This is a genomic window from Streptomyces sp. NPDC088733 (genome assembly GCF_044751185.1).
Taxonomy (GTDB): domain Bacteria; phylum Actinomycetota; class Actinomycetes; order Streptomycetales; family Streptomycetaceae; genus Actinacidiphila.
The window spans coordinates 287,808-330,312 of sequence record NZ_JBIVLH010000009.1 but is presented as its reverse complement, the minus strand read 5'-3'; the positions used below and the strand labels follow the sequence as shown (position 1 = coordinate 330,312).

Annotated in this window: 39 protein-coding genes (1 of these 39 running past the window's edge); 17 read left to right on the top strand and 22 right to left on the bottom strand. The window is 72.4% G+C overall.

What is annotated here, in order from left to right; translation table 11 throughout:
- The coding region (locus ACIP64_RS19390; protein ID WP_401587975.1) for a hypothetical protein at positions 1 to 278 on the top strand (278 nt) is incomplete at its 5' end.
- Positions 279 to 504: 226 nt separating this feature from the next.
- Here the strand turns inward: ACIP64_RS19390 and ACIP64_RS19385 are convergent.
- A complete protein-coding gene (locus ACIP64_RS19385; protein ID WP_401587972.1) occupies positions 505 to 1,512 on the bottom strand; it encodes a stage II sporulation protein M in 1,008 nt (335 codons plus the stop codon).
- A 95-nt stretch (positions 1,513 to 1,607) separates the two neighbouring features.
- On the opposite strand from ACIP64_RS19385, the gene ACIP64_RS19380 reads away from it, so the two are divergent.
- Positions 1,608 to 2,621 carry an RDD family protein gene (locus ACIP64_RS19380; RefSeq protein WP_401587970.1) on the top strand — a complete coding sequence of 338 codons (1,014 nt, stop codon included), beginning with the start codon at positions 1,608 to 1,610 and terminating at the stop codon, positions 2,619 to 2,621.
- A 4-nt stretch (positions 2,622 to 2,625) separates the two neighbouring features.
- Here ACIP64_RS19380 and ACIP64_RS19375 read toward each other — a convergent pair whose 3' ends face one another.
- From ACIP64_RS19375 to ACIP64_RS19340, 8 genes are all read right to left on the bottom strand, one after another.
- Entirely contained in the window at positions 2,626 to 3,249 is a 624-nt protein-coding gene (locus ACIP64_RS19375) for a hypothetical protein (protein WP_401587968.1), read from the bottom strand.
- 120 nt (positions 3,250 to 3,369) lie between these two features.
- Entirely contained in the window at positions 3,370 to 4,821 is a 1,452-nt protein-coding gene (ahcY, locus tag ACIP64_RS19370) for an adenosylhomocysteinase (protein WP_401587965.1), read from the bottom strand.
- 238 nt (positions 4,822 to 5,059) lie between these two features.
- A complete protein-coding gene (locus ACIP64_RS19365) occupies positions 5,060 to 6,013 on the bottom strand; it encodes a cation diffusion facilitator family transporter (protein WP_401587962.1) in 954 nt (317 codons plus the stop codon).
- A 96-nt stretch (positions 6,014 to 6,109) separates the two neighbouring features.
- Complete coding sequence (manA, locus tag ACIP64_RS19360; protein WP_401587959.1) at positions 6,110 to 7,324, bottom strand: mannose-6-phosphate isomerase, class I; 1,215 nt, start codon at positions 7,322 to 7,324, stop codon at positions 6,110 to 6,112.
- A gap of 4 nt (positions 7,325 to 7,328) precedes the next feature.
- Positions 7,329 to 8,480, bottom strand: coding sequence for an SIS domain-containing protein (locus ACIP64_RS19355; RefSeq protein ID WP_401587956.1), 1,152 nt, complete (start codon positions 8,478 to 8,480; stop codon positions 7,329 to 7,331).
- A 49-nt stretch (positions 8,481 to 8,529) separates the two neighbouring features.
- Complete coding sequence (locus ACIP64_RS19350) at positions 8,530 to 8,709, bottom strand: Trm112 family protein (RefSeq protein ID WP_360911005.1); 180 nt, start codon at positions 8,707 to 8,709, stop codon at positions 8,530 to 8,532.
- Positions 8,710 to 8,960: 251 nt separating this feature from the next.
- Complete coding sequence (locus tag ACIP64_RS19345; protein ID WP_401587952.1) at positions 8,961 to 10,319, bottom strand: phosphomannomutase/phosphoglucomutase; 1,359 nt, start codon at positions 10,317 to 10,319, stop codon at positions 8,961 to 8,963.
- A 134-nt stretch (positions 10,320 to 10,453) separates the two neighbouring features.
- Complete coding sequence (locus ACIP64_RS19340; protein WP_360911001.1) at positions 10,454 to 10,828, bottom strand: DUF3499 domain-containing protein; 375 nt, start codon at positions 10,826 to 10,828, stop codon at positions 10,454 to 10,456.
- Between the two features lie 350 nt (positions 10,829 to 11,178).
- Between ACIP64_RS19340 and ACIP64_RS19335 the strand changes: the two genes are divergently transcribed.
- Positions 11,179 to 11,637, top strand: coding sequence for a metallopeptidase family protein (locus tag ACIP64_RS19335; protein ID WP_401587948.1), 459 nt, complete (start codon positions 11,179 to 11,181; stop codon positions 11,635 to 11,637).
- Positions 11,638 to 11,693: 56 nt separating this feature from the next.
- Here the strand turns inward: ACIP64_RS19335 and ACIP64_RS19330 are convergent, their stop codons facing one another.
- From ACIP64_RS19330 to ACIP64_RS19320, 3 genes are all read right to left on the bottom strand, one after another.
- On the bottom strand, positions 11,694 to 13,175 hold the full coding sequence (locus ACIP64_RS19330; RefSeq protein ID WP_401587945.1) for a DUF5719 family protein: 1,482 nt from the start codon (positions 13,173 to 13,175) through the stop codon (positions 11,694 to 11,696).
- Complete coding sequence (locus ACIP64_RS19325; RefSeq protein ID WP_401587943.1) at positions 13,172 to 16,984, bottom strand: glycosyltransferase family 2 protein; 3,813 nt, start codon at positions 16,982 to 16,984, stop codon at positions 13,172 to 13,174. Before ACIP64_RS19325 ends, ACIP64_RS19330 begins: the two co-directional genes overlap by 4 nt.
- 140 nt (positions 16,985 to 17,124) lie before the next feature.
- Complete coding sequence (locus ACIP64_RS19320) at positions 17,125 to 17,388, bottom strand: WhiB family transcriptional regulator (RefSeq protein ID WP_018559705.1); 264 nt, start codon at positions 17,386 to 17,388, stop codon at positions 17,125 to 17,127.
- Between the two features lie 593 nt (positions 17,389 to 17,981).
- On the opposite strand from ACIP64_RS19320, the gene ACIP64_RS19315 reads away from it, so the two are divergent.
- Genes ACIP64_RS19315 through ACIP64_RS19305 form a run of 3 tightly spaced genes read left to right on the top strand, consistent with a single transcriptional unit; the run spans position 17,982 to position 20,789 of the window.
- Positions 17,982 to 18,491 carry a cysteine dioxygenase gene (locus ACIP64_RS19315; protein ID WP_401587940.1) on the top strand — a complete coding sequence of 170 codons (510 nt, stop codon included), beginning with the start codon at positions 17,982 to 17,984 and terminating at the stop codon, positions 18,489 to 18,491.
- Between the two features lie 25 nt (positions 18,492 to 18,516).
- Positions 18,517 to 19,482, top strand: coding sequence for a 2-phospho-L-lactate transferase (gene cofD, locus ACIP64_RS19310; protein ID WP_401587937.1), 966 nt, complete (start codon positions 18,517 to 18,519; stop codon positions 19,480 to 19,482).
- Positions 19,479 to 20,789: a coenzyme F420-0:L-glutamate ligase gene (locus ACIP64_RS19305; RefSeq protein ID WP_401587934.1), complete on the top strand. Its 1,311-nt coding sequence runs from the start codon at positions 19,479 to 19,481 to the stop codon at positions 20,787 to 20,789. The genes cofD and ACIP64_RS19305 overlap by 4 nt, the downstream gene beginning before the upstream one ends.
- Here the strand turns inward: ACIP64_RS19305 and ACIP64_RS19300 are convergent.
- Positions 20,786 to 21,181 (bottom strand): hypothetical protein, encoded by a 396-nt coding sequence (locus ACIP64_RS19300; RefSeq protein ID WP_401587932.1) that lies wholly within the window; start codon positions 21,179 to 21,181, stop codon positions 20,786 to 20,788. The genes ACIP64_RS19305 and ACIP64_RS19300 overlap by 4 nt on opposite strands.
- Before the next feature lie 110 nt (positions 21,182 to 21,291).
- On the opposite strand from ACIP64_RS19300, the gene ACIP64_RS19295 reads away from it, so the two are divergent.
- Entirely contained in the window at positions 21,292 to 21,948 is a 657-nt protein-coding gene (locus ACIP64_RS19295; RefSeq protein ID WP_401587929.1) for a GNAT family N-acetyltransferase, read from the top strand.
- Between the two features lie 83 nt (positions 21,949 to 22,031).
- Here the strand turns inward: ACIP64_RS19295 and ACIP64_RS19290 are convergent, their stop codons facing one another.
- Both ACIP64_RS19290 and ACIP64_RS19285 read right to left on the bottom strand, forming a co-directional pair.
- Positions 22,032 to 22,343 (bottom strand): helix-turn-helix domain-containing protein, encoded by a 312-nt coding sequence (locus tag ACIP64_RS19290; RefSeq protein WP_401587927.1) that lies wholly within the window; start codon positions 22,341 to 22,343, stop codon positions 22,032 to 22,034.
- Positions 22,340 to 22,714: a type II toxin-antitoxin system RelE/ParE family toxin gene (locus ACIP64_RS19285; RefSeq protein WP_401587924.1), complete on the bottom strand. Its 375-nt coding sequence runs from the start codon at positions 22,712 to 22,714 to the stop codon at positions 22,340 to 22,342. The genes ACIP64_RS19290 and ACIP64_RS19285 overlap by 4 nt, the downstream gene beginning before the upstream one ends.
- Positions 22,715 to 22,906: 192 nt before the next feature.
- Between ACIP64_RS19285 and ACIP64_RS19280 the strand changes: the two genes are divergently transcribed.
- Positions 22,907 to 23,035 (top strand): DUF397 domain-containing protein, encoded by a 129-nt coding sequence (locus ACIP64_RS19280; RefSeq protein WP_401587921.1) that lies wholly within the window; start codon positions 22,907 to 22,909, stop codon positions 23,033 to 23,035.
- Here ACIP64_RS19280 and ACIP64_RS19275 read toward each other — a convergent pair.
- From ACIP64_RS19275 to ACIP64_RS19260, 4 genes are all read right to left on the bottom strand, one after another.
- Entirely contained in the window at positions 23,032 to 23,643 is a 612-nt protein-coding gene (locus ACIP64_RS19275) for a hypothetical protein (RefSeq protein WP_401587918.1), read from the bottom strand. The two genes, ACIP64_RS19280 and ACIP64_RS19275, sit on opposite strands and share 4 nt — an antisense overlap.
- 104 nt (positions 23,644 to 23,747) lie before the next feature.
- Positions 23,748 to 24,680, bottom strand: a complete 933-nt coding sequence (locus ACIP64_RS19270) for a DNA-3-methyladenine glycosylase family protein (RefSeq protein WP_401588022.1) — start codon at positions 24,678 to 24,680, stop codon at positions 23,748 to 23,750.
- 86 nt (positions 24,681 to 24,766) lie between these two features.
- The gene (locus tag ACIP64_RS19265; protein WP_401587915.1) at positions 24,767 to 25,849 is read right to left on the bottom strand and encodes a sugar phosphate nucleotidyltransferase; all 1,083 of its coding nucleotides are present in this window, start codon (positions 25,847 to 25,849) and stop codon (positions 24,767 to 24,769) included.
- A gap of 75 nt (positions 25,850 to 25,924) precedes the next feature.
- The gene (locus ACIP64_RS19260; protein WP_401587912.1) at positions 25,925 to 27,379 is read right to left on the bottom strand and encodes an N-acetylmuramoyl-L-alanine amidase; all 1,455 of its coding nucleotides are present in this window, start codon (positions 27,377 to 27,379) and stop codon (positions 25,925 to 25,927) included.
- Positions 27,380 to 27,546: 167 nt separating this feature from the next.
- On the opposite strand from ACIP64_RS19260, the gene ACIP64_RS19255 reads away from it, so the two are divergent.
- The 5 genes from ACIP64_RS19255 (at position 27,547) to ACIP64_RS19235 (ending at position 35,406) form a co-directional block, all read left to right on the top strand.
- On the top strand, positions 27,547 to 28,299 hold the full coding sequence (locus tag ACIP64_RS19255; RefSeq protein ID WP_401587909.1) for a TIGR03089 family protein: 753 nt from the start codon (positions 27,547 to 27,549) through the stop codon (positions 28,297 to 28,299).
- Between the two features lie 148 nt (positions 28,300 to 28,447).
- The gene (locus ACIP64_RS19250; protein ID WP_401587906.1) at positions 28,448 to 29,713 is read left to right on the top strand and encodes an LCP family protein; all 1,266 of its coding nucleotides are present in this window, start codon (positions 28,448 to 28,450) and stop codon (positions 29,711 to 29,713) included.
- 119 nt (positions 29,714 to 29,832) lie between these two features.
- Positions 29,833 to 31,596 (top strand): LCP family protein, encoded by a 1,764-nt coding sequence (locus ACIP64_RS19245; protein WP_401587903.1) that lies wholly within the window; start codon positions 29,833 to 29,835, stop codon positions 31,594 to 31,596.
- Between the two features lie 102 nt (positions 31,597 to 31,698).
- The gene (locus tag ACIP64_RS19240; RefSeq protein WP_401587900.1) at positions 31,699 to 33,327 is read left to right on the top strand and encodes an LCP family protein; all 1,629 of its coding nucleotides are present in this window, start codon (positions 31,699 to 31,701) and stop codon (positions 33,325 to 33,327) included.
- Positions 33,328 to 33,555: 228 nt separating this feature from the next.
- A complete protein-coding gene (locus tag ACIP64_RS19235) occupies positions 33,556 to 35,406 on the top strand; it encodes an LCP family protein (protein WP_401587897.1) in 1,851 nt (616 codons plus the stop codon).
- 42 nt (positions 35,407 to 35,448) lie between these two features.
- Here ACIP64_RS19235 and ACIP64_RS19230 read toward each other — a convergent pair whose 3' ends face one another.
- Positions 35,449 to 36,489, bottom strand: coding sequence for a glycosyltransferase family 2 protein (locus ACIP64_RS19230; RefSeq protein ID WP_401587894.1), 1,041 nt, complete (start codon positions 36,487 to 36,489; stop codon positions 35,449 to 35,451).
- 92 nt (positions 36,490 to 36,581) lie between these two features.
- On the opposite strand from ACIP64_RS19230, the gene ACIP64_RS19225 reads away from it, so the two are divergent.
- Positions 36,582 to 38,021, top strand: coding sequence for an LCP family protein (locus ACIP64_RS19225; protein WP_401587892.1), 1,440 nt, complete (start codon positions 36,582 to 36,584; stop codon positions 38,019 to 38,021).
- Between the two features lie 6 nt (positions 38,022 to 38,027).
- Here the strand turns inward: ACIP64_RS19225 and ACIP64_RS19220 are convergent, their stop codons facing one another.
- Positions 38,028 to 38,570: an acyl-CoA thioesterase gene (locus tag ACIP64_RS19220; RefSeq protein WP_401587890.1), complete on the bottom strand. Its 543-nt coding sequence runs from the start codon at positions 38,568 to 38,570 to the stop codon at positions 38,028 to 38,030.
- Between the two features lie 153 nt (positions 38,571 to 38,723).
- On the opposite strand from ACIP64_RS19220, the gene ACIP64_RS19215 reads away from it, so the two are divergent.
- Both ACIP64_RS19215 and ACIP64_RS19210 read left to right on the top strand, forming a co-directional pair.
- Positions 38,724 to 38,987, top strand: a complete 264-nt coding sequence (locus ACIP64_RS19215; RefSeq protein WP_360910957.1) for a DUF1876 domain-containing protein — start codon at positions 38,724 to 38,726, stop codon at positions 38,985 to 38,987.
- A gap of 118 nt (positions 38,988 to 39,105) precedes the next feature.
- Positions 39,106 to 40,344: an LCP family protein gene (locus ACIP64_RS19210; protein ID WP_401587887.1), complete on the top strand. Its 1,239-nt coding sequence runs from the start codon at positions 39,106 to 39,108 to the stop codon at positions 40,342 to 40,344.
- A gap of 46 nt (positions 40,345 to 40,390) precedes the next feature.
- Here ACIP64_RS19210 and ACIP64_RS19205 read toward each other — a convergent pair whose 3' ends face one another.
- On the bottom strand, positions 40,391 to 41,443 hold the full coding sequence (locus ACIP64_RS19205) for an LCP family protein (protein WP_401587885.1): 1,053 nt from the start codon (positions 41,441 to 41,443) through the stop codon (positions 40,391 to 40,393).
- A gap of 213 nt (positions 41,444 to 41,656) precedes the next feature.
- On the opposite strand from ACIP64_RS19205, the gene ACIP64_RS19200 reads away from it, so the two are divergent.
- A protein-coding gene (locus ACIP64_RS19200; protein ID WP_401587882.1) for a UDP-glucose dehydrogenase family protein crosses the window boundary here: on the top strand, positions 41,657 to 42,505 show its 5' portion. 495 nt of this gene lie beyond the right edge of the window; only the first 849 of its 1,344 coding nucleotides appear in the window; the start codon lies at positions 41,657 to 41,659; its stop codon lies beyond the right edge, outside the window.

Sequence of the window (42,505 nt, the reverse complement as noted above, 5' to 3'; positions counted from 1 at the left end):
TTCACGAGAGCGGCACCATCGGGAGGAATAATCCCGACGTGCCCAGCGTCCTCGCTGTGTTTTTCTTCAAAGGAACCTCGCCCCAGACCATTCGGTCCGGAGACGGGGTTTCAACATATCTGGCGTTGACTTTTGGCACGCTGTTGAGTTCTCAAGGAACGGAAGCTTCCTTCGAGGCCGTTTCACCGGCCCCTCCGGGCTTTCCCTTCGTTGTCACCAGCTTATCAGACTCTTTCGGGCCCGATTCCCGCCGGCAGGGGGATTTGCTTTTCGAATAAACGACGCGACAAAACGCTCGGGATTTTCATCCTGGGAGATTTCGCTGCGATCGATGATTCTTCGAAGCGGTCTAGACTCTAGCCGCTGGCCTCGAACTTGTCTAGTTCGTGGCAACTTCTCGAATCTACCTCCCCACTCCACCCGTGTCAACAGGTTTCTTGGGGCGAAGAGGAGACTAGCAGGTCAGCGACCCCGGATGCACATCCACACGGTGCGCCATCCGGGTCATGCTGCGGTGGGGAGGACATCGCTGCGGTCCGGGCGCTCGAGGTCGCCGGTCTCGCCCGCGTGGGCGGCGCGCCGTCCCGGCACGAAGACATAGACGAGGAAGCCCAGCTCGGCGGCGACGCCGATGGCGATGCGGGCCCAGGTGGGCAGGCCGGAGGGGGTCACGAAGGCTTCGATCACGCCGGAGACGAGGAGGACGACGGCCAGCCCTATGGCCATGCCGATGGCGGCGCGTCCCTCCTCGGCAAGAGCGGTCCTGCGGGGGCGTGGACCGGGGTCGATGACGGTCCAGCCGAGGCGCAGCCCCGTGCCGGCGGCGACGAACACGGCGGTGAGTTCGAGGAGACCGTGCGGGAGGAGCAGACCGAGGAACGTGTCGAGGCGGCCTGCCGAGCCCATGAGACCGAGGCCGATGCCCAGGTTGAGCACGTTCTGGAAGAGGACGTACAGCACGGGGAGCCCGAGGAACACGCCGAGGACGAGGCAGTAGCCGGCGGCCATGGCGTTGTTCGTCCAGACCTGGGCCGCGAAGGAGGTGGCCGGGTGGCTGGAGTAGTAGGACTCGTACTCGCCGCCGGGGCGGGTGAGGGTCCGCAGTTCGTCGGGGGCGGCGATGGCGGCCTGGACGTGCGGGTGCGTGGCGACCCACCAGCCGATGAGCGCGGCGAGGGCCGTGGAGACCAGGGCGGTGGGGACCCACCAGTGGCGTGATCGGTAGACGCCCGCGGGGAAGGCCGCCGTGAAGAAGTGGGCCACGTCGCGCCAGCCGGGGGTGCGGGCGCCGGTGACGGCGCTGCGGGCGCGGGCGACCAGGGTGGTGAGGCGCCCGACCAGCGCGGGATCGGGGGCGCTGGACTGGAGGAGGGAGAGGTGGGTGGCGGCGCGTTGGTACAGGGTGACGAGTTCGTCGGCCTCTTCGCCGGTGAGGCGCCGGCCGCGGTGCAGGAGGGCGTCGAGCCGGTCCCACTCGTGGCGGTGCGCGGCTGCGAAGACGTCGAGGTCCATGGTCGCTGCTCCTGGCTGGCCGGGAGGTCCCAGCTTGGCAGACGGGGCAGACTGGTCGCGCCGGGTTCCGGGGTGGGATCGAGGAGGGTGCCCGTATGAGCGGTGCGTTCGGAACGAATGGTGCGGCGGGTGGCGGGACGTCCTGGGAGGCGAGCGGCGCCGGGCGGCTGGTGACCGGTGAGGCGGTGGAGTTGGGGCTGCAGCCCGCGCGGCTGCCGAGCCGGGCGCTGGCGGCGGCCCTGGACGCCGTCGTCTACTTCGGCGGGTACGTGATCGTCTCGCTGGGACTGCTCGCGGCGACGGCGTCGCTCGACGATGCCGCGCTGGCCGCGGTGTACGTGGCGTCGCTGGTGCTTGTGCTGATCGGGGTGCCGATCGCCGTGGAGACGCTGTCGCGGGGCCGTTCACTGGGGAAGCTGGCGTGCGGGCTGCGGGTGGTCCGGGACGACGGCGGGCCGATCCGGTTCCGGCACGCGCTGGTGCGGGGGGCGGTGGGGGTGATCGAGATCCAGGCGTTTCTCGGCGTGATCGCCTGTATCGCCTCGCTGGTCTCGGCGCGGGGGCGCCGGGTCGGGGACCTGTTCGCGGGGACGCTGGTGGTACGGGAACGGATCCCGATGCCGCGGGCCCCGCAGGCGGTCCCGTCCGCACCGCCGTGGCTGGCGGACCAGGTGGCCGGTGTGGATCTGTCCGCGGTGCCCGAGGGGCTGTGGCTGGCGGTACGGCAGTACCTGGCGCGTGTCCACCAGTTGGATCCGCAGGTGGGGTGGTCGATGGCGGAGCGGCTGGCGGCGGACGTGTCGGCGTGCACGAGGACGCCGGTGCCGCAGGGGACTCCCGCGGTGGCGTACCTGGCGGCGGTGGCGGCCGAGCGGCAGGTACGGGAGGCGCGGCGGGTCTTCGGTCCGGCGGGGGTTGCGCCCGCGCAGGCACCGGCGGGGGGCTGGGGCGTGCCCGCGGAGCCCGGGGCCGGCGCGTCGGGTTTCCCGGTTCCGCCCGTGCTTCCCTCCGGTCCTCCTGCTCTCTCTGCTCCCCCGGCCCTCGCTGACGTTCCCGTGCCGCCTGCGCCGTCTTCCGGGCCGTCGACCGGGTTCGCGCCGCCGGCCTGAACGGTCAGTCCGCCGGGGGGAATTGCGACGGGGCTGATTCGAGGTCCTCGAGTTCGATGCCGGGGGCGGCGAGCACGACGTCCCCGGCGATGTGCACGGTGTGCTGTTCCCCGGTGTCGAGGGCGCTGACCTGGTATTCGTCCACGGTCAGGGGGCCGCTGTCAGTGGGGTGTGCTTCGCTCTTCACCAAGGCCCACGACTGGTCGAGGGTACGGGGAGCGAGCACGGGGGGCTGGAATGCGACGAGGCGGACGCGGGTGGCCGGGGCACCGGGACGCAGGCGCAGGATGCGCGCTGTCGCGATGTAGAAGGCAGGCGATACGCCGCTGAAGGCGTGTGCCCGGACGTTTCCCTCCTGGGCGTGTTCGCCGGAGGGGTCGGTGCGTACCCAGGTGACGCCGTCGAGGGCGGCGCCGCGGACCTGCCAGCTCGCTGCGGTGAGTTCCAGGCGGATGGGGCGGCCGAGTTCGTCGACGGTGAGGTCGATGGAGCCCGCGTGGCTGCCGTCGGCGTGCGTGGTCTGCGCGGTGTAGCGCCAGCCGGAGGGGCCGGTGGCGCAGTGGAAGTGTTCTTCGCCGAGGGGGGTGTGGTCGTGCGTGTCGTGGAACGAGTAGCGGCCGCGGGGCATGGTTCGACCTTACGGGGGCGGTGCCGGTGGTACGGGGCAGGCCCCCGCCGGGGGCGGGGGCCTGCGGGCCGGCTGAGGTGGTGCCGGGGCGCCGCGGTGTTCGCGGCGGCGGCAGTGGCCTCAGTAGCGGTAGTGGTCGGGCTTGTACGGGCCCTCGACCGGGACGCCGATGTACGAGGCCTGCTCGGGGCGCAGGGTGGTGAGCTTGACGCCGAGGGCGTCGAGGTGGAGCCGGGCGACCTTCTCGTCGAGCTGCTTGGGCAGGACGTAGACGCCGATCGGGTACTCCTCGGGCTTGGTGAACAGCTCGATCTGGGCCAGGGTCTGGTCCGAGAAGGAGTTGGACATCACGAACGAGGGGTGGCCGGTGGCGTTGCCCAGGTTCAGCAGGCGGCCCTCGGACAGCACGATGAGGACTCGGCCGTCGGGGAAGGTCCAGGTGTGGACCTGGGGCTTGACCTCGTCCTTGACGATGCCGGGGATCTTGGCGAGGCCGGCCATGTCGATCTCGTTGTCGAAGTGGCCGATGTTGCCGACGATCGCCTGGTGCTTCATGCGCTGCATGTGCTCGGCGAGGATGATGTCGCGGTTGCCGGTGGTGGTGACGAAGATGTCGGCGGTCTCGACGACGTCCTCGAGCACGGTGACCTGGTAGCCGTCCATCGCGGCCTGGAGGGCGTTGATGGGGTCGATCTCGGTCACGATGACGCGGGCGCCCTGGCCGCGCAGCGACTCGGCGCAGCCCTTGCCGACGTCGCCGTAGCCGCAGACCACGGCGACCTTGCCGCCGATGAGGACGTCGGTGGCACGGTTGATGCCGTCGATGAGCGAGTGGCGGCAGCCGTACTTGTTGTCGAACTTGGACTTGGTGACGGCGTCGTTGACGTTGATCGCCGGGAAGAGCAGGGTGCCGTCGCGCTGCATCTCGTACAGGCGGTGGACGCCGGTGGTGGTCTCCTCGGTGACGCCGCGGATCTCGGAGGAGAGCTGGGTCCACTTCTGGGGGTTCTCGCCGAGGGTCCGGTTGAGGAGCAGCAGGATCTGCTCGTACTCCTCGCTGTCGGCGGTGGACGGGTCGGGGGCCGAGCCGGCCTTCTCGAACTCGACGCCCTTGTGGACCAGGAGGGTGGCGTCGCCGCCGTCGTCGAGGATCATGTTCGGGCCGCCGGTGGGGGCGTCGGCCCAGGTGAGGGCCTGCTCCGTGCACCACCAGTACTCGGAGAGGGTCTCGCCCTTCCAGGCGAAGACCGGGATGCCCTGGGGGTTGTCGACGGTGCCGTTGGGGCCGACCGCGATGGCCGCGGCGGCGTGGTCCTGCGTGGAGAAGATGTTGCAGGAGGCCCAGCGGACCTGCGCGCCGAGGGCGGCGAGGGTCTCGATGAGGACGGCGGTCTGCACGGTCATGTGCAGGGAGCCGGTGATGCGGGCGCCGGCGAGCGGCTGCGCGGCGGCGAACTCCTCGCGGATCGCCATCAGGCCGGGCATCTCGTGCTCGGCGAGGGTGATCTCCTTGCGGCCGAACTCGGCCAGCGAGAGGTCGGCGACCTTGAAGTCGTTGTTGACGGGGGACATGCAGTCTCCTCGTGGGGTGGTTCGAGAGCGGACATCGGCTTTTCCGCTGCGGGGCGTGGGAGGTATGCGGACATACGTCTCCCTCGACCGCAGCTCAGCCCGTCGGAGGCCCTCTCTCCCTCGGACGGTCCGGTGTGCGGACCGCCCGACCGCCATCAGCAGCGACGTCTGGCTACCCATGAATCTACACCGAGTGCCCGGCCGGAACCGGGCCGACGGTGGAGGTGGCGGGGAGGGATCAGGCCGTTTCGTGAGCGGCCGGCGCCTCGGGGGCCGCCTTCTGCTCGCGGTAGATATCGGGTTCGAGGTAGATCACGCGGGCGATGGGGACGGCCACGCGGATGCGGGCCTCGGCCGCGTCGATGGCGCGGGCGACCTCGGTGGCCGTGTCGTCGTGCTGGACGGCGATCTTGGCGGCGACGAGGAGTTCCTCGGGGCCGAGGTGGAGGGTGCGCATGTGGATCACGCGGGTGACGGTGTCGCCGTCGACGATGGCCTCGCGGATGCGGGCGACGGTCTCGGGGCCCGCGGACTCGCCGAGGAGGAGGGACTTGGTCTCGGACGCGAGGACGAGGGCGATGACGACGAGCAGGGCGCCGATGCACAGGGTGCCGACGCCGTCCCAGACACCGTTGCCGGTGAGCAGGGACACGCCGACGCCGATGAGCGCGAGCACGAGGCCGACGAGGGCGCCGAAGTCCTCCAGCAGGACGACGGGCAGTTCGGGGGCCTTGGCGGTGCGGATGAACTGGGCCCAGGTCTGCCGGCCGCGCAGGCCGTTGGACTCCTGGATGGCGGTGCGGAAGGAGAAGCCCTCGGCCACGATCGCGAAGACGAGGACGCCGATCGGCCAGTACCAGTGCTCGACCTCGTGGGGGTGCTGGACCTTCTCGTAGCCCTCGTACAGCGCGAAGACGCCACCGATGGTGAACAGGACGATGGAGACGAGGAATCCGTAGATGTACCGCTCGCGCCCGTAGCCGAAGGGGTGTTCCTCGGTGGCTGCCTTCTTGGCCTTCTTGCCGCCCAGCAGGAGGAGTGCCTGGTTGCCCGAGTCGGCGACCGAGTGGACGCCTTCGGCGAGCATGGAGGACGAGCCGCTGAAGGCGAACGCCACGAACTTGCTCACCGCGATGGCAAGGTTGGCGCCCAATGCGGCGACGATCGCCTTGGTTCCGCCTGACGCGCTCATAGGTGCTGGGTATCCCTTCCGTCGGCCGCCGGCCTTTGCCCGATCTTTACGGCACTACGGCGGGACATTCTTGCAGGCCGGGATCGCACGGGTTCCTCAGGCCACCACGGTGGCGCGGAAGACGGTTCCCTCGCCGAGGAGTTGGACCTGTTCACCGGCGGGCACGTAGGCCGACTGACCGGGGGCCAGGGCGAGTTCCCGCTGCGGCTCCCCGGCGGTGACGGCGTCGCGGACGGTGGCGGTGCCCTCGGTGCAGAGCAGGATCTGCGCGGTGCGGTCGTCGAGGGTGCGCGGGGCGCCGCCGGCGGCGAGGGCGTACCGGGAGAGCCGGAACTCCTCGATGGGGGTGGTGTAGAGCTCCTCGCCGTCCGCGGAGGCCTCGGGGCGCAGGACGCCGGGGTCGGCCGACTCGAAGCGGACGATGCGCAGGAGTTCGGGGACGTCGACGTGCTTGGGGGTGAGGCCGCAGCGCAGGACGTTGTCGGAGTTGGCCATGATCTCGACGCCGAGGCCGCTGAGGTAGGCGTGCGGGATGCCGGCGCCCAGGAAGAGGGCTTCGCCGGGCTGGAGGCGTATGTGGTTGAGCAGCATGGCGGCGATGACGCCGGGGTCGCCGGGGTAGGTGCGGGCGATGGCGGCGTACGCGGCGTAGGCGTCGGCGTACGGGCCGCCTTCGGTGGCGAGGCGGCCGGCTGCCTCGGCGGCGGCGTCGACGGTGCCGGCGACGGCGTGGCGCTCGGCACCGAGCACGGCGGTGAGGACTTCGCGCAGGGCGGCGTCCTCGGGGTGCGCGTGCAGGATGTCGACGTAGGGCTTGAGGGAGTCGACGCCGAGGCCGGTGAGGAGGGCCGCGGTCTCCTTGGGGTGCCGGAAGCCGCACAGGCCCTCGAAGGGCGTGAGGGCGACGATCATCTCCGGCTTGTGGTTGGCGTCCTTGTAGTTGCGGTGCGGGGCGTCCACGGGGATGCCCCGGACCTCCTCGTCGGCGTAGCCGGACGCGGCCTGCGCGAGGTCGGGGTGGACCTGGAGGGAGAGCGGGGAGCCGGCGGCCAGCACCTTGAGCAGGAACGGCAGCCGGGGGCCGAAGCGCTCCACGGCGGCGGAGCCGAGCTCGGCGAGCGGGTCGGCGTCGATGACCTGGTCGAGCGGGACCGGGCCGTCGCCGCGGTCGACGCGGGAGGGGGCGCCGGGGTGGGCGCCCATCCACAGCTCGGCCTGCGGCTCGCCCGTGGGGGTGGTGCCCAGAAGCTCCGGGATGGCGGTCGTGGAGCCCCACGCGTACGGGCGAATGGTGTTGGTCAGCCGATCCATGGGCTCATGATCTCCCGGCGGAAGTGACAGCGAGGTAAACGGAGGCGAAATCCGTGACGGCGAGGAGTTCGACGACGGATTCCAGTGGAGTGCCGTCGGCGCCGGCGGCGAGTTCGCTGAGCGGGGTGTCGTGGGTGGTGGTGAATTCCCGGGCGACGGCGGCGGAGCTGGTGGCCGGGGCCTGGGTGCCGTTGCCGGGCCGGTGCAGGAGGACGACGCGCAGGCGCAGGTCCTCGGGTTCCTCGACGCGGTCGCGGAAGAAGTCGTCGGGGTCCAGGGCTCCGGCGAGCGCGCCCGCGAGCAGCGCGCCGTGGGTGTCGACGGCTTCGGGGAGTTCGCCGTGCAGGGCGGGGCGTCCGGCGCGGGAGGCGATGGTCGCGGCGAAGCGGCGTGCGGCGACGGCGGCCAGGGGGCCCTCGCTCCACAGCACCGGGAGGGACTCGGCGAGTTCGGAGGCCAGCGCCTTGGCCGGGTTGCTGTAGGTCGCGATGGCGGGGCCGCAGCGGGCGGCGACCTCGTCGAGGCGGTCGGCGACCCGCTCGATGGCGTCGGCGGGCGCGGGCAGCAGCCCGATCCGGTCGCCGAGGGCGAGCAGCGGGGTGAGCAGGGCCCAGAAGGCGCCGAGGTCCTCGTCGGGGTCGGCGGCGTCGGGTGCGCCGGACTCGGGGGCAGCGGCGTACGGCAGGACCATGCCGCGTACTTGGGCGATGGCCTCGGCGATGGGCGACCCGGCGGGCACGACGGCGGCGGCGGTGCAGCCGCGGCGGTAGGCCTGTTCGATGAGGTCGGCGATGCCGGCCTCGGTGCCCGTGGGGGTGGCGATGAGCAGCAGGTCGAGGGGGCCGGCCCAGCCGGGCAGGGTCCAGCGCAGGTCGTACGGGGCGGGGCCGGTGGGGCGCAGCGGCAGGACCGGGGCGCTGCCGCTGCCGAGGGCCGCCAGCAGTTCGGCGACGGCGGCGGCAGTGGCCGCGCCGGGGCCCGCGACGAGGACGCTGCGGGGGCGGCCGTCCGGCTTCAGTTCCCCTATGCCCGCCTCCTGTGCCAGGCGGGCGGCGGTGCGCACGCGGGCACCCGCGGCGGCGACACCCAGGAGCCGGCCCCGGGTGTCGGCGCGGGCGAGGCCTTCGGGGTCGTCGAGCAGCGTCTCGTCCAGCATCGTTGCGTGGCCTCCCGGTCCCTTGTCCGTCGCTCGGTCGGTGCGGGCGTTACGCCGGGCGGCGGGCCTCGTCGACGAGCAGGACGGGGATGTCGTCGCGGACGGGGTAGGCCAGGCCGCAGTCGCCGGAGGTGCAGGCGAGTTCGCGGGCGTCGTCGTCCTCGCGGAGGGGGGCGTGGCAGGCGGGGCAGGCGAGGATTTCGAGGAGGCTGGATTCGACGAGCGGCATGGTGGCGCGACTTCCTTCGGGTCGGTGCCCGTGGTGTCCGGGCAGTGCGGGCCGTGCAGTCCGTAAGGGGGCGTACGGGGCGGCTTCCCGGCCACCGGGCCGGTCGGCCGTTTCAGCCTATCGCTGGGGCGTTGGCGGTGCGGGGAGCACGTCCCGCTCGGGGTGCGGGCGTTCCCGGCGCCCCGTGCGGGGGCGCCGGGAACGGCGGACGTGCGGACCGCGGGCCGTCCGGCACCGGGCGGTGGGCGCCGTCAGGCGCGGACGATCGCCAGGACCTCGTCGCGCACCTCGGCGACGAGGTCCGCGGTGCGGGCCTCGACGTTCAGGCGCAGCAGCGGCTCGGTGTTGGACGGGCGGAGGTTGAACCACCAGTCGCCGGAGGTGACGGTGAGGCCGTCGAGCTCGTCGGTGGTGACGCCCGGGCGGTCGGCGAAGGCCGCGCGGACGGCGGCGGTGCGGCCGGCCTGGTCGTCGACGGCGGTGTTGATCTCGCCGGAGGCGGCGTAGCGGTCGTACTCGGCGACGAGCGCGGACAGCGTGCCGTCCTGGCCGCCGAGGGCGGCGAGGACGTGGAGGGCGGCGAGCATGCCCGTGTCGGCGTTCCAGAAGTCGCGGAAGTAGTAGTGCGCGGAGTGCTCGCCGCCGAACACGGCGCCGGTGCGGGCCATTTCCTGCTTGATGAAGGAGTGGCCGACGCGGGTGCGGACGGGGGTGCCGCCGTGCTCCTTGACGACCTCGGGGACGGACCACGAGGTGATCAGGTTGTGGATGACGGTGGCGCCGGGGTGCTTGGCCAGTTCGCGCGCCGCGACGAGCGCGGTGATGGCCGACGGGGAGACGGGCTCGCCGCGCTCGTCCACCACGAAGCAGCGGTCGGCGTCGCCGTCGAAGGCGATGCCGAGGTCGGCGCCGGTCTCCCGGACCTTGGCCTGGAGGTCGACGATGTTCTTGGGGTCGAGCGGGTTCGCCTCGTGGTTGGGGAAGGTGCCGTCGAGCTCGAAGTACATCGGGACGAGGTCGAGGGGCAGCCCGTCGAAGACGGTCGGGACGGTGTGGCCGCCCATGCCGTTGCCGGCGTCGACGACGACTTTCAGGGGCCGGATCACCGTGAGGTCGACGAGGGTGCGCAGGTGGGCGGCGTAGTCGCCGAGCAGGTCCTGCTGGGTGACCGTGCCGGGGGTGGCGTCGCTCGCGGGCAGGCCGGTCTCGGACCACTGCTCGACGAGCTCGCGGATCTCGGCGAGGCCGGTCTCCTGGCCGACCGGCGCGGCGCCCGCGCGGCACATCTTGATGCCGTTGTACCGGGCCGGGTTGTGGCTGGCGGTGAACATCGCGCCGGGCAGGCCGAGTTTGCCGCTGGCGAAGTAGAGCTGGTCGGTCGAGCAGAGCCCGATCTCGGTCACCGACGCGCCGCGGGAGGCTGCGCCGCGGGCGAAGGCCCGGGACAGGCCGGGCGAGGACGGCCGCATGTCGTGGCCGGTCACGATCGCGTCCGCACCGGTCACGGTGACGAAGGCCGCGCCGAAGAGTTCGGCGAGCGGCTCGCCCCATTGGTCGGGGACGACGCCACGGACGTCGTACGCCTTCACGAGCTGCGAGAGATCGGTCACCGCTTGTGCTCCTCTGTCCGGTTGCCGGTCATGGCCTGCGGACCAACCTACCGGGCATACCTGAACATCCGGACGAGCGGTACCCGTCGCGGTGGATCGGGGTGCCAGGGGTCCGGGAGGGCGGCGGAGCGGGGTCAGGAGTCGGGCGAGCGCAGGACGCGCAGGTGGCCGCGCCGGGCGATCTCCATCGGGTCGCCGCCCCGGCCGCCGGCCGGCTTGCCGCCGTCGCGCTCCGGGGGGCGGGCGGCCTCGCGCACGGCGTTGGCGAGCGCCTCCAGGTCGTCACCGCTGGGGCGGGTGGGACCGGTGTCGGTGGCGAGGCGCACGACCTCCCAGCCGCGCGGGGCGGTGAGGCGCTCGGAGTGCTCGGAGCACAGGTCGTAGCAGTGGGGTTCGGCGTAGGTCGCGAGCGGGCCGAGTACGGCGGTGGAGTCCGCGTAGACGTACGTCAGCGTCGCGACGGCGGGACGGCCACACGCGGTGCGCGAACAGCGACGTACAGGGCTCACGACGTTGGACGGTACCGCACTCTTGAGCGGGCCGCGACGACTCCCCGGGACACCACTCCGTCGTGTCGTCCCGGTTCGCCGGGATGGCCCGACCTGCGACCCGCCCCCCTGACCTGCGAAGGGCCGGAAATGCACGGCCCAGCCGACGATGACTGCCGTCACCAAACATGCCAAATGGCGTCATTTGGCGGCAGCCGAACAGTCAGACGTGGGGAATTGTGGAAACGGCACCGGCACGCGACCGTACATTCCGCGACATCGCCCCGGATGTCGGGTCCTCGTAGCCCGTGGTGATGGCACCGGTCACGGGCCGGCATACCCGGGGCTTCCGGCGGCTACTCTCAGAGGTGATGGACACCCCTTCGCCCGCACCCCGCCAGCGCCGCCGCGACCGCCACGGACGCGGCATGCGCGGTCCCATCGCGCCACCGCAGGTGCCGCTGGCGCTCAGCCGCGCCGACGCCTTCGACGACCTCGTCCGGGACGCGGCCGACCGCCTGGAGCGCCGGTGGCCGCAGCTGTCGGAGGTGGAGTTCGCCGTGCAGGAGGTGCCGTGGCCGCCCGGCGGGTCCGACGACGAGGCCGCCGGGTCCTCGGGGTCCGCCGAGGACGGAGTCCCGCTCGGGCGGCTGCTCGGCGGGCGCAAGGGCAGCCCGCACCGCATCGTGGTCTACCGGAGGCCGGTGGAGATCCGGGCCAAGACCCGGGAGGAGCGGGCGCTGCTGGTGCACGACGTGGTCGTGGAGCAGGTGGCCGAACTGCTGGGGCTCTCCCCCGAGAACGTCGACCCCCGCTACGGCGAGGGATAGCGCGCGGGCCCGGTGCGCAGACTTGCGCACCGGGCCCGGACGAGCGGCGGACGCGGTCAGTTGAGGATCGAGAGGTCTTCCCGAGAGGCCGGCACCGCCACCAGCCCGCGGTCGTCCGGCATCGTCTGGACGGTGAACATCGGGACGCCGTCCCGCGGCAGCTCCAGCGTGCGCGAGGCGTAGACCGGACCGCCGGAGGACGGCTCGACCGTGACCGCGTAGGTGCCCTTGCGGGCCGACGGGTCGGGCGGGGAGAGCACCACGGTCGTCCCGGCCTTGACGGAGAGCGTCTTGTCGACCGGCTCGCCGCCCGAGGTGGACGCCGAGGTCGTGATCTTGACCGTGGCGTCCGTCTTCAGCGCGGTCAGGGCCAGCGTGGAGCCCTTGGTGCGGTTGTCCGCGACCGTGGCGCGATCGCCGACGGGCGCGGTGGCGGGCAGGAAGGCGATCTCCTGGTTGCTGCCCTTGCCGCGGGTGATCTGGAGGGCCGCGACGACCGGGGCCGCGCCCGTCGTGCCGCTCGGGGCCAGGACGAGCGAGCCCGCCTCGCCCTTGGTGACGTCGCCGAGGTCGACGGTGGAGGTCATGCCGCTCTTGACGTGGACGGTGTCGTGGCCGGCCGGCGTGATCTCGCCGCCGGAGGCCGCGAGCCGCAGCTTGAGGTCGGCGTCGTCGTCGCCGGTCGCGAAGACGACCAGCCGCACCGACGTGGCGTCGGCGGGGATGCCCGGCATGACCACGGTGTCGGCGGGGTCGGCGGCGGCCGCGAGCCAGTCGCCGCCGGCCTTGCTGTCGGCGGCCTCGACGGTGGCGCCGACCCGGCCGCTGCGGGCGCTGACGTGGAGGGTGAGGCCGTCGGTCTTCTCGGGGGTGAGGGTCGACAGCAGCACCGGGACGGAGGCGCCGGGCGGCACGGTGATGCCGTCGCCGGTCTCGGTCTTGATCTGGCCCTTGGGGCCGTAGAGCTCCAGGTCGACGACGGCCGCGTTGTCGTCGGGGTTGGTCAGGTGGACGTAGTCCTGCCGGTTCGCGGCGGTGCTGACGGCGGGGAACCAGAACTCGCTGTCCGGTACCGCGCAGGAGGTGCCGAGCACCGCGCGCGCCGGGCCGGCGTCGATGACGGTGGTCTGCTGCACGGTCCAGCCGGGGGCCAGGGCCCCGTCCGCGGTGCCGATGAGGGCCGGGGCGTCGGTGCGCCCGGTGGTCGCGGTGACGGGCTTGCCCGCCTCCTTCAGCGGGGCGACCGGCTTGGGCTTGCCCTTGGGCGCCTTGCCGTTCTGGCCCGCGGCGGGCAGAAGGGTAGCGGTGCCGCTGCCGCCGGCCGCGTCGCCCTTCGGCGTGAACGACGTGTACGTCGTCGTCGCGAAGTCCGAGTCGGACGGCGCCGGGCAGGTCAGCGTCGACCGTTCGACGGGCAGCCGGGCCGCGCTCGCAGCGGGCGCGGCTTCCGGGGTGCCCGTGCCGGTCAGGGTGGCGATGCCGGTGACGGCGGCGAGGGCGGCGGTGACGCCGATCAGGGAGAGGGCGCTGCGGTTCACTGCTGGTTTCTCCCGTCGCGGCGGTAGCCGTCCGTGTCGTACGCCGGGTCGTAGGGGGTGTAGGAGGGGTCGTAGGGCTGCTGCTCATAGCCCTGCTGCTGCTCGTAACCCGGCTGCCCGTAGCCCTGCTGCTGCTCGTAACCCGGCTGCTGCTGCTCGTAGCCCTGCTGCTCGTAGCCGTGCTGGGGCTGCTCCTGCTGCTCGCCGTAGCCGTAGGGGTCGTAGACCGGCGCCTGCTGCTCCTGCTGCTCCTGCGGCTGCTGGGCGGGCTGCTCGTAGCCGTAGGTGCTCTGGTAGTCGGCGGCCCACTGCTCCTGGCCGTACGGGTCGTCCTGCTGGGGCGCGGCGGCGTAGGGGTCGTACTCCGGGTACTCGGTGTACTCGGCCGCCTGCTCCTCGGAACCGTCGTGCCCGGTTCCGTCCGGGTCGGCGTCCTCGCCCTCCGCCTCGGCGGCGGCGCGCAGCCTGCGGGCGCGTCGGCCGTCGCCGGCGGCCTGGGCGGGGATGTCGGCGACGGCGGCGGCGCCGGCGGGGACCGGTTCGGTCTCCGGCAGGTCGTCGTCGATCTCCCGGCGGCGTCCGGGCAGGGCCATGACGACCAGGACCAGGGCGAGGAAGCCCTGGGCCCACACCCATACGACGTGGGTGAAGGGGTCGTCGTAGGTGAGGTCCAAGTGGCCGCCGGTGGCGGGGAGTTCGAAGCCCTGGGCCCAGCCGTCGACGGTGGTCGCGGTGAGCGCGCGGCCGTCGAGGGTGGCGTTCCAGCCGGGAGCGACGCTGTCCGCGAGGCGCAGGACGCGTCCCTCGGGGCCGGTGGGGATCGTGGTGTGCGCCTCGACCTTGCCGGAGGCCACCATGACCGGCTGGGCGCTCGCGGCGTCCGCCGGTTCCGTGCCCGCCGTGTCACCGGAAGCCGCGGGCTTGGGGACGATGACGAGGCGTGCCACGTCGTTGTCGACCCGCCACAGCGCGCTGCCGTCGGCCTGGCTGAGCCGGGACAGGCCCGGGGTGCTGTCGAGGGTGCGGCTCATCTCGCGCGGGGCGCCCTGCTGGACGAGGACGTAGCGCACGGCGTAGCCGCCGAGCTGCGTCGCCTGGTCGGCGCCGGAACCGGCGACGAGGTTGGAGACGATCTTGTCCAGCCGGGTGTCGCCGCCCGCGGAGGCCGCGATCTCGGCGTCGCCGAGGCGCGCTCCGGCGCCCCGCACCAGGGCGTACGAGACACGGGCGGGCGTGCCCGACAGCACCAGGGTGCGGGCCTGGTCGCGGGTGGAGCCCTCCTCGGCGACGAATGCCGGGACCTGCGTCGGGTCGCGGCGCTCCAGGGGGCCGTCGGCGCCGCCGGCCATCCAGCCGACCGCGGCGGACAGCGGGGCGAGGACGGCGGCGAGGGCGACGAGGGCGGCAGCGGGCTGGCGCCAGCCGAAGCCGGAGGCGGCAAGCCGTTCCTGTGCGTTCTCGGCGCCGACCGCGGCGGCGGCGAGCAGGGCGAGGCCGTACACCAGGGTGGCGGGTCCCGCCCACGCGGTGGTGTTGGCCGCGACCGCGAAGACCAGTCCGGTCAGGGCGGCCGCCCAGGCGCTGATGATGCTCAGCCGGCGCCCGCCGCGCAGCAGGGCGGCGAGCGCGGCCAGCACGATGCCGGCCAGCAGGAAGCCGCCGGCCGCGCCGGGGCCGCCGGGGTTGACCAGGACGAGGTCGGTGGCGGAGGCGGCGCGCGGGCCGTAGGGCAGGCCGGCCTCGTACAGGAAGCGCTTGGGCTGGGTGAGCAGGTCCAGCGACCAGGGTGCGAGCACCACCATGGGGGCGCCGAGGATCGCGACGGCCCGCATCGCCAGCGGCACGACGAGGTGTCCCTGCCCGCGCACGAGCCGCAACGCGACGGCGACGCCGATGAGCACCAGTGCGATGGGCCAGGTGACCGGGGTGAAGGCGGTGGTGAGCGTCAGCAGCAGTGCGAAGGCCCAGGCGGCACGCCAGCCGGGGCGCACGCCGCGGTCGACGGCGTCGCGGGACAGCCGCAGGCCGGCGGCGGAGACGGCGGCTCGCGCCATCAGCGGCAGCACGATGGCCAGCACTGCGGTGCCGAGCCGCCCGCCGGCCAGGGCGCCGGTCGCGGCGGGCAGGAAGGCGTACGCGACGGCCGCCCAGGCCCGCAGCAGCCGGGACTCGACCAGCGGCCGGGAGGCGAAGTACGCGCTGAGTCCGGCGAGCGGGACGGAGGCCACCAGGAGCACGGTCAGGGCGAGGCCGGTGCTGCCGAACAGCACGTTCGCCATGACCGCCACGATCGCCAGGTACGGCGGCGCGCTCGCGGTGCTGCCGGTGCCGAAGGCGTGCCAGGCTCCGAGGTAGGAGCCCCACAGGTCGCCCGCCCGGTCGGGGGCGGGCAGCAGGGCGCCGCCGGACAGGGCGCCGCCGCCCAGCAGTTGGCGGCAGGCGATGAGGGAGAACAGCAGCAGGACCGCGAAGAGCACGGGTGCGGGCTGCCGGGCGATCCGCTTGAGCAGGGCGAACTGCTCGATCTCCAGGTACTCGCTGTCGTCGTCGCCGCCGCTGGGGCCGGAGTCGAGGCCGCCGTGGCGGCCGGCGGAGGTGGCGTCGGCCGCGGCGCGGCCGGAGATGTTGCTGACGACCTGCTCGACGGTGGCCCGCACGGTCGCGCCGGGCGACGGGAAGAGCGGCCGCAGTTCCGCGGCCTCGACGGCGGGCCGGGAACGCCGGCGGCGGGCGGCGAGGACGCGGCCGGGCCGCAGCAGCACCGACATCAGGCCGGTGATCTCGTCGACGGCCTGCTTGGGCACCTTGCCGACCAGGTAGGCCAGCGTGCGCAGCACGGTGCCGAGCACCAGGCGCGCGAAGACGTAGGGCAGCAGGGCGCCGCGGGTGTTGGCCAGCAGCGTGTAGACGGCGCCGGCCTTGTCGACGCGGTGCGGGTCGACGGCGGAGCGGCCGGCGCAGTCGACGGGGCGGCGTTCGCGGGAGGCGGCCTCCGCGTGCCGCATGACGGCGTCGGGGGCGATGAGGACGGTGTGCCCGGCGGACTGGGCGCGCCAGCAGAAGTCGACGTCGTCCCGCATGAGGGGCAGCCGCCGGTCGAATCCGCCGAGCTCCTCCCACACGTCGCGGCGCACGAGCATGCCGGCGCTGGACACCGAGAGCACCGGGCGCACCTGGTCGTGCTGGCCCTGGTCCTGCTCGCGGCGCTCCAGCCCGGTCCAGCGGCGGCCGCTGCGGGCGATGGTGACGCCGACCTCGAGGAGCTGGCGGCGGTCGTACCAGCTGCGCAGCTTGGGGCCGATGACTCCGGCGGAGGGCGCGGAGTCGGCGACCTTGAGCAGGCCGTGCAGAGCGTCGGGGGCGGGCTCGCAGTCGTCGTGGAGCAGCCAGAGCCAGTGCACCGGCTCGCCGTGGGGCTGCTCGGGCTCGTCGTAGGCGCCGTCGTCCCAGGAGCGGGAGACCGGGTCCCAGCCGCTGCGGCGCTGGAGGTAGGGGAGCTCCTCCGCGGTCATCGGCGGCGCGGCGCGGACGCACTCCTCGACGGCGGCGCCGAAGCCGCTGCGCCGGGCGAGATGCAGGACGCGGTGGTCGCCGAGGGACTCGGCGAGCAGCCGGGCGGAGTCGTCGGCGCTGCCGGTGTCGGCGGCGATGACGTCCTGGACCGGGCGGTCCTGGGAGACCAGGCCCGCGAGCGCGTTGGGCAGCCACCGGGCACCGTCGTGGGCGACCAGCACGGCGGTGACGACGTGGCGCGGGAACTCCGGAGCCTGGGCGGCGTATTGAGTCCCTGCTGAGCTGTTCACGGACATCGAGGTTCGGGCCCCGGTTCGCTGGACTTCGGACGACGCCTCAGGCGTCTCGGACGGGCCCCCACACTAACGGTTGCGGGAGGCCGCCCTTCCGGGTCCGGAGCACATATGGGAACGAACACGACGTGCCGGGCGTGGGTTCAGACCACGCCCTTCTTCAGGCGGCGCCGCTCGCGCTCGGACAGGCCGCCCCAGATGCCGAAGCGCTCGTCGTTGGCGAGGGCGTAGTCCAGGCAGTCGGAGCGGACCTCGCAGGCGAGGCAGACCTTCTTGGCCTCGCGGGTGGAGCCGCCCTTCTCGGGGAAGAAGGACTCGGGATCGGTCTGCGCGCACAGCGCGCGCTCCTGCCACCCGAGCTCTTCGTCGGCCTCTTCGGCCAGCAACAGCTGGAACAGCTCGGTCATGCGCGCCCCTCGTCTGTTTTCGCTTCCCCGTGATGTTGCCGTTACCTGTGACGGTCGAACGACACGAGTGAAATTACAAGTGTGCCGATACGGGCCAGTCAAGCCGAGATCTGCTATTGGGCCCGTTATTCACCCTGCGGAACCAAGGTCTGACGGAAAGTGTTCAAATCAGTCCAAACGTCCGCATACGTCAATCGTGATCGACGTCCGCGCGGGACCGGCGATCACGATGAGATCACGAAAACACAACGACGTTTCCCGGGGAGACGTTCCTGCGTGCCCGTGGGTTGCGTCCGCACCTTCCCGGGGCGGGGGTGCACAAACCTTTCACCTGGTCGAATAGCCGGATCAGGTGAAAGTTTTCCGACAAACCGGATGTCAAGTTGACAGACACCCCGCAGAGCCGGTGTGCTGGGGCGCATGCCAGTGACCCACGCGCCTTTCCGGATCCGCCGCCTCGGCGAATTCCGTCGTGCCGTGGAAGCTCACTGTCGCTGTTCCAGCTGTTGCCGCTGACGATCTTCCTTCCCAGCCTGCACAGCCTCATGCGCCCTGCCTGACGCTCCTCACTTCCCGTAGGAACTCCCGCACCCATGAACAGCGACGTCTCGATCGCCGGCGACCCGCTCGCCCTCCCGCACCTCCTGCCGCCCGTCCCCGCCCACCCCGTCACGGTGGCCGAGTTCGCCGGGCTGGCCCGCCGCATCGCCGGGGACCGCACCCACTGGGCGCCGCGCGTGCGCTACGACGCCACCACGCGCTGGTACGACCGGCTGCGCACCGGGCCCGGTTACGAGATCTGGCTGCTGAGCTGGGTCCCCGGCCAGGGCAGCGGACTGCACGACCACGGCCGCTCCAGCGGAGTGCTGACCGTCCTGGAGGGCACGCTGACCGAGCGGGCCCTCGGCGGCAACGGCGAGGTGCGCCGTTCACTCTCCGCCGGGCACCAGCGGGTGTTCGCCCCCGGCTACGTCCACGACGTCGTCAACGACTCCCTGGAACCGGCGGTCAGCCTGCACGTCTACTTCCCGGGCCTGACCGAGATGACGCCGTACGCCTGCACCTCGCGGACCCCGGCCGCAGAGGGGACGTTCGCAGGCTGACAACCGCGGCTGCCAGACTGTCCGCATGCGAATCGTGGTACTGGCCGGTGGCATCGGGGGCGCCCGCTTCCTGCGCGGTCTCAAGGAAGCGGCGCCGGACGCGGACATCACCGTGATCGGCAACACCGGGGACGACATCCACCTGTTCGGGCTGAAGGTCTGCCCCGATCTCGACACCGTCATGTACACGCTGGGCGGCGGCATCCACGAGGGCCAGGGCTGGGGCCGCGCGGACGAGACCTTCACGGTGAAGGAGGAACTCGCCGCGTACGGGGTCGGCCCCGAGTGGTTCGGCCTGGGCGACCGCGACTTCGCCACCCACATCGTGCGCACCCAGATGATCGGCGCCGGCTACCCGCTGAGCGCGGTCACCGAGGCGCTGTGCGCCCGCTGGAAGCCCGGCGTACGGCTCATCCCGATGACCGACGACCGCATCGAGACACACGTCGTGATCGACGACCCGGACGGCGGGGCCGGCCGCAAGGCCGTGCACTTCCAGGAGTACTGGGTGCGGCTGCGGGCCTCCGCCGAGGCGTACGCGGTGCTGCCGGTCGGCGCGGAGGCCGCGAAGCCGGCGCCCGGCGTGCTGGAGGCCATCGCCGAGGCGGACGTCATCCTCTTCCCGCCGTCGAACCCGGTGGTCTCCGTCGGCACGATCCTGGCCGTGCCCGGCATCCGCGAGGCCATCGCCGAGGCGGGCGTGCCGGTCGTGGGCCTGTCCCCCATCGTCGGCGGCGCCCCGGTGCGGGGCATGGCCGACAAGGTCCTGGCCGCCGTCGGCGTGGAATCCACGGCCGCGGCGGTCGCCGCGCACTACGGGTCCGGGCTGCTGGACGGCTGGCTCGTCGACACCGTCGACGCGGGCGCGGCCGACGAGGTCGAGGCGGCGGGCATCCGCTGCCGGGCGGTGCCGCTGATGATGACGGACCTGGACGCCACCGCCGCGATGGCGCGCGAGGCGCTGAAGCTGGCAGAGGAGGTCCGGGCGTGACCGCCTCCGCGTCCTACCGCGTCTGGGCGGTCGGCGGACTGCCCGAGATCACGGCCGGCGACGACCTGGCGAAGCTCGTCGCCGCGGCCGCCGGCTACCTGGAGGACGGCGACGTCCTCGTCGTCACGTCGAAGATCGTCAGCAAGGCCGAGCGGCGCGTCGTCCACGCCGACGACCGCGAGGCCGCCATCGACGCGGAGACGGTCCGGCTGGTCGCCCGGCGCGGCCCGACGCGGATCGTGGAGACCCGGCACGGCTTCGTCATGGCCGCGGCCGGCGTCGACGCCTCCAACACGGCGCCCGGCACGGTGCTGCTGCTGCCCGAGGACCCGGACGCCTCCGCGCGGACGATTCGCGCCGGCGTGCGCGAGGCCCTCGGCGTCAACGTCGGCGTCGTCGTCACCGACACCTTCGGGCGCCCCTGGCGCGAGGGGCTCACCGACGTCGCCATCGGCGCGGCCGGGATCCGCGTCGTCGACGACCTGCGCGGCGCGACCGACTCCCACGGCAACGAACTCGCCGTCACCGTCACGGCGCTGGGCGACGAGCTGGCCGCGGCCGGCGACCTCGTCAAGGGCAAGGCGGGCAACACCCCGGTGGCCGTGGTCCGCGGCCTGGAACGCCTGGTGCTCCCGCCCGAGGAGAGCGGCACCGGCGCCCGCGCGCTGCTGCGGTCCGCCGCCGACGACATGTTCCGGCTGGGCACCTCCGAGGCGGTGCGCGAGGCCGTCTCCCTGCGCCGCACGATCCGCGACTTCTCCGACGCGCCCGTCGACGGGGACGCGGTACGGCGGGCCGTGGCGCTCGCCGTCACCGCCCCGGCGCCGCACCACACGACGCCGTGGCGCTTCGTGCTGCTGGAGACCGAGGCCGCCCGGGTGCGGCTGCTGGACGCGATGCGCGACGCGTGGATCGCCGACCTGCGCCGCGACGGCCGCAGCGAGGAGTCGATCGCCAAACGCGTCCGCCGCGGCGACGTCCTGCGCCGCGCGCCCTACCTGGTCGTCCCGTGCCTGGTCGCCGACGGCGCGCACGACTACCCCGACCCCCGGCGGTCGGCGGCCGAACGAGAGATGTTCGTGGTCGCGATGGGCGCGGCCGTGGAGAACTTCCTGGTCGCCCTCGCCGGCGAGCAACTCGGCTCCGCCTGGGTGTCGTCCACGATGTTCTGCCGCGACGTGGTCCGCGAGGTGCTGGACCTGCCCGAGGACTGGGACCCGATGGGCACCGTCGCGATCGGCCGCCCCGCCGTCCCGCCGAAGGACCGTCCGGCACGGGGCGCGGAGGCGTTCATCGCCGTGCGCTAGGCGTCCTTCGGGACGCCGTTACCGATGTAATCAGTCCGGCTGAGGACGCCGGTGACGCTGCCCCGGTACGGATACCGCTCCGTCCGGGGCAGGGACACCTCGGTGAGCCTGCCGTCGTACACCATCCACAGGCCGCAGCAGTGGTCCTCCTCGTCATGGATCAGGACCTGCACGGAGTCGGGGACGGGCCACGGAAGGGACTCCAAATGCGCCAGCAGGCCCTTCCAGTTGAGACGCCAGAACTCCACGACCCACATCCCGATGCCGAACAGACCGGGCTGGACCCGCTCGAAGCACTGGAGCCACTGCCGTTCGTCGTCGGGACGGGTCAGCGGCTCCATGACCTCGGCGGCGTCCTGCGCGATCACGACGACCTGGGCGAATCTGCTCATGGGCCGCAGTGTGCCGGGCGTCCACGACAGCCGCGCAAGCGGATTTCCCGAGGTCCGGCACGTGGGAAAACCGGTCGACGCCGGGTCGGGCGCGGGGGCAGGCTCCGGCCATGGAAGAACATGTGTGGCCCCTGTACGGACTCCGGATCACCACGCCGCGGCTGGAGTTGGGCCTGCCGGACCTGGCGGGACTCGCGCGACTGGCGGGCGTCGCCGCCGCCGGCGTCCACGACGAGGCCCTGATGCCCTTCACCGTCCCGTGGACCGACGCCCGTCCGCGCGAGCGTGAACAGGCCACGTTCCAGCACGTGCTGGGAACGGTGGCCGCCTGGCGTCCGGAGGCGTGGACGCTGAGCCTGGCGGTGCGGTGCGAGGGAGAGGTCGTCGGCCGGCAGGACCTGTGCGCGGACGACTTCTCCGTCACCCGCGAGACCCGGACGGGCTCGTGGCTGGGGCTGGCCCACCAGGGCCGGGGCATCGGCACGGAGATGCGGGCCGCGGTGCTGCACCTGGCCTTCGAAGGGCTCGGCGCCCACTGCGTGACATCGGCGGCGATGACGGACAACCCGGCTTCCCGCCGGGTCTCCGACAAGTTGGGGTACCGGTTCGACGGTCTGGACGTGGCGGCCGTACAGGGCGCCGCCCGGACCCTGCACCGGCTCCGCCTGGACCGCGCGGACTGGGAGGCGCACCGGTCCGTTCCCGTCGAGATCCACGGGCTGAAGCCGTGCCGTGACCTCTTCGGCGCCGGGGACGGCGGTCACTGACGGGGGCCCGCCCCCGAGGCGCGGCCGGAATCACCTGCCGGCGCGGGGCGCGCAGACGTTCGTCGAAATGCGGTGAGCAAAGCCTACGCGGCGTGGGCCACGAAGCTCACGTGTGTCTCGTCTGCCTCGATCGAGAGATCCAACTTGGCGTCGAGTGCCCGCGCGAGGCGGTGCAGCAACGGCAGCGTCGGCGTGACGGCACCGCCCTCGATCCGCTCCGCCTCACTCTCGGGCAACCCGGCGCGTTCGGCGAACTCCCGCTGGGACAGCCCGAGTGCGACACGCCGGTCGTGGACGGCCTGCCCGAGAGCGATCGCCGCACCGGCCTCGACATACGCGGGGTCCGCACGGTGCTCGTCCGGGATACGCCACTGCGTGTGATAGCCCTTGCTCACGTCCGCTCCTCCGGTGCACGGTCGTACGTCACGTGGGCAGGCGGATGCTCCGCTTCGCATTCCTTCTGCTTCAGCATCGCTCGATGCACCTGCGCCTCCTCCCGCATCCGGGACTTCGAGAAGACCGTCATCAGAACGATACGGCGCCCGGGTGCAAGCCAGTAGGTGATCCGAACCGAGTCGACGCCAAGAACGAAGCGCAGCTCCCGGACCGGTCCTTGCAGGTGCCGCGAGTACGGTTCACCGATTGTCGTGGGGCTCGCTGCAAGGCGGTCCGCCTGACGTTCCACTGTGCGGTACTGCACCGTGCTCAGGGTGTCCAACCACTCGCGCACCTCCGGTTCGAGCTCGATCAGCCAGTGCTCCGACATAAGCATCAACGTAGGTAGCTCACGTGGGGCGCACATGCATTCGGCAATCGGTTAGTCACAAAGAGTGACTTCGATGAGTCGTACGGAAGGAGCGCCCGGCGACCGTGGGAGTACGTCCAGCGGGTCAGGGCGAAGCCACGCCTGCGGCACTCGGCATGGCTCCGGGACTGTGCGCGCCTGGAGACGAAGGCGGTGGAACAGCGACAAGACGCTGGGCGGGGGATCGTGCACGTGCGGGACTCCAAGGACCCGGACGGGCCGAGGCTGGGCTTCACCTCCGCCGGGTGGGCCGACTTCGTCGGCTTCGCCGCCGGGCTCTAGACCGCGATCGCCCGGGCACCGCCCGGGTCGGCCGGCGCCGGGAAGCCGAGCCGTTCCAGGAGGATGGCGAAGAGTTCCTCGGCGCATGTCTCCTTCGACCGCAGGACGTCCTCGACCGCGTCGGCCGTCACGCCCTCGCCGAACCCGGCGGAGCGGGCCCAGGCCAGGGCGGCGCGGGAGGCGTCGGGGATGCCGGCCTCCAACTCGGCACGGGTCAGGGCCTTTGCCGCCTCGAACTCCGTTGTGCCGCAGTACTCGCCGGTGTCGTCGACGTCGTCGGGGACGTGCATCAGCAGGGCGGCCGCGTTCCCCACGTTCAGCCATGCCTCCCAGCGTCCGGCGCCCGGCGCGAGGCCGAGTATCCGTGCGACATCGCCGTCGTGCACCGAGGCGACGCAGGCGGGCGCCCCGGTCCAGTGGACGACCTCGCGCAGGACCTCGTCCAGGTCGTCCAGCACCTCGTGGTGGAACTCGGCGGTCTGCCAGCCTCCGGGCCTCGGCCAGAGGGTGACCACGGAGTCGCGGTCGTCCCGGACCGCGTCGAACAACGCCGTGTCCAGCAGCGGCCGCTGACTGCGGGCGACGACCAGTACGCGCGAATACCCCATGGTGGCTCCCCTCCGGCTCCCTGTCCCGGCACACTACGGCCGGCCACTGACAACGGCCTTGGGCAGAGCGCCTACCGGCGCCACCAGCGGGGCGGCCCCACGCGTCACAGCGGGACGATGTTGCCCGGGGCCATGCGGGGGGCGCGGCGCGGGGGGCGGCGGCCGGTCAGGAGAATGAGGCGGGCGGCGCGGTGGCGCTGGCCGGCGTAGGGCTCGAGGAGCTCCAGCATGGTGGCGTCGTCGGTGCGGTGGGCGCCGGTGAGTGCGTAGCCGACGGTGTGGGGCAGGTGGAGGTCGCCGACCGTGACGGCGTCGGGGTCGCCGTTGCTGCGCTGGAGGGTCTCGGCGGCGGTCCAGGGGCCGATGCCCGGGATCGCCTGGAGGCGGGCGGAGGCCTCGGCGGGGCCGAGCACGGTGGCCTGCTCCATGCGGGCGGCCGCGCGGGCGGCGCGCACCGCGGCCGCGGAGCGCTTGCCGTCGACGTTGGCGCGGTGCCACTCCCAGGAGGGGATCATGGCCCAGCCGCGCGCGTCGGGCATGACGCGCATGCGCAGTTCCTCGCCGGGGCCGGGGGCGGGCTCGCCGAAGCGCCACAGCAGGACGCGCCAGGAGCGGTACGCCTCGTCGGAGGTGACCTTCTGCTCCAGGATCGCGGGCACGAGCGATTCCAGGACCAGGCCGGTACGGGTCAGGCGGAGCCCGGGGTTGCGGCGGTGGGCCTCGTGGACGATCCGGTGGCGGGCGGTGAACGCGTCGGGCTTGTCGGCGTCGCCGAGCAGTTCCGGCAGCCGGTCGAGCAGCCAGTCGGCACCGGGGCCCCACGCCTCGGCCTCGACCTCGCCGCCGGCGGGGCGGGCGATGCGGAGGGTGCCGGGGCCCTCGGGGGTGCGCGAGGCGCGGTAGACCGCGCCGTCGGGGCCCACCCGGAAGGCGGGGTCGCCGGGGCCGCGGCGCAGGGGTCCGAGGGTCAGGCCCAGGTCCAGCGGTCCGCGCGGGGTCCACCGGCGGATCCGGCCCGCGGTGCGCGGGCCGGGCACGCGTGCCGTCGCGCCGCGGAGGAGTCGGGTCTGCTCGGGATGCACGCCCCGAGCCTACGCGCCGGCGCTCCCCGCACCGGCCGGAATCACTGGTCGGACGAGAAGCGCAGTGCCCCGTCCGGGATGACCGCCCCGCACCAGACCCGCGCGCCGAAGCGCAGTTCGTTGTCCGCGCCGATGCGGGCGGAGTCGCCGATGACCGCGGTGTCGAGGACGGTGCGTTCGCCGATGACGGCGCCCTCGCCGATGAGGGAGTCGGTGACGACCGCGCCGGGGCGGACGACGGCTCCGGCCAGGACGGTGCTGCCCTCCACCACCGCGCCGGCGCCGATGACCGCGCCGGGGGACACGGCCGTGCCGCCGGTGAGCTTGGCGTCGTCGGCGACGCGGGCGCCTTCCATGACGAGGCGTTCGCCGCAGCGGCCCGGCACCGCCGGGGACGGGGCGCGCCCGAGGACGAGGTCGGCGGAGCCGCGCACGAAGGCGTGCGGTGTGCCGAGGTCGAGCCAGTACGTGGAGTCGACCATGCCCTGGAGGTGCGCGCCGGCGGAGAGCAGGCCGGGGAAGGTCTCCCGCTCGACGGAGACCGGGCGGCCGGTGGGGATGGCGTCGATGACGGAGCGGTTGAAGACGTAGGCGCCCGCGTTGATCTGGTCGGTGACGATCTCCTCGGGGGTCTCCGGCTTCTCCAGGAAGGCGGTGACCCGGCCGTCGGCGTCGGTCGGCACCAGTCCGTACGCGCGCGGGTCGTCGACCTTGGTGAGGTGGAGGGAGACGTCCGCGCCGCTGCGGCGGTGGGTGGCGACCAGGCCGGCGATGTCGAGGCCGGTGAGGATGTCGCCGTTGAAGATCAGGACGGGGTCGCCGGGCGCGGAGTCGAGGCGGTCCGCGACGTTGCGGATGGCGCCCCCGGTGCCCAGGGGCTCCTCCTCGGTGACGTACTCCAGGCGCAGCCCGAGGTCGGAGCCGTCGCCGAACCAGGGCTCGAAGACCTCGGCGAGGTAGGAGGTGGCGAGAACGATGTGCTCGACGCCCGCGGCACGGGCCCTGGCCAACTGGTGGGTCAGGAAGGGGACACCCGCCGCGGGGACCATCGGCTTGGGGGTGTGCACCGTCAGCGGCCGCAGCCGCGTGCCCTTTCCACCGACCAAGAGGATCGCTTCAGTCACCTGTGTTGTCTCCGCTTCCTGGCGGGGCCGAACGTACGAGCGGCCAATCCTATGCGGGTCTCGTCGCGGCTCCCATCAGCGACCCTGAAGGGCCGCCGCCTTGCGGCGGATGTAGCCGAGATCGTCGTACAGCACCGTTCCTGGGCACTCGGTGGCGAAGCCGTCGCGGTGCCCGGAGATGGAATTGAAGCTGACCCGGACACCCTTCCTGTACTTGTTGCTCCCTCCTGACAAGAGATATGCCGTACCCGCCGGATTGTGTCCGTAGATGCCGAGTTTCCATGCGGCGAGTCGGGCGACCGCGTCGAGTGCCGCCTCGGAGGGCTTGTCGTCGCTGAACGTGCCGAGCACCGCGACGCCCATGCTGTCGGCGTTGAAGCCGAGGGTGTGCGCGCCGAACACGGACTTGGCGACGCCGCCGCCCCGGCCCTCGTAGATGGTTCCGCACTTGTCGACGAGGAAGTTGTAGCCGATGTCGCGCCATCCGCTGCTTTTGATGTGGTAGCGGTAGATACTGCGGATGAGCGACGGCGCGTCGGAGCAGTCGTAGTCGTTGCCCGTGGCGCTGTGGTGGACGAAGACCGCGTCGACGTTGTCGGTGAAGAGGAAGTCCTCGGTGCGCAGGGACTCGTCGGCGTTCCAGCCGGCGCGGGTGACGATGCGGGGACGGGCGCCGATGTACCGGCGGCCGGTGAGGGCCTCGGTCTCGCTGCGGGTGAGGGCGGGGACGACGGGGAGTTCGTCGTCGGTGCCCGAGGTGTCGGTCGGGTCGGTCGCGTCGGGGTCCCCGGACTCGTCGTCCGGGTCGTCGGTGCCGTCCGGGCCGCCCGTGCTGTTCGTGTCCCCTGTCCCGGTGTCGCCAGGGTCGCCCGTGGTGCCGGTGTCGGCCGGATCGCCGCCGCCCGGGGAGTCCTGGTCGCCGGGCCGGTCCTGACGGCCCGGCAGCGCGGGGCCGTCGGCGGGGTCCGCGGAGGACGGCGGCGCGCCCGCGGTGGACGGCGCCGCCGATGGCGCCCCCGGCGGATCGTCCCCCGGGTCGATCATGTCCAGCCGCAGTCCCTCGGGCAGGGCGGGCAGCGCGCCGCGCACGCCGCCGGTCCGCCGGGGCACCACGCGCACCTCGACCCCGTCGCAGCGGCCGACCCACAGCGGGGCGGTGGCGCCGCGCACACCCGCCTCCGTTGCTTCCGGAGAGCCGGCGTCGGGGGCGTCCTCGGAGTGCGACTCGACATCCTGCCAGGCCGACCAGATACCGGTGCCGACGGAGCGCGTGCGCACCTGGACCGTTCCCTCCAGGTCGGTGCGGGCGTCGTCCCAGGTCACACCGAGCAGGGAGAACGGCTTGACGGAGCGCTCGGAGAGCCCTTCGGCCAGGGGTGAGCCGAGCGCCCGGCCGGACGTCGCGAGCGGGGCCAGCATCAGGGTGTGGGTGCTCCCCGACGGGACGTCGGGAGCGGCCGCCCGGTACGGGGTGTGGATCGTCGCGGTGGCACCGGAGGGGAGCGCGAGCGGGAGGGCAAGAGCCGCCATGCACGCGCAGCCGACGGAAGTGGCGATAAATGCACGCATGGAAAAAACACTTACATAAGGCCCATAAACCCGCAGCCGGGATCTGACGGACGTTCCACTCCCGGGCGGCGGTCTGCCGCTCCCTCAGCAACGCCCGTGCGCAGGCCACCTGACGTAGCCTGGGCCGCGTGACATCGACTGCCCGTACGCCCGCCGACCTGCTGCGTTCCGCGCTCGCGACGGACCCCGCCCGCCCCCTGGTCACCTTCTACGACGACGCCACCGGTGAGCGCGTCGAACTGTCCGTGGCCACCTTCGGCAACTGGGTGGCGAAGACCGCCAACCTCATCCAGGACGAGCTCGGCGCCCAGCCGGGTGACCGGGCCGCGCTGCTGCTACCCGCCCACTGGCAGACCGCGGTGTGGCTGCTCGCCTGCTTCTCCACCGGCGTCGTGGCGGTGCCCGGCGGGGACCCGGCCGGCGCCGACTTCGCCGTCTCCGGCCCGGACACCCTGGAGGCGGCCCTCGCCTGCCCGGGCGAGCGGGTCGCGCTGGCGCTGCGTCCGCTGGGCGGGCGCTTCCCGCAGCCGCCGGCCGGGTTCGCGGACTACGCGGTGGAGGTACCGACGCAGGGCGACCGCTTCTCCCCGTACGCCCCCGTGGACCCCGGCGCCCCGGCGCTGGAACTGCCGGGCGGCGAGGTGCTGACCGGCGCCGGGGTGGCGGAGCGGGCGGCGGCGTCGGCGGCGTCGCTCGGCCTGGGCGCGGGCTCGAGGCTGCTGTCGGGCCGGTCCTACGGCGACTGGGACGGGCTGGCGGCCGGGCTGCTGGCTCCGCTGGCCGCCGGCGGTTCGGTGGTGCTCTGCCGTCACCTGGACCGGCTGACCCCCGCCGGCCTGGACAAACGCCGGGAGAGCGAGCGCGTCACCCACACGGCGTAAGCAGCCCCGGGGCCGCGGCTCCCCGGCGGAAGCCGGGCGGTTTGGAAGGCCGAACGCACAAATGAACAACTCCACACAACCGACTGCGTAATTCAACTGTCTGTACGGGTGAGAAGAAAGCCACATCATCCGAAGGACGGGACCGTACGTGACCACGCCAGTCGATTCGCCGGAGTCGAAGGACACCTCACCCGACGCGGTGCCGCCGCCGGCGCGCCCGCGCCGCCGCCGGCGGTGGGTCCGCGTCCTGGCCGGCGTCACCTCGCTGGCGCTGCTCGCCGGCGCGGGCGTCGCCTGGCACCTGTACCGGCATCTGGACGGGAACATCCAGACGGACACCGACACCTCGCGCGAACTGCTGCGCGTCCAGTCCGAGCGGCCCAGCGCGCTGCCGCAGGCGACCTCCGCCGAGAACATCCTGCTGCTCGGCTCCGACAACCGGGGCGGCGGCAACCGCGGGTACGGGCAGGACACCGGCACCCAGCGCTCGGACACCGCGATCCTGCTGCACCTGGCCGCCGACCGGAAGACGGCGACGGCGGTCAGCCTGCCGCGCGACCTGATGGTGCACATACCCTCCTGCCGGCGGCCCGACGGCACCATGTCCAACGCCCAGTTCGCCCAGTTCAACTGGGCCTTCGAGTTCGGCGGGGCGGCGTGCACGATCCGGACCGTGGAGAAGCTGACCGGGATCCGGGTCGACCACCATCTCGTGGTGGACTTCAACGGGTTCAAGAAGATGGTCGACGCGGTCGGCGGCGTCGAGGTCTGCGTCCCGCACGATGTGCACGACCGCGACGCGCACCTGGACCTGAAGGCCGGCCGCCAGGTGCTGCACGGCGAGGACGCGCTCGGCTACGTCCGCACCCGCCACGGCATCGGCGACGGCAGCGACACCCAGCGCATCGACCGGCAGCAGGAGTTCCTGGCCTCGCTGGTGAAGAAGGTCGACAGCTCGGGCGTGCTGCTCAACCCCGCCAAGCTCTATCCGCTGCTGGACGCGGCAACGTCCTCCCTCACCGCCGACCCCGGACTGGACTCGCTGCGCGAGCTGTACGACCTCACCCAGACCCTGCGCCGGACGCCGGCGGGGCAGGTGCGCTTCCTGACGGTGCCGCGCCGCCCCTACACCCCGGACCCCAACCGGGACGAACTGGTGCAGCCCGCGGCCGAGAAGCTCTTCACCACGCTGCGCGAGGACGGCACCGTGGCGGTGCAGGAGGACGACCCGGGTTACGGCCCGGGCGACAGCCCGAGTTCCGGCGCGGGCAGCAGCCCGGGCGACCGCCCCGGCCCCGGCGGAACCACATCCACCGCTTCCGCATCTCCCTCTGCGACGGGGACCGCGACGGACGCCCCCTCCTACCGCGGCACGACCGCGGACCGCGATGTCTGCGGAGGCAGTGGGGATTGAACAGTTTGTCCAGTTGTAGGGACCGGAATTTGTCAGCTGCGCCCCTGGACGCTGAACTGTGGGGTTAGTGTGGGCGATCCGGCCTGACGCAGCGGCCGAGACGGAGGACTCGATCAACCGTGGACACGCAAGGCCGTAAGCAGCACGTCGACCCGGCGGACCAGTGGGTGTTCGATCCCGAGACGGGCAGCTACGAGCTGCGGCTGGACCCGGGAGCGCCCGCGGACCGCGCCGTTCCGTCCCAGGGCGGCCGCCGGGCGCCGCGCGATCCCCAGCGGAGCGGAAGCCGCCACCAGGGGCAGGCCGGTCAGGGCCGCCCCGGCCAGGAGCAGCCGCCCGGCCCGCGCCGGCAGGCCCAGCGCGCGGGTCAGGGCGGACGGCGGGGTGCGGTCCCGGAGACCGCGGGCGGCCGCGCGGCGACCCGCGCCGGCCGGCGCAAGGCGCAGTCGCGCAAGTCGGGCCGGAAGAAGAAGGCCCTGATCTGGACCGCCGGCACGCTCGGCCTCGTGGTGGTGGCCGCGAGCATCGGCGTCTACGCCCTGTACCAGCAGCTCAACGGCAACATCAACACGGTGGACACGGGCATCGGCTCCAGCAGCGCCACCACCAACGGCCCGGTCGACATCCTCGTGATCGGCACCGACAGCCGGCAGGGCCTGAAGGGCAAGTACGGCGACACGGCGAACATCGGCCACGCGGACACCACGATCCTCTTCCATGTCTCCAAGGACCGCTCCAACGCGACCGCGTTGAGCATCCCGCGCGACATCATCACCGACATCCCGGACTGCCCGACGAAGCAGGCGGACGGCTCCACCAAGCTCATCCCGGGCGAGGAGGGGGTCCGCTTCAACACCAGCCTGGGGCAGTACGGGCGCGACCCCGGCTGCACGATGCGCACGGTCCAGGCGCTGACCGGGATCATGCCGGACCACTTCATGATGGCCAACTTCGACGCCGTCAAGGACCTGTCCACGGCGGTGGGCGGTGTCGAGGTGTGCCTGGCCAAGGACATCGACGACCCGGACTCGCACCTCAAGCTGTCCAAGGGCCGCCACAAGGTGGAGGGCGAGCAGGCGCTGGCGTTCGTCCGCACCCGGCACAGCGTCGGCTTCGGCGGCGACCTGAGCCGTATCCAGCTGCAGCAGCAGTTCCTGGGCTCGATGATGCGGGAGATGAAGTCGGGCGACACGCTGACCAGCCCGACGAAGCTGCTGAAGCTGGCGAACACCGCGACCAAGGCGCTCACCGTGGACACCGGCATCGGCAGCGTGACGAAGCTCGCCGACCTGGCCAAGGACCTGAGCCGGGTGAACACCAAGAACATCACCTTCGCCACGGTCCCGGTCATAGACAACCCCGCCGAGAAGGTGCACACGACGGTCGTGCTGGACAAGACCAGGGCGCCGCAGCTGTTCACCATGGTGCGTCAGGACATCTCGCTCACCGAGGTGAAGAAGAAGGAGAAGGACGCGGCCGCGGGCAAGCTCAAGGGCCCGAAGGCCGACCCGGTCAACGTGCGGGTCGAGGTCTTCAACGGCAGCGGGATCTTCGGCGCGGCCCAGGACACCGTCAACTGGCTGCAGAACTCGGAGGGCGTCAGCCGTTCCACCAACGGCGGCAACGCGCCCGCCGAGGTGAAGAAGACGACGCTGGAGTACGCCCCCAACCAGGCCGACCAGGCACGGCGGCTGGCCGAGATGATGGGGCTGCCCGCCTCCGCCCTCACGCAGGGCACCGAGAACGCGGCGCCGCGCGCCAACATGACGCTCACCCTCGGCAAGGACTTCACCGCCGCGGGGACGCCGATCACGGCACCCACCAAGGCGCCCGAGGGCATCCAGAAGGTCGAGGCGGACGACAGAAGCGTCTGCGCCAAGTAGTCCGGCGGCCGTGCGGCGACGCCGGCTCGCTCCGCAGCAGCAGGAACACAGCGGGAACACATCTACGGGGATCCAACGGGGCTTCAGGGGTGGGGACCAGACATGACCGACCGTGGCGTACGCGATCTCGGGTGGGACGACAGCCTGTACGAGACGCGGCCGCAGCATGAGGCAAAGGTGCCGGGCGGGACACCGGCGGCGGCCGTGGCGGACGGCGGCGGCGCACAGCCTCCCGCGGGGACGCCGCGGCGCCGCGGGCGGCGTGCGCTGCGCTGGACCGCGGTGGTCCTGGCCCTGCTGATACTCGGTACGGCGGGGGCCGGTTACGCGTACTACCAGCACTTGAGCCACAACATCCGCAAGGGCAAGCGCAGCAGCGGCGCCAGCAACGTGCACAAGGCGCCCACGAACGCGCTCAACATCCTTCTGCTGGGCTCCGACAGCCGCAACACCGACGCCAACCTGAAGCTGGGCGGCGCGAAGTACACCCGCGGGGACAAGCCGCGCGCCGACGTGATCATGCTGGTCCACGTCTCCGCGGACCGCAGCAACATGTCGGTGGTGAGCATCCCGCGCGACACCCGGGTGCCGATCCCCGAGTGCACCGATCCCAAGACGGGCGAGAAGTTCCCCGCCACCACGCACGCGATCATCAACGAGAGCCTCACGCACGGCGGTCCGGGCTGCACGCTGGCCACCGTCCAGAACCTCACCAAGGTCTACATCGACCACTGGATGATGATCGACTTCGCGGGTGTGGTGAAGATGGCCGACGCCGTGGGCGGTGTCGAGGTGTGCGTGAAGCAGAACGTGTGGGACCACCCCACCGCGCAGCAGCCCGGCGGCTCCGGCCTGAAGCTCAGGGCGGGCCGGCAGAAGATCTCCGGGAAGACCGCGCTGCAGTGGCTGCGCACCCGGCACGCCTTCGAGAGCGACCTCGGCCGGGCCGAGGCCCAGCACATGTACATGAACTCGATGGTGCGGGAGCTGCGCTCGCAGAACGTCTTCACCGACAGCGGCCGGCTGCGGAACCTGGCGGAGGCGGCGACGAAGGCGCTGCAGGTCTCCGAGGAGATCGGCACCCCCAAGAAGCTGTACGACCTCGGCATGGAGCTCAAGAGCGTCCCGTCGAACCGGATCACGATGCTCACCATGCCGCCGGCCACGGACCCGGAGAACGACCAGCACTACGTCCCGGACGTGGTGGACGCGCCCAAGGTGTGGGCGAAGCTCGTGAACGACGTGCCCTTCGACAACAACGGCGCGAAGAAGCCGAAGAAGCCCGCCCAGTCGGGACCGCCGGCGCGGCCGGCCGCCGAGATCCCGGTGACGGTGGTCAACGGCACCGCCGGCGACAGCACGGGCGCGCCCGTCAACGGCCGCGCGGGCGTCGTGGCGGGCCTGCTGGCCGGCCGGGGCTTCACGGGCGCCGTGAAGGCCGCCGCGGCACAGCCGTCGGCCACCACCGTGATCGACTACCCCGCGGACCTGGGGGCCCAGGCAAGGTCGGACGCGCTCTCCGTGGCGAAGGCCCTCAAGCTGCCGGCCGCGGTTGTGAAGGAATCCACACACGTTGCGTCCATCACACTCGTGGTCGGCGCGGACTGGCGCGAGGGGACGTCCTACACGGGTGGCGCCGACCCCGACGCGAAGCTCCCCGACAGCGCCGGAGCGCTCAACGGCTCGGACAAATCAACGTGCATGCCGGTGTACGCCCCCTATCGGTGGTAGTCGGGAACGCCCCCCTTTGGGGATACAGGGCCAATCGTTTTACATGACCGATAAGAAGCGAAGGCCTGGACAGTTGTCGTCGTTATGTATCGTGACTCCAACCATCCGCGAGCATCTCTGTCGGACCCCACAGGGCTTTGACAGTCGCGCAGCTGAGAATCACCCACGATGCGCGGCGCCTCGGCGCAGCGGTCGACCGGAGTGTCCAGCGCGCCATGGGAGGCCTGAATGCGCCACGGCAGCGCCCCTGGGGGGCTCAACGCCCCTCGCGAACCTCATGAACCCGGGTGGGGCAACGCTCCGTACAGGGGCGGTGACGGGGCACCGTACATTCCGCAGCAGCCCTCGTACGGCGGCGGTTACCAGCAGCAGCCGCAGCAGCCGCAGCAGCCGCAGGGACAGCAGCAGTACGCGCCCTACGACACCACCGCGTACCAGCCCTCGGCCTTCGACCAGGAGGTGTACGAGCCCGAGCCGTACGCCCCCGAGGAGGAGTACGGCGACGACTCCGCCGCCACCGACCCGCGGACCGGCGGGCCGGGTGACGGCGACGACGGCGCGGGGGGCCCCGGCGGTCCGGGCCGGCGCGGCAACCGCCGCCGCAAGAAGGGCAAGCGGCGTGCGCTGCGCTGGGTGGCGATCGTCACATCGCTCGCGATAGTCGGGTCGGCCGGCGCCGCCTGGGCCTACTACGAGCACCTGAACGCGAACATCCGCAAGGACGCTCTCAACCTCGGCGACAGCAAGGTCGACAAGAGCAAGGCGAACGCGGCCGGGCAGACACCGCTCAACATCCTGCTGCTGGGCTCGGACAGCCGGGCCTCCAAGGAGAACCAGAAGCTCGGCGGCGCCAAGGCCGACGCGAACCGCAAGCCGCTGGCCGACGTCCAGATGCTGCTGCACGTCTCGGCCGACCGCAGCAACATGACCGTGGTCAGCATCCCGCGCGACACCCGGGTCACCATCCCCAAGTGCACCGACCCCGACGACGGCACGGTCTACCCCGAGACCAGCGCGGAGACGATCAACGCCAGCCTCGGGCACGGCGGTCCGGGCTGCACCGTGGCCACCTGGGAGAACCTGACCGGCATATCCATCGACCACTTCATGATGATCGACTTCGCCGGCGTGGTGTCCATGGCCGACGCGGTCGGCGGCGTCCCGGTCTGCGTCAAGAGCAACGTCTGGGACAAGAAGTCCGGACTCAAGCTCACCGCGGGCGACCACACCATCAAGGGCCAGCAGGCGCTGCAGTGGCTGCGCACCCGCCACGGCTTCGAGGACGGCAGCGACATCGGCCGCACCCACGCCCAGCACATGTACATGAACGCGATGGTGCGCCAGCTGAAGTCCGGCACGAAGCTCACCGACCCCGGGGCGCTCACGGGCCTCGCGGAGAGCGCCACGAAGGCGCTGACGGTCGACACCGGCCTCGGCACGGTCAAGAAGCTGTACGACATGGGCAACGACCTCAAGGGCGTCCCCACCAGCCGCATCACGATGACCACGATGCCGTGGGGCGCCGACCCCGAGGACCCGAACGCCCACGTCGTGCCGACCCCCGCGGCGACGAAGCTCTTCACGCTGCTCCGCAACGACCAGCCGGTCGACGGCAAGGCGAGCCAGAAGAAGAAGCCGACGGCCACCCCGACCGCGAAGCCCGACGCCAAGGCGGACATCGCGGTCACGGTGGAGAACGGCACCGGCACGGCCGCCCAGGCCGCCGTCCCCAGACGGGCCAAGGCGATCTCCGACCGCCTCCTCGCGCTGGGCTTCACGCAGGCGGCCGCCGAGAGCACCCCGCAGTCGCAGTCCGGCTCGACGGTCACCTACCCCTCCGACGACCAGCAGGCGAACGCCCTGGCGGTCGCGAAGTCGCTGGGCATGCCGACGAGCTCGGTGAAGAAGTCCGACCAGGCCTCCGGGATCACGCTGGTGGTCGGCGCCGACTGGACGACCGGCACGAGCTACCCGAAGCAGAGCTCGTCCGACACCAAGGAAGTGCTGGACAGCGCGAACGCGCTCAACGCCTCCGACAAGTCGGCGTGCATGAAGGTCAACCCGTACTACCGCTGGTAGCAAGCGGAGGCCGGGCCCCCCGCCGGGGCCCGGCCGCGGGTGTCACGCGTCGGCGTCGGCCGTCGGCCGCACCGCGGGACGGCGGCTGGCGATGACCCGGCGGGCCAGCGAACGCGGGCTGGTGAGGAAGCCGAAGCCCCAGGACATGTGCATCGTGGCCAGCGCGACCGGGATCTGCGCCCGCGCCGCGAGGGGCAGACCCTTGCCGGCCGGCAGCGAACCCAGCGCGATGGCGGCCAGATAGCCGCCGGGGACCACGAAGCCCAGCGGGGTGACGGCCGCACCGACGACCACGCCCGCGGCTATCGCCAGGACGGCGCCGGGGGCGGCCAGGTAGCGCAGGTTGACCGACCCCTGGTGGTAGCGGGTGACGACACGGCGCCACCGGCCGTAGTCCTTGTACTGCTTGGCCAGCGCCCGCACGCTCGGCCGCGGCCGGTAGGAGACCCGCAGCTCGGGCGAGAACCAGATCAGGCCGCCGGCCTCGCGGATGCGGTAGTTCAGCTCCCAGTCCTGGGCGCGGATGAACTCCTCGTTGTAGCCGCCCTGCTGCTCCAGCACCTCGCGGCGGAAGACGCCCAGGTAGACGGTGTCGGCGGGGGCCGCCTGGCCGCCGGTGTGGAAGGCCGCGTTGCCGACGCCGATCTTCGAGGTCATGGCGGCGGCGACGGCGCGCTCCCAGTCGGTCTCGCCCTCGGCGTGCATGATGCCGCCGACGTTGGCGGCCCCGGTCTCGTCCATCAGCCGCACCGCGGTCTTGATGTAGTCCGGGGAGAGCATGCCGTGACCGTCGACCCGGACCACGACGGGGTGCCGGGAGGCCTTGATGGCCGCGTTCAGGGCGGCGGGGGTGCGGCCCGTGGGGTTGGGCACGGTGTGCACCCGGGGGTCCTCGCGCACGAGCTCGGCGGCGATCTCGTCGGTGCGGTCCGTCGAGGGGCCGAGGGCGATGACGACCTCCAGCTCGCCCGCGTAGTCCTGCTCCAGGATGTGCCGGACGGACGCGCGCAGATGGCGCTCCTCGTCGAGCACCGGCATGATCACGGAAACGGCGGGCGGCAGGTGGGGGGTCGCAGCGTTCACAGCCGCACACGTTACCGCGAACGGATGACAGCGGTGCGCGGGCCCGGGCGAGGCTCATACCGTAGGACGGTATGACTGCTTAACGTGCCTTTATGACCGCCGCTCGACGCCGCCCGCCGGCGCCCGCCGCCCGCCGGACCCCGGTGCGCCGCGGGATGCGCCTCCTCGGCGCGGTCTCGCTGGTCATCCTGACCGCCAGCGGGATCGGGCACGCCGTCCGCGCGCACATGGACAGCCGTCTCGCGCACGTGGACGCCCTCGGCGGGCAGAAGAGCCGCGCCGGATCCACCAAGGGCACCAACTACCTGATCGTCGGCACCGACCTGCGCCGGGGCCTCACCGCGGCCCAGCGCACCCGCTGGCACCTGGGCGGCCAGGCCTGCGACTGCGCGGACACGATGATGCTCGCGCACGTCTCGCGGGACGGCCGCCGGATCAGCGTGGTCGGCCTGCCCCGGGACTCCTACGCCGAGCTCCCCCGCCCCGGCAAGCTGAAGTGGGCGTACGGGGACGGCGGCCCCGCGCTGACCGTCAGGGCCGTCGAGAAGCTGACCGGGCTGCCCGTCGACCACTACGCCGAGATCGACTTCCGGCGCTTCATGAAGGCCGTCGACCTCGTCGGCGGCGTCGACGTGTGCACCGCCCACCCGCTGAGCGACCGCTACACCGGGATCGACCTGCCCGCCGGGACCGTCCGCATGAACGGCGGCGCCGCGCTCCAGTACGTCCGCTCCGGGTTCGGCCAGGACGCCATGGACGTGACCCGCATGGGCCACCAGCAGCGCTTCCTGGCGGCCCTGGTGCGCCGGGCGACCGAGACCGGGCTGCTGCGCAACCCGGCCAAGCTCGAACAGGTCGCCGCGGCCGCGCTCGGCTCGGTGCGCACCGACCGGCAGACCACACCGGACGACCTGATCTCGCTGGTCACCGGGTTGCGCGGCGGCTTCGGCGTCGGGTCGCTGGAGTTCGCGACGGTACCGGTGGAGCCGACGCCCTTCCGCGTCCAGGGGGTCGGCTCGACCGTGCGCTGGTCCACCGGGGGCGCCAAGCGGCTCTTCGACGCCCTCCGGGAGGACCGGCCCCTGGCCGGCCCGGCCGCCGCCCCCGCGAGCGGGACGCCCGCGCCCTCGCGCAGCCCCGAGCAGGTGGACGTGCCACCCGGCTCGATCCACGTCCAGGTCAACAACGGCACGGCCGTCACGGGCCTCGGCGCCCGCGCCGACAAGGACCTGCGCGGCACCGGCTTCCGCACCACGGGGATGCCGGGCAACACCACGCGGCACGACGCGGAGTACACCGTCATCCACTACGACCCGGGCTGGGACCGCTCCGCGGCCGTGCTCGGCACCGCGCTGCCGTACGCGGAGCTGCGGGCCGTGCCCGGGCTCGGGCCGGTGCTGCGGGTGATCGTGGGCGCCGACTACCGGGGCGTCACGCCGGTACGGGCCGGGGAGCCCGCCCCGGCACCCCAGCCGCGGCCGGAGCCGGTGGGCATCAGGCCGGTCCGGGGCGACCGCATGCTGTGCGGCTGACCGCGGTCAGCCGTCCAGCCCCTCGGCGGCCCGCTTCTGGCGCAGCTCCATGATCGCCCGGCGGCGGGCCAGCCGGTGCGTGCGCCGGATCTGGGCCTCCTGGTAGCGGCGGCGGTCCCGGTCGGTCTCCAGGACCAGTTCCGGCACGGACCGCGGCTTGCCCTCGGCGTCGACGGCGACGAAGACCAGATAGGCGCTGGCCACCTGGGTGCCCGGCCCCGACTCGTTCCAGCGTTCGGCGACCACCCGCACGCCGACCTCCATGGAGGACCGGCCGGTCCAGTTGACCTGCGCCTGCACCTTGAGCAGGTCGCCGACCCGCACCGGCTCCAGGAACGCCATCTCGTCCATGGCGCCGGTCACGGCCGGGCCCTCGGAGTGGCGGCCGGCGACGGCCCCCGCGGCGTCGTCCACCAGCTTCATGACCACACCGCCGTGCACGGTGCCCAGGAGGTTCGTGTCGTTCTGGGTCATGATGTGCGCCAGCGTGATCCGCGAGGCGGAGGTCGGCTTGGCCGCGACGGGGTGCGGGGCAGGCTCTTCGAACATGGGCCCAGCCTATGCAGTGGCCCGCGGCGCCCTCCGCCCGGCACACCTTGCCCGGGGACGGGGCCGGGCGGATGCTGTCAAAGGGGGATGTTCCCGATGTTTTCGATGTCCGTGTTGAACCCGCCATCCGAGCCTGTCCTTGAGGTGAGCGCCATGGAGAAGACCTGGACGATCAAGCTGACCCTGGAGGAGGACGGCAACCGCACCGCCTGCACCGCGTCGCTGGCCGGCGACGGCGCCCCGGGAGTCGTGGGGCACGGGTACTCCCGGCGCAATCCCGGCGACGAACCGGACCTGCGCATCGGGGAGGACGTGGCCGCGTCCCGGGCCTGCTCCAACCTGGCCCACGAACTGCTGGAGCAGGCGGCCGGGATGATCGAGACGCACACCGACCTGCCCACCCACCTCACGGGATGACGCGGGACGGGCGCATTGGGTCACGGGGAAGCGGCAGTCCTGTGACCTTTGCATCAGCTCTGCTGCAGAAGCGGAACCGATCTCCTGCTCTGCCCTCGGAACGGGCACACTGCCGTACATGAACGCATGGCCCGACGGCTGGTCCGACAACAGGAACCAGCGGCAGCAGCAGACGCCCGAGCCCCCGCTGCCCCCCGAGCTCTCCCCGCGCCGCGCGGCGGCGGGCCCCGGCAGCGTCCCGCGCCAGCAGGGGTACGGCAGCCCTGCCGCCCCCGCGCCCGCCTACGGCGGCGGCGGGTACGGCGGCGACGGGGGTGACGGGGGCGGCTACGGCCCGCCCACGACCGCCGGCCGGCCTCCCCGTCCGGGCAGCCGCGCACGCCGGGTCAAGGTGACCCTGCTGGCGCTGGTGGTCGTCGTGCTCGCCTGGTCCATCGGCACCTACATATGGGCCGACGGCAAGGTGCGCCGCGAGGTCGACCTCGGCACGGTGATCGACCGGCCGGAGACCGGCAAGGGCACCAACTACCTGATCGTGGGCTCCGACAGCCGCGAGGGCCTGTCCGGCGACCAGAAGAAGCAGCTGCACACCGGCTCCGCCGCGGGCAAGCGCACGGACTCCATGATGATCCTGCACGTCGGCGACAACGGGAACTCGCTGATCTCGCTCCCGCGCGACTCCTACGTCACGATCCCCGACTTCAAGGGATCCGAGTCGGGCAAGACGTTCAAGTCCCCCGGGCAGAACAAGCTGAACGCCGCCTACTCGATCGACGGCCCGACGCTGCTGGTGCGCACCATCGAGTACAACACCGGCCTGCACATCGACCACTACGCGGAGATCGGCTTCGCCGGCTTCGCCAACATCGTGGACGCGGTCGGCGGCGTCGAGCTGGACATCCCGCGCAACATCGACGACAAGAACTCCGGCCTGCACATCAAGAAGGGCACCCAGACCCTCAACGGCGACGAGGCGCTCGCCTTCGTCCGCCAGCGGTACCAGGAGGCGGAGGGCGACCTCGGCCGGACCAAGAACCAGCAGAAGTTCCTGGCCGCCCTCGCGTCCCAGACCGCGACGCCGGGCACGGTGCTCAACCCGTTCAAGCTCTACCCGGTGATGGGCTCGGGCCTGGACACCCTGATCGTCGACAAGGACATGAGCCTGTGGAACCTGGTCTCGATGTTCTGGGCGATGAAGGGCGTCAACAGCGGTGACGGCCTGTCGATGAACATGCCGACCGCCGGCTCGATCAACACCAGCGCGGGCAGCTCCCTGAAGTGGGACATGCCGAAGGTGAAGCAGCTGATCTCCGAGCTGAAGAACGACGAGAAGGTCACCGTCACCCCCGACTCGTGAGCCGGGCGAGACGACCGGGGGCCGGGGAGCGGGCGCTTCCCGGCCCTCACGGCGTACTGGCGCCGAGCCGGTCCAGGGAGTGGCCCGCGACGTAGTCGGCCATGGTGTCGTTGCGCAGGGCCTCCCAGAGCTGGGAGCTGCCGCTCTCGTCGAGCAGCACGACCGACTGGCCCTTGATCATGTCGAGCCCGCCCACGGGCGCGTTCATGAAGACCATGTCGGACGCCCGGACGTCGCGCATCTTCCACATCAGGTCGCGCAGGTCGCCGTCGGAGAGCCGGTCGTCGACGCTGACCACCCCGGTGACCTGGTCCAGCAGGTGCTTGGCCTTGAGCGGGCTGCTCATCGTGGACGGGGTGAGCGTCTTGGCGATCACCGCGCGGAGGAAGGCCTGCTGGCGGTGGGTGCGGTCCAGGTCGCCGCGGGGCAGGTGGTAGCGCTCGCGGACGTAGGTCAGGGCCTGGTCGCCGTTCATGTGCCGGCCGGCGAGGTCGACGCCGCCGATGGCGTCGGTCAGGGTGCGGAAGCCGCTCCAGTCGATGACGGCGAGGTGGTCGACCTTGACGTCGGTCAGCCGCTGCACGGTGTCGATGAGCAGCGGGGGACCGCCCCAGGAGAAGGCGGCGTTGAGCTTGGCCTTGCCGTTGCCGGGGACGCTGACCCAGCTGTCGCGGGGCAGCGAGACCACGTAGGCGTGCCGGTGGTCGGCGGGCAGGTGGACCAGCATCATGGTGTCGCTGCGCTGGGCGCCGCGCCTCCACTCCGGCGCCTGCGCGTCCTCGCCGGTGGTGGGCAGGTCGGAGCGGGCGTCCACGCCGACCAGAAGGAACGTTTCGCCGCCCTTGGCGGGAGCCGGCTGCTCGCTCTCGGGCACATTGGTGGGAAAGGCGTTCGGGATCCGGCTCACCTTGCCGGTGTAGTGGTCCACCGCCCACCACAGTGTTCCCGCCACCGCGACCACCCCCGCCGCCAGCAGCGTCAGCGCCGCCAGCAGGACCCTGCGGGTGCGGCGGCGCCGCTTGCGGCCGCGCGCGGCCTCGTCCCCGTGCGTTTCCTCAACAGCCGTGTCCTTGTGACCGACCGGATCCGTCGTCGTCACGCCCCACCCCCACACTGTGCACCCGCTCCCCACGCGTGCGTACGGGGCATTGTGGCGCGCCGAGGCCGTCCATGGCCATGCCCATGGCACCCGTCCCGCCACACGGGCACCACGCCCCCGCCAACCCCGACGCACCGGGCGGACGGGAGGACGTCACCCCCCGCGGTTATGCTCGGCAGCACAGACCGGCCACCACCAGGGGAGGGAGCCTCCATGGCCCTCAAGCTCACCGTGATCGGCACCGGCTATCTGGGCGCCACGCACGCCGCCGCGATGGCGGAGCTGGGCTTCGAGGTACTGGGGCTGGACATCGACCCCGCCAAGATCGAGACACTGTCGGCGGGCCGGGTCCCCATGTACGAACCGGGCCTGGAGGAACTTCTGGGCCGCCATGTCGCGGGCCTGCCCGGCGCGAGCGGCCGGCTGCGCTTCACCACGTCATGGGAGGAGGTCGCCGCCTTCGGCGACGTCCACTTCGTCTGCGTCAACACCCCGCAGAAGCACGGCGAGTACGCCTGCGACATGAGCCACGTCGAGTCCGCCTTCGACCTGCTCGCCCCGCACCTGACCCGACCCGCCCTCGTCGTCGGCAAGTCCACGGTGCCGGTCGGCAGCGCGGCCCGGCTCGCCGGGCGGCTGGCCGAACTCGCCCCGGTGGGCGACCGGGCCGAACTGGCGTGGAACCCGGAGTTCCTGCGCGAGGGCTTCGCCGTCGAGGACACCCTGCACCCCGACCGGATCGTCGTCGGCGTCGCCTCCGAGCACGCCGAGAAGCTCCTGCGGGAGATCTACGCGACCCCGGTCTCCGAGGGCACCCCGTTCGTCGTCGCGGACTACCCCACCGCCGAGTTGGTGAAGACGGCGGCGAACGCCTTCCTCGCCACCAAGATCTCCTTCATCAACGCCATGGCCGAGGTCAGCGAGGCCGCCGGCGGCGACGTCATGAAGCTCGCGGAGGCCATCGGCCACGACGACCGGATCGGCAAGAAGTTCCTCCGGGCCGGCATCGGCTTCGGCGGCGGCTGCCTGCCCAAGGACATCCGGGCGTTCATGGCCCGCGCC

Bases quoted from the DNA above. Each gene is read 5' to 3' on its own strand.
- ACIP64_RS19375 (WP_401587968.1), bottom strand. From the start codon at position 3,249: ATGCCCCGCGGCCGCTACTCGTTCCACGACACGCACGACCACACCCCC.
- ACIP64_RS19335 (WP_401587948.1), top strand. From the start codon at position 11,179: ATGGACACCCCTTCGCCCGCACCCCGCCAGCGCCGCCGCGACCGCCAC.
- ACIP64_RS19235 (WP_401587897.1), top strand. From the start codon at position 33,556: ATGCGCCACGGCAGCGCCCCTGGGGGGCTCAACGCCCCTCGCGAACCT.
- ACIP64_RS19220 (WP_401587890.1), bottom strand. From the start codon at position 38,570: ATGTTCGAAGAGCCTGCCCCGCACCCCGTCGCGGCCAAGCCGACCTCC.
- ACIP64_RS19240 (WP_401587900.1), top strand. From the start codon at position 31,699: ATGACCGACCGTGGCGTACGCGATCTCGGGTGGGACGACAGCCTGTAC.
- ACIP64_RS19385 (WP_401587972.1), bottom strand. From the start codon at position 1,512: ATGGACCTCGACGTCTTCGCAGCCGCGCACCGCCACGAGTGGGACCGG.
- ACIP64_RS19225 (WP_401587892.1), top strand. From the start codon at position 36,582: ATGACCGCCGCTCGACGCCGCCCGCCGGCGCCCGCCGCCCGCCGGACC.
- ACIP64_RS19210 (WP_401587887.1), top strand. From the start codon at position 39,106: ATGAACGCATGGCCCGACGGCTGGTCCGACAACAGGAACCAGCGGCAG.
- ACIP64_RS19215 (WP_360910957.1), top strand. From the start codon at position 38,724: ATGGAGAAGACCTGGACGATCAAGCTGACCCTGGAGGAGGACGGCAAC.
- ACIP64_RS19365 (WP_401587962.1), bottom strand. From the start codon at position 6,013: ATGAGCGCGTCAGGCGGAACCAAGGCGATCGTCGCCGCATTGGGCGCC.
- ACIP64_RS19275 (WP_401587918.1), bottom strand. From the start codon at position 23,643: ATGGGGTATTCGCGCGTACTGGTCGTCGCCCGCAGTCAGCGGCCGCTG.
- ACIP64_RS19295 (WP_401587929.1), top strand. From the start codon at position 21,292: ATGGAAGAACATGTGTGGCCCCTGTACGGACTCCGGATCACCACGCCG.
- manA (WP_401587959.1), bottom strand. From the start codon at position 7,324: ATGGATCGGCTGACCAACACCATTCGCCCGTACGCGTGGGGCTCCACG.
- ACIP64_RS19325 (WP_401587943.1), bottom strand. From the start codon at position 16,984: ATGTCCGTGAACAGCTCAGCAGGGACTCAATACGCCGCCCAGGCTCCG.
- ahcY (WP_401587965.1), bottom strand. From the start codon at position 4,821: ATGTCCCCCGTCAACAACGACTTCAAGGTCGCCGACCTCTCGCTGGCC.
- ACIP64_RS19350 (WP_360911005.1), bottom strand. From the start codon at position 8,709: ATGCCGCTCGTCGAATCCAGCCTCCTCGAAATCCTCGCCTGCCCCGCC.
- ACIP64_RS19380 (WP_401587970.1), top strand. From the start codon at position 1,608: ATGAGCGGTGCGTTCGGAACGAATGGTGCGGCGGGTGGCGGGACGTCC.
- ACIP64_RS19315 (WP_401587940.1), top strand. From the start codon at position 17,982: ATGAACAGCGACGTCTCGATCGCCGGCGACCCGCTCGCCCTCCCGCAC.
- ACIP64_RS19355 (WP_401587956.1), bottom strand. From the start codon at position 8,480: ATGCTGGACGAGACGCTGCTCGACGACCCCGAAGGCCTCGCCCGCGCC.
- ACIP64_RS19285 (WP_401587924.1), bottom strand. From the start codon at position 22,714: ATGTCGGAGCACTGGCTGATCGAGCTCGAACCGGAGGTGCGCGAGTGG.
- ACIP64_RS19300 (WP_401587932.1), bottom strand. From the start codon at position 21,181: ATGAGCAGATTCGCCCAGGTCGTCGTGATCGCGCAGGACGCCGCCGAG.
- ACIP64_RS19260 (WP_401587912.1), bottom strand. From the start codon at position 27,379: ATGGCGGCTCTTGCCCTCCCGCTCGCGCTCCCCTCCGGTGCCACCGCG.
- cofD (WP_401587937.1), top strand. From the start codon at position 18,517: ATGCGAATCGTGGTACTGGCCGGTGGCATCGGGGGCGCCCGCTTCCTG.
- ACIP64_RS19320 (WP_018559705.1), bottom strand. From the start codon at position 17,388: ATGACCGAGCTGTTCCAGCTGTTGCTGGCCGAAGAGGCCGACGAAGAG.